This window comes from Streptococcus sp. AS14 (assembly GCF_000286495.1).
Classification (GTDB): Bacteria; Bacillota; Bacilli; order Lactobacillales; family Streptococcaceae; genus Streptococcus; species Streptococcus sanguinis_P.
In genome coordinates this window covers 113,497-170,146 of record NZ_ALKI01000007.1, presented here as the reverse complement: position 1 = coordinate 170,146, position 56,650 = coordinate 113,497, and the positions used below count along the sequence as shown (strand labels likewise).

60 protein-coding genes, 1 tRNA gene and 1 pseudogene (2 of these 62 running past the window's edge) are annotated in these 56,650 nt (G+C 42.5%); 55 read left to right on the top strand and 7 right to left on the bottom strand.

From position 1 onward, the window contains the following. The 5 genes from HMPREF1150_RS08490 to HMPREF1150_RS08510 form a co-directional block, all read left to right on the top strand. On the top strand, window positions 1–57 hold the end of the coding sequence (locus HMPREF1150_RS08490; RefSeq protein ID WP_009659321.1) for a Fic family protein. Its footprint begins 612 nt before the window's first position; 57 of the gene's 669 nt are visible here — the last part of the coding sequence; the start codon falls outside the window, past its left edge; its stop codon occupies window positions 55–57. A gap of 336 nt (window positions 58–393) precedes the next feature. Further along, window positions 394–630: a DUF2829 domain-containing protein gene (locus HMPREF1150_RS08495; protein ID WP_002899859.1), complete on the top strand. Its 237-nt coding sequence runs from the start codon at window positions 394–396 to the stop codon at window positions 628–630. Then, window positions 623–1,321, top strand: a complete 699-nt coding sequence (locus HMPREF1150_RS08500) for a 3-oxoacyl-ACP reductase (protein WP_009659322.1) — start codon at window positions 623–625, stop codon at window positions 1,319–1,321. The genes HMPREF1150_RS08495 and HMPREF1150_RS08500 overlap by 8 nt, the downstream gene beginning before the upstream one ends. Window positions 1,322–1,330: 9 nt before the next feature. After that, a complete protein-coding gene (locus tag HMPREF1150_RS08505) occupies window positions 1,331–2,311 on the top strand; it encodes a glycerophosphodiester phosphodiesterase family protein (RefSeq protein WP_009659332.1) in 981 nt (326 codons plus the stop codon). Further along, entirely contained in the window at window positions 2,308–3,051 is a 744-nt protein-coding gene (locus HMPREF1150_RS08510; protein WP_009659245.1) for a GNAT family N-acetyltransferase, read from the top strand. Before HMPREF1150_RS08505 ends, HMPREF1150_RS08510 begins: the two co-directional genes overlap by 4 nt. An 81-nt stretch (window positions 3,052–3,132) precedes the next feature. On the opposite strand, the gene HMPREF1150_RS08515 is transcribed toward HMPREF1150_RS08510, so the two are convergent. Both HMPREF1150_RS08515 and HMPREF1150_RS11520 read right to left on the bottom strand, forming a co-directional pair. Continuing rightward, complete coding sequence (locus HMPREF1150_RS08515; RefSeq protein ID WP_009659303.1) at window positions 3,133–3,822, bottom strand: DUF6796 family protein; 690 nt, start codon at window positions 3,820–3,822, stop codon at window positions 3,133–3,135. 186 nt (window positions 3,823–4,008) lie between these two features. Next, window positions 4,009–4,272: pseudogene (locus HMPREF1150_RS11520) on the bottom strand (transposase); the annotation flags it as partial. Window positions 4,273–4,298: 26 nt separating this feature from the next. On the opposite strand from HMPREF1150_RS11520, the gene HMPREF1150_RS12115 reads away from it, so the two are divergent. From HMPREF1150_RS12115 to HMPREF1150_RS08560, 11 genes are all read left to right on the top strand, one after another. Further along, entirely contained in the window at window positions 4,299–4,448 is a 150-nt protein-coding gene (locus tag HMPREF1150_RS12115; RefSeq protein WP_009659341.1) for a hypothetical protein, read from the top strand. 49 nt (window positions 4,449–4,497) lie between these two features. Beyond that, window positions 4,498–4,947: an ASCH domain-containing protein gene (locus tag HMPREF1150_RS08520; protein ID WP_009659308.1), complete on the top strand. Its 450-nt coding sequence runs from the start codon at window positions 4,498–4,500 to the stop codon at window positions 4,945–4,947. Window positions 4,948–5,041: 94 nt separating this feature from the next. Further along, window positions 5,042–5,668, top strand: coding sequence for a PadR family transcriptional regulator (locus HMPREF1150_RS08525; protein WP_009659349.1), 627 nt, complete (start codon window positions 5,042–5,044; stop codon window positions 5,666–5,668). A gap of 78 nt (window positions 5,669–5,746) precedes the next feature. Then, window positions 5,747–5,854 carry a GNAT family N-acetyltransferase gene (locus tag HMPREF1150_RS12305; protein WP_366928418.1) on the top strand — a complete coding sequence of 36 codons (108 nt, stop codon included), beginning with the start codon at window positions 5,747–5,749 and terminating at the stop codon, window positions 5,852–5,854. A 210-nt stretch (window positions 5,855–6,064) separates the two neighbouring features. Beyond that, a complete protein-coding gene (locus HMPREF1150_RS08530) occupies window positions 6,065–6,859 on the top strand; it encodes a hypothetical protein (RefSeq protein WP_002897131.1) in 795 nt (264 codons plus the stop codon). Window positions 6,860–6,986: 127 nt separating this feature from the next. Next, window positions 6,987–8,366 carry a bifunctional UDP-N-acetylglucosamine diphosphorylase/glucosamine-1-phosphate N-acetyltransferase GlmU gene (gene glmU / locus HMPREF1150_RS08535; RefSeq protein ID WP_009659329.1) on the top strand — a complete coding sequence of 460 codons (1,380 nt, stop codon included), beginning with the start codon at window positions 6,987–6,989 and terminating at the stop codon, window positions 8,364–8,366. Window positions 8,367–8,374: 8 nt separating this feature from the next. Continuing rightward, entirely contained in the window at window positions 8,375–8,926 is a 552-nt protein-coding gene (locus HMPREF1150_RS08540; protein ID WP_002894822.1) for an NUDIX hydrolase, read from the top strand. Between the two features lie 12 nt (window positions 8,927–8,938). Beyond that, window positions 8,939–9,361 (top strand): cell wall synthase accessory phosphoprotein MacP, encoded by a 423-nt coding sequence (gene macP / locus HMPREF1150_RS08545; protein WP_002905026.1) that lies wholly within the window; start codon window positions 8,939–8,941, stop codon window positions 9,359–9,361. 76 nt (window positions 9,362–9,437) lie between these two features. Continuing rightward, the gene (locus HMPREF1150_RS08550; RefSeq protein WP_002920681.1) at window positions 9,438–10,130 is read left to right on the top strand and encodes a 5'-methylthioadenosine/adenosylhomocysteine nucleosidase; all 693 of its coding nucleotides are present in this window, start codon (window positions 9,438–9,440) and stop codon (window positions 10,128–10,130) included. A gap of 13 nt (window positions 10,131–10,143) precedes the next feature. Continuing rightward, window positions 10,144–10,452 carry a DUF898 family protein gene (locus HMPREF1150_RS08555; RefSeq protein ID WP_002894826.1) on the top strand — a complete coding sequence of 103 codons (309 nt, stop codon included), beginning with the start codon at window positions 10,144–10,146 and terminating at the stop codon, window positions 10,450–10,452. Between the two features lie 111 nt (window positions 10,453–10,563). After that, the gene (locus HMPREF1150_RS08560; protein ID WP_009659289.1) at window positions 10,564–12,105 is read left to right on the top strand and encodes an ABC-F family ATP-binding cassette domain-containing protein; all 1,542 of its coding nucleotides are present in this window, start codon (window positions 10,564–10,566) and stop codon (window positions 12,103–12,105) included. 53 nt (window positions 12,106–12,158) lie between these two features. Here the strand turns inward: HMPREF1150_RS08560 and HMPREF1150_RS08565 are convergent, their stop codons facing one another. Genes HMPREF1150_RS08565 through HMPREF1150_RS08575 form a run of 3 tightly spaced genes read right to left on the bottom strand, consistent with a single transcriptional unit; the run spans window position 12,159 to window position 13,723 of the window. Then, window positions 12,159–12,395 carry a zinc-ribbon domain-containing protein gene (locus HMPREF1150_RS08565; RefSeq protein WP_002897142.1) on the bottom strand — a complete coding sequence of 79 codons (237 nt, stop codon included), beginning with the start codon at window positions 12,393–12,395 and terminating at the stop codon, window positions 12,159–12,161. A gap of 35 nt (window positions 12,396–12,430) precedes the next feature. Further along, window positions 12,431–13,249 (bottom strand): peptidylprolyl isomerase, encoded by an 819-nt coding sequence (locus HMPREF1150_RS08570; RefSeq protein WP_002903171.1) that lies wholly within the window; start codon window positions 13,247–13,249, stop codon window positions 12,431–12,433. 54 nt (window positions 13,250–13,303) lie between these two features. Continuing rightward, the gene (locus tag HMPREF1150_RS08575; protein WP_009659246.1) at window positions 13,304–13,723 is read right to left on the bottom strand and encodes an NUDIX domain-containing protein; all 420 of its coding nucleotides are present in this window, start codon (window positions 13,721–13,723) and stop codon (window positions 13,304–13,306) included. Between the two features lie 227 nt (window positions 13,724–13,950). On the opposite strand from HMPREF1150_RS08575, the gene HMPREF1150_RS08580 reads away from it, so the two are divergent. From HMPREF1150_RS08580 to HMPREF1150_RS08590, 3 genes are all read left to right on the top strand, one after another. After that, window positions 13,951–14,133, top strand: a complete 183-nt coding sequence (locus tag HMPREF1150_RS08580) for a PspC domain-containing protein (protein ID WP_002899876.1) — start codon at window positions 13,951–13,953, stop codon at window positions 14,131–14,133. A 130-nt stretch (window positions 14,134–14,263) separates the two neighbouring features. Next, entirely contained in the window at window positions 14,264–16,564 is a 2,301-nt protein-coding gene (locus HMPREF1150_RS08585) for a DNA translocase FtsK (RefSeq protein WP_009659297.1), read from the top strand. A 107-nt stretch (window positions 16,565–16,671) separates the two neighbouring features. Next, entirely contained in the window at window positions 16,672–17,058 is a 387-nt protein-coding gene (locus HMPREF1150_RS08590) for a VOC family protein (protein WP_032905374.1), read from the top strand. A gap of 110 nt (window positions 17,059–17,168) precedes the next feature. Here HMPREF1150_RS08590 and HMPREF1150_RS08595 read toward each other — a convergent pair whose 3' ends face one another. Beyond that, window positions 17,169–17,516, bottom strand: coding sequence for a DUF3397 domain-containing protein (locus HMPREF1150_RS08595; RefSeq protein ID WP_002897148.1), 348 nt, complete (start codon window positions 17,514–17,516; stop codon window positions 17,169–17,171). A 152-nt stretch (window positions 17,517–17,668) separates the two neighbouring features. On the opposite strand from HMPREF1150_RS08595, the gene rplK reads away from it, so the two are divergent. From rplK to HMPREF1150_RS08635, 8 genes are all read left to right on the top strand, one after another. After that, window positions 17,669–18,094 carry a 50S ribosomal protein L11 gene (rplK, locus tag HMPREF1150_RS08600; protein WP_002894851.1) on the top strand — a complete coding sequence of 142 codons (426 nt, stop codon included), beginning with the start codon at window positions 17,669–17,671 and terminating at the stop codon, window positions 18,092–18,094. 101 nt (window positions 18,095–18,195) lie between these two features. Beyond that, window positions 18,196–18,885: a 50S ribosomal protein L1 gene (gene rplA / locus HMPREF1150_RS08605; RefSeq protein ID WP_002894855.1), complete on the top strand. Its 690-nt coding sequence runs from the start codon at window positions 18,196–18,198 to the stop codon at window positions 18,883–18,885. A 128-nt stretch (window positions 18,886–19,013) separates the two neighbouring features. Beyond that, window positions 19,014–20,465 (top strand): APC family permease, encoded by a 1,452-nt coding sequence (locus tag HMPREF1150_RS08610; protein WP_002906023.1) that lies wholly within the window; start codon window positions 19,014–19,016, stop codon window positions 20,463–20,465. A 190-nt stretch (window positions 20,466–20,655) separates the two neighbouring features. After that, window positions 20,656–21,381: a UMP kinase gene (pyrH, locus tag HMPREF1150_RS08615; protein ID WP_002894857.1), complete on the top strand. Its 726-nt coding sequence runs from the start codon at window positions 20,656–20,658 to the stop codon at window positions 21,379–21,381. Window positions 21,382–21,400: 19 nt separating this feature from the next. Continuing rightward, window positions 21,401–21,958, top strand: a complete 558-nt coding sequence (frr, locus tag HMPREF1150_RS08620) for a ribosome recycling factor (protein ID WP_002894858.1) — start codon at window positions 21,401–21,403, stop codon at window positions 21,956–21,958. A gap of 104 nt (window positions 21,959–22,062) precedes the next feature. Next, window positions 22,063–22,917, top strand: a complete 855-nt coding sequence (gene cvfB, locus HMPREF1150_RS08625) for an RNA-binding virulence regulatory protein CvfB (RefSeq protein ID WP_002899881.1) — start codon at window positions 22,063–22,065, stop codon at window positions 22,915–22,917. A 68-nt stretch (window positions 22,918–22,985) separates the two neighbouring features. Next, entirely contained in the window at window positions 22,986–23,201 is a 216-nt protein-coding gene (locus HMPREF1150_RS08630; RefSeq protein WP_002894860.1) for a YozE family protein, read from the top strand. A gap of 90 nt (window positions 23,202–23,291) precedes the next feature. After that, on the top strand, window positions 23,292–24,281 hold the full coding sequence (locus tag HMPREF1150_RS08635) for a PhoH family protein (protein WP_002899882.1): 990 nt from the start codon (window positions 23,292–23,294) through the stop codon (window positions 24,279–24,281). A 67-nt stretch (window positions 24,282–24,348) separates the two neighbouring features. Here the strand turns inward: HMPREF1150_RS08635 and ald are convergent, their stop codons facing one another. Continuing rightward, window positions 24,349–25,461 (bottom strand): alanine dehydrogenase, encoded by a 1,113-nt coding sequence (gene ald / locus HMPREF1150_RS08640; protein ID WP_009659311.1) that lies wholly within the window; start codon window positions 25,459–25,461, stop codon window positions 24,349–24,351. Between the two features lie 130 nt (window positions 25,462–25,591). Between ald and HMPREF1150_RS08645 the strand changes: the two genes are divergently transcribed. The 28 genes from HMPREF1150_RS08645 to HMPREF1150_RS08775 form a co-directional block, all read left to right on the top strand. Beyond that, complete coding sequence (locus HMPREF1150_RS08645; protein ID WP_002920696.1) at window positions 25,592–26,161, top strand: GNAT family N-acetyltransferase; 570 nt, start codon at window positions 25,592–25,594, stop codon at window positions 26,159–26,161. Window positions 26,162–26,209: 48 nt separating this feature from the next. Further along, window positions 26,210–26,282, top strand: a tRNA-Thr gene (locus HMPREF1150_RS08650). Window positions 26,283–26,693: 411 nt separating this feature from the next. Further along, window positions 26,694–27,191 carry an rRNA maturation RNase YbeY gene (gene ybeY / locus HMPREF1150_RS08655; RefSeq protein WP_009659298.1) on the top strand — a complete coding sequence of 166 codons (498 nt, stop codon included), beginning with the start codon at window positions 26,694–26,696 and terminating at the stop codon, window positions 27,189–27,191. Further along, window positions 27,172–27,570 (top strand): diacylglycerol kinase family protein, encoded by a 399-nt coding sequence (locus HMPREF1150_RS08660; protein ID WP_002894866.1) that lies wholly within the window; start codon window positions 27,172–27,174, stop codon window positions 27,568–27,570. The genes ybeY and HMPREF1150_RS08660 overlap by 20 nt, the downstream gene beginning before the upstream one ends. A gap of 66 nt (window positions 27,571–27,636) precedes the next feature. After that, on the top strand, window positions 27,637–28,536 hold the full coding sequence (gene era / locus HMPREF1150_RS08665) for a GTPase Era (protein WP_009659325.1): 900 nt from the start codon (window positions 27,637–27,639) through the stop codon (window positions 28,534–28,536). Between the two features lie 150 nt (window positions 28,537–28,686). After that, window positions 28,687–30,795 carry a class I SAM-dependent DNA methyltransferase gene (locus HMPREF1150_RS08670; RefSeq protein WP_009659312.1) on the top strand — a complete coding sequence of 703 codons (2,109 nt, stop codon included), beginning with the start codon at window positions 28,687–28,689 and terminating at the stop codon, window positions 30,793–30,795. After that, window positions 30,788–32,050, top strand: coding sequence for a restriction endonuclease subunit S (locus tag HMPREF1150_RS08675; protein ID WP_009659265.1), 1,263 nt, complete (start codon window positions 30,788–30,790; stop codon window positions 32,048–32,050). The genes HMPREF1150_RS08670 and HMPREF1150_RS08675 overlap by 8 nt, the downstream gene beginning before the upstream one ends. Continuing rightward, window positions 32,051–32,896 (top strand): hypothetical protein, encoded by an 846-nt coding sequence (locus HMPREF1150_RS08680; protein WP_009659336.1) that lies wholly within the window; start codon window positions 32,051–32,053, stop codon window positions 32,894–32,896. A gap of 643 nt (window positions 32,897–33,539) precedes the next feature. Beyond that, window positions 33,540–34,445 carry a DNA-binding protein gene (locus tag HMPREF1150_RS08685; RefSeq protein ID WP_009659295.1) on the top strand — a complete coding sequence of 302 codons (906 nt, stop codon included), beginning with the start codon at window positions 33,540–33,542 and terminating at the stop codon, window positions 34,443–34,445. 9 nt (window positions 34,446–34,454) lie between these two features. Further along, the gene (locus tag HMPREF1150_RS08690) at window positions 34,455–37,412 is read left to right on the top strand and encodes a type I restriction endonuclease subunit R (RefSeq protein WP_009659348.1); all 2,958 of its coding nucleotides are present in this window, start codon (window positions 34,455–34,457) and stop codon (window positions 37,410–37,412) included. 2 nt (window positions 37,413–37,414) lie between these two features. Then, window positions 37,415–37,564 (top strand): helix-turn-helix transcriptional regulator, encoded by a 150-nt coding sequence (locus tag HMPREF1150_RS11510; protein WP_083842622.1) that lies wholly within the window; start codon window positions 37,415–37,417, stop codon window positions 37,562–37,564. Window positions 37,565–37,589: 25 nt separating this feature from the next. Beyond that, on the top strand, window positions 37,590–38,414 hold the full coding sequence (gene mutM, locus HMPREF1150_RS08700; RefSeq protein ID WP_009659334.1) for a DNA-formamidopyrimidine glycosylase: 825 nt from the start codon (window positions 37,590–37,592) through the stop codon (window positions 38,412–38,414). A gap of 5 nt (window positions 38,415–38,419) precedes the next feature. After that, a complete protein-coding gene (coaE, locus tag HMPREF1150_RS08705; RefSeq protein ID WP_009659286.1) occupies window positions 38,420–39,016 on the top strand; it encodes a dephospho-CoA kinase in 597 nt (198 codons plus the stop codon). A 4-nt stretch (window positions 39,017–39,020) separates the two neighbouring features. After that, window positions 39,021–40,223, top strand: a complete 1,203-nt coding sequence (locus HMPREF1150_RS08710; RefSeq protein ID WP_332249981.1) for a multidrug efflux MFS transporter — start codon at window positions 39,021–39,023, stop codon at window positions 40,221–40,223. Beyond that, complete coding sequence (gene rpmG, locus HMPREF1150_RS11505; protein ID WP_080555633.1) at window positions 40,223–40,372, top strand: 50S ribosomal protein L33; 150 nt, start codon at window positions 40,223–40,225, stop codon at window positions 40,370–40,372. The genes HMPREF1150_RS08710 and rpmG overlap by 1 nt, the downstream gene beginning before the upstream one ends. A 42-nt stretch (window positions 40,373–40,414) precedes the next feature. After that, window positions 40,415–40,648: a preprotein translocase subunit SecG gene (gene secG / locus HMPREF1150_RS08715; RefSeq protein WP_002894878.1), complete on the top strand. Its 234-nt coding sequence runs from the start codon at window positions 40,415–40,417 to the stop codon at window positions 40,646–40,648. Between the two features lie 89 nt (window positions 40,649–40,737). After that, complete coding sequence (rnr, locus tag HMPREF1150_RS08720; protein WP_009659346.1) at window positions 40,738–43,086, top strand: ribonuclease R; 2,349 nt, start codon at window positions 40,738–40,740, stop codon at window positions 43,084–43,086. Next, the gene (smpB, locus tag HMPREF1150_RS08725; protein WP_002894882.1) at window positions 43,049–43,516 is read left to right on the top strand and encodes an SsrA-binding protein SmpB; all 468 of its coding nucleotides are present in this window, start codon (window positions 43,049–43,051) and stop codon (window positions 43,514–43,516) included. Before rnr ends, smpB begins: the two co-directional genes overlap by 38 nt. A 174-nt stretch (window positions 43,517–43,690) precedes the next feature. Continuing rightward, window positions 43,691–44,122 carry an Rrf2 family transcriptional regulator gene (locus HMPREF1150_RS08730; protein WP_009659354.1) on the top strand — a complete coding sequence of 144 codons (432 nt, stop codon included), beginning with the start codon at window positions 43,691–43,693 and terminating at the stop codon, window positions 44,120–44,122. An 81-nt stretch (window positions 44,123–44,203) separates the two neighbouring features. Further along, on the top strand, window positions 44,204–45,205 hold the full coding sequence (locus HMPREF1150_RS08735; protein WP_009659291.1) for an NADP-dependent oxidoreductase: 1,002 nt from the start codon (window positions 44,204–44,206) through the stop codon (window positions 45,203–45,205). A 14-nt stretch (window positions 45,206–45,219) separates the two neighbouring features. Continuing rightward, a complete protein-coding gene (locus HMPREF1150_RS08740) occupies window positions 45,220–46,056 on the top strand; it encodes an alpha/beta fold hydrolase (RefSeq protein ID WP_009659258.1) in 837 nt (278 codons plus the stop codon). Between the two features lie 228 nt (window positions 46,057–46,284). Next, complete coding sequence (locus HMPREF1150_RS08745) at window positions 46,285–47,247, top strand: hypothetical protein (RefSeq protein ID WP_032905385.1); 963 nt, start codon at window positions 46,285–46,287, stop codon at window positions 47,245–47,247. 24 nt (window positions 47,248–47,271) lie between these two features. Beyond that, window positions 47,272–48,315: a hypothetical protein gene (locus tag HMPREF1150_RS08750; RefSeq protein WP_009659236.1), complete on the top strand. Its 1,044-nt coding sequence runs from the start codon at window positions 47,272–47,274 to the stop codon at window positions 48,313–48,315. A 181-nt stretch (window positions 48,316–48,496) separates the two neighbouring features. After that, window positions 48,497–49,360, top strand: a complete 864-nt coding sequence (gene tehB, locus HMPREF1150_RS08755; protein ID WP_009659302.1) for an SAM-dependent methyltransferase TehB — start codon at window positions 48,497–48,499, stop codon at window positions 49,358–49,360. Between the two features lie 424 nt (window positions 49,361–49,784). Beyond that, on the top strand, window positions 49,785–51,854 hold the full coding sequence (locus tag HMPREF1150_RS08760; protein WP_032905372.1) for a M13-type metalloendopeptidase: 2,070 nt from the start codon (window positions 49,785–49,787) through the stop codon (window positions 51,852–51,854). Window positions 51,855–52,256: 402 nt separating this feature from the next. Further along, entirely contained in the window at window positions 52,257–53,921 is a 1,665-nt protein-coding gene (locus HMPREF1150_RS08765) for a C69 family dipeptidase (RefSeq protein ID WP_002909270.1), read from the top strand. Further along, entirely contained in the window at window positions 53,914–54,735 is an 822-nt protein-coding gene (locus tag HMPREF1150_RS08770) for a PrsW family glutamic-type intramembrane protease (protein ID WP_002909271.1), read from the top strand. Before HMPREF1150_RS08765 ends, HMPREF1150_RS08770 begins: the two co-directional genes overlap by 8 nt. A 124-nt stretch (window positions 54,736–54,859) precedes the next feature. Continuing rightward, a protein-coding gene (locus HMPREF1150_RS08775; protein WP_009659244.1) for a C69 family dipeptidase crosses the window boundary here: on the top strand, window positions 54,860–56,650 show its 5' portion. It continues 261 nt past the right edge of the window; only the first 1,791 of its 2,052 coding nucleotides appear in the window; the start codon lies at window positions 54,860–54,862; its stop codon lies off the right edge, out of view.

The window sequence follows — 56,650 nt, the reverse complement described above, 5'->3', positions numbered from 1 at the left end:
GCCAACTTATTGCAGCAGTCACTAGATGACGAAAAGGAGAGAATGAGCCAGTTTTAGCAATGAACTATTTTTGCTATAAAAAATTAAAAAGCAATCATCAATGGAGTGATTATACAAGATGAGTAGCTGAAAATCGCTGGTGGAGTTTAAAACAAAAAAACAATGTTCGCAAAGTTTGGCTACTATAAGCGTGAGAAAATCATTTAAGATAGCGACAACACCCGTACAATCGTAGATGTAAAAGGATAAAGAAAAAAAGGCTGTTTCATACTACGAAAAAGCTATAAATGGCCTATGAGTCCACAAAAAGGTGAACAAATTTAAAAACCACCTCATTTCAGAGGTTAGAAAACCTTATCAAATCAAGGTTTATAGAAGATAAAGGAGAAAACCATGACATTTGAAGAAATTTTACCAGGCCTTAAGGCCAAGAAAAAGTATGTTCGTACAGGTTGGGGTGGAGCAGAGAACTACGTCCAGCTCTTTGACACGATTGAGCAGAATGGGGTGGCTCTTGAAGTGACACCTTATTTCCTCATCAATGTTTCAGGTGAAGGGGAGGGTTTCTCCATGTGGAGTCCGACTCCTTGTGATGTCCTTGCGACAGATTGGGTGGAAGTAGATGACTAAAACAGTACTAGTGACGGGGGCTAGCTCTGGTATTGGTAGAGCTCAAGCCCAGAGCTTTTTGGAAAATGGTTACCGAGTTTACGGGGTGGACAAGGATGAAAATCCTGGCTTTCTAAATGAGCTTCGTTTTGTCAAGTTGGATTTGACTGGGGATTTGACACCACTCTTTACTAGCTTACCTGAGGTGGATATTCTCTGCAATACAGCAGGTATCTTGGACGATTATCGTCCCCTGCACGAGACCAGCGACGAGGACTGGGACCATATTTTTACGCTCAATCTGACCGCTACCATGAAAATCACCCGCTTTTACCTGCAGAAAATGCTGGAGAAAAAGTCTGGTATCATCATTAACATGTGCTCAATTGCTAGCTTTCTGGCTGGCGGAGGCGGTGTTGCCTATACAGCCTCTAAGCATGCTCTGGCTGGCCTGACCAAGCAGATAGCCTTAGACTATGCGGATAAAAATATCCAAGTGTTTGGCTTAGCACCAGGCGCAGTCAAGACAGCCATGACTGCCACAGATTTTGAGCCAGGCGGACTAGCAGACTGGGTTGCTGAGGAAACGCCGATCAAGCGCTGGCTGGATCCTCAGGAAGTGGCAGACATCAGCCTCTTTCTAGCCAGTGGTAAGGCATCTGCTATGCAGGGCGAGATTATCAAAATCGACGGCGGCTGGAGTTTGAAGTAAGGAAATAGAATGTTTAAATGGGAAAAACGCAAGAGAGTTTATCTGCTTTGTCTAGCTCTGCTATTTCTTATCTGGTTAAACAATACAAGCCTCTTTTCTAATAAAGAGAGACAGGAATATAAAATCCTAGCCCATCGAGGACTTGCGCAGACTTTCGATGAATCTAAAGCGGACTGGGACAGCAATACGGCAGCCATGATTGACCCGCCTACGCATCCCTATCTGGAGAACACCATTTCTTCGATGCAGGCGGCTTTTGACCTAGGAGCGGATGCAGTGGAGTTTGATGTGAAATTGTCCAAAGACAAGCAACTGGCAGTCTTTCATGATGCAACTCTCGAATTCAAAACTGGCATTGAGGGAGAAATTCAGGACTACACGATGGCTGAGCTCAAAAAGATGGATATCGGTTACGGTTATACGGCTGATGGCGGAAAAACCTATCCTTTTAGAGGAAAAGGAGTCGGTCAGATGCCCACAATAGATGAGGTTTTTGAGTCTTTTCCCGACAAGGAGTTTGTGATTGAGGTCAAAGACGGGAAATTAGAAACCTATAAAGTCTTGTGGGAGAAACTAAAAATGCTTTCGCCCGAAAGGCTAAATAAACTCAGTGTCTGCGGGGCAAGCGAGGAAGGCGTTCATTGGTTGCGCAGTCAAAGCAGCAGCCTCAAGCTCTTGTCGAAGAAGCGCATGCTTAAGGCTCTTATCCAATATGAACTATTGGGCTTTACGGGCTATATCCCTGAGGAAATGAAAAATGCAGAGCTGCGTATTCCTTTGAAATATGCCAGATTCTTATGGGGTTGGCCAAATAAATTTATGGAAAGAATGGAAGCAGTCAATACACGGGTTGAGCTAACAGCTGGTGGCAGCGATTTATCAGAAGGTTTCGATCATATCCATAGTCTAAAAGATATTCCCGAAGGCTTTGACGGCTATATCTGGACGAATAAAATCAATGAACTGCATCTGAAAGAAGACAAAAAATGAAGGTGAAAAATATTTTTTTCCAATACTGGACCAAAAATATGGTGATTTATGGCTTGGATGCTGGTCTAGGGCAGTTCTTTATGAACGCGCCTGAGACATCCTGCCTTTACCAACTAGGAAATTTCATCTTTCCGGCTGGTCAGGTGGATCCGGATTTGTGGCAGGAATTTAGCAAAAAATATAGTTTAGCTGACAAGGTCATTATCTCCGAGAAGCGCAGTTGGCAAGAGTTTCTGGATAGTCAGAGTGAGCTGCACCGATTCACTCGCTATGCTTTTGCGGACAGTGCTGAGTTTGACACAGAGACTTTGGAGAAATGGCAAATCAGTCTACCTGCAAACTACTACCTCTGTCCGATTGATGAGGAGGGTTATGAGCGTTTGGCTGAGGAAGTCTGGTCTCAGGATTTGCAGGGTGACTTTTCCGATTTTGACCATTTTCAAGCGGCGGGTGGCTTTGGTTTTTTACTCTATTCAGGAGAGGAAATCATCGCTGGCGTATCGACAGGATTGGTCTATCATGGAGCTCTTGAGATTGAAATTGCTACCAAGCCAGCCTATCAAAGGCAGGGCTTGGCCAAAATCTTGGGTGCCCAGATGATTTTAGAAGCTCAAAAACGCTCACTCTTTCCTCTCTGGGATGCGCACAATGAAGCCTCCAAAAAAGTTGCAGAAAGCTTGGGCTATCAGTGTCTAGGAGTTTATCCGGCTTATGAATGGAAAGGGACTTTTGACCAATGAAGAAAAACCAAACCTATTTCTTAAAAGACATCATTGAGGCTGTAAAATCGGAAGAGCTAGATGATGATTTCTGTTTGTATGCTAAGGAAAATGGAGAACTGAATTTTCAGGACAGCTACTTGCTTCCTTGTTGGTAAAGTTTTTGTCCTTTAGGGCAAAAATCATGGCTATTGTTATCATTAAAGCAAACCAAAAGGCGGGAATGAGAATAGGAGAAAGCATTTCGCGAAGGGCTGGTGCAATAGCGCTGAGTAGCCGACTAAGGAGAATTCCTGTTAAGGGAGTTGTTAGGGCAAACCAGCGCGGGTAAGCCGTTTTCTTACTCAAAACGAGGATAACAATAAATAGGAGAAGTACAGCCATAAGTACGAAATAAATAAGCAGAAAGTTATTTTTCACTATTGAAAAGCTTTCTAGTAATTTTGCAATATCGGCAGAGGGATTATGGGCATACAGCCGCGAAGTGGCGGCAAAATAGAAATAGCTGGTGTGGAGGAAAACACAGACAGTCATGAGAATCCAAGCTCCTATTATTCCTAGCCATTTTTGTCTCAGCCCGATAGAGAGGATATAGACGCCCATTCCTAAAAGCGGGAAAAGAAGTAAGGCATAGCCTGCAAAATCAACTTTCCAAGCTGCTAAATCAGGCATGTGCTGCCAAAATCCCTTTCCAAAACCGTCAGAGATAGCAATCAATATATCTGCAACATAAATCAGCCAGCTTCCTAAAATAGACCAGGGAGCCCAGCGACGGATCGTTTTTTGAGTCATAAGCGCCTCCTTTAGACTTGTGTTGCTAACATTTTACCAAAGGTTTGTTACGGAAGCAAGTCTCGAAATGCCTAGAGGCTATAAAATGGTGTCTGCTTTCTATGTAAGGGGATGAAATGATTTCAGAAAGTGTGGGAAATGTTTGATTTTTGGGCTCTTTGTCAACTGTAGTGGGTTGATGAGAAGTTATAATCTGGAGAGGACTAAATCAGTCCTCTCCTTTTTGATGTTCAAAGCGATGAGGATTCTAGTTTTAAAATTGTCAAAGTTCCGAAATCCGAAAGCGTTTCGCTTGATGACTTTGATGAGGTTGTTAGTAGCTTCTAGTTTTATGTTTGAGTAGGGCAGTTCCAGTGCGTTCAGGATCTTATCCTTGTTTTTCAAGAAGGTCTTAAAAACAGTTTGAAAAATAGGATTTACATAAGAAATAGTATCTTCAATGAGTCCAAAGACAAGTAAGGGAGCAGGAGCTGGAGTTGATTTATTACGGTGAAGATTTTGCGGATGTTCTCTTGTCAGTTATGGAGCAGAAAGCAGAAGCAACTGATCAAGAGTGTTTACAGGCTCTGCTTTACTATTATGAGCATGATGACTTTATGGATTTTGATAAAGATACAGTTTTGTAGGAAGATGTTTATAAACAATAATTATCATTTTAGAAAGACAGGAGAAATGATGACCCCAAAAGAAATGTGGCAGGCATACAAGAAAATCAATCCGGCGATTGGTGACGAGATTGATGCCTGGGCCTTCGGTGTCCAAGCAGACCAACTGGCTGATTTGGTGCTTCGTGGTGAAAAGACAGCGACGGCTTCGGTCTATGAGCTCTATAAGTTTGAAAATGAGCCTCTACCTCAAGTAGGAACTTTCGATATCATACTAGACAGCCGGAATAGAGCCGTCTGTATCATCGAAATCACCAAAGTCTCTGTGCTGCCTTTTAATGAGATTTCAGCCGAACACGCTTTTAAGGAAGGAGAAGGAGACAAATCCTTGGCCTACTGGCAGCAAGTCCATGAGGAATTTTTTACGGAGTGTCTGGTGGAAGCCGATTTGGAATTTTCCCAAGAAACGGGTGTCGTCCTAGAAGAATTTCGCAAGGTCTATCCGCTGGATCAAGCTTAAGTCTATTTTTGAATAGGCTTTTTGTTTGTCCTTGATAAATCGAAACAAAAATGTTACTATTAGGTATATAAAGAAATCGTGATTTGGAGGAGAAATGGATAAATTAATTTTAGGCTTACTCATGATAAAACATTTTACAGTTTATGAAATTCGTCAGGTGATGCGGCAAAATTTCAGCTCCATGTGCAGCGATAGTCTGGGAAGTATCCAAGCAGCCTTAAAAAAACTGTCCCAGCAAGGAGCAGTGACTTATTCGGAGTACGTAGAAAAAGGAAAAATGAAAAAGGAATATGCCATTACTGCTTCTGGACGAATCTTGTTTTTGGAGTGGCTTAAAACACCTATCGACATGAGCAAGAACAAAAATATGGACTTGGGGAAATTCCTCTTTATGGGTTATCTACCTAAGAAAGAGCAGCTCCAGATGCTGGATTTGACTATTGAGGGACTGGAAGTTGAAGTCCAAGAGTTTGAAGCTGTCAAAGACGCGATTCGTTTTACGGAGGAGCAGGAAAAAGTAAAGGCCTATCTAGAGCAGAACAGCCATCTGGCTACAGAGCTGATAGAGACCAGTCAGGCGGCTGATTTAGCTGAAAGTATTTCCCAGATTGGCTATTTTGAAATGAAGACGCTCGAATTTGGGCTGGATTCGGCCCGCTTTCAGTTGGATTGGTTTAGCAAGCTTCGCCAGCAGTTGGCTGAAAATGAGAAAGAGGACTGAGATACTAAGTATTCGAAAAGTAGTGGATACTTGCCTTGTTGATACATATGGCAATGGCTTTGAGAGTTTGAAAAACCAATTAGCATTTCTTCCGCTACAGGATATATTGAATATCTGTTAGTAGATGCGGCTTATCGGGACCAAGGGATTGCCGGTCAGCTTCTGAAAAAGGATTTAAAGAACTGATTTGGATGGAGCGACTGGCCAATAAAGAAGAAAATCTTAATGGGAAGACAGAAAGTGATTAAAGCCTGCAATCTATATAAATCCATAAGGCCAAAGAAACTAATTTTTTAACAGTCTTCAAAGACCGTTTCTGAAAATGATTGAAAATAGCTCTAAAAAAGCTTATAATATAAGCTATAAAATGACAGAAGGCTTCTAGGAGGATTGATTTTGAAGAAGGTTCATTTTTTTATCATTTACGGCTGTGTCTGCTTTGTACTGATTGGCGGAACCTTTCTCTATACTTACTTTAAGCCTGGAGGAATCGCAGAAGCTCTTGAATCCCGCTTTAAGCTATCGGCCGTAGTGGATGCATCTTTGAAAAAATTCGATCATGATAGTTTCTACATGGATCGGCTGTCTGAGTCGACTTATCTAGAAGGCAACAAAAAAAGAAAAGCCAAGACGGTTAAACAGCTGACTGTCTCAGATTCACCTTATTTAGCTAAGCTTTACGAAACCTATGATGATCAAGAACTGACCCATTATTTCAGCGAAGATCGGATGTACTTGGAAGAAAAGGATGGATTTGAGACCATTGATGACACTGAGTCACGGAAACATATTGATGGCTATTCGGGCATGTCCTCTTTTAAGGCTTTGCTGCAGGTCATGGTAGATAATGAGTCAGAACTGACTAAGAAAAAAGTGGACGGGGGCTATGAGTTTTCGGTGACAGCAGAAGGTGATTTGGCCTATGACCTTATCGATGCCTTCTACTATGCTTATAATGATGAACATTATGATACGACCATCGATATTGAGAAGTGTCAGGTTGCCTTTGTGGTTGACCCTAAGACTCGGACCATCCGCTCTATTGATATGACCATGGATTTGGATGAAGATACAGCCTTAGATGGAGAATTGATTTACTTCAAGCAGCGGGCTGTTTTCAAGGACTATGGCAAAGCAAAAGTCCATCTTCCAAAGAAAATCAAAGAAAAAGAAGCAAAATCAGCTGTTTAAAGGCTGATTTTTTTGTGCAAAAATTTTTTCGTTGCAGATTTTTAAGGGAATGGCTTGATTTTAAATTTTTAAAAATTACCTTTTAGTGATATAATAAAGGTGATATCCTACAGAAAAGAGATAATTGATGACAAATTACGCGATTATTTTGGCTGCGGGTAAAGGTACTCGCATGAAGTCAGATTTACCAAAGGTACTGCACAAGGTTGCAGGAATTTCCATGCTGGAACATGTGTTCCGCAGTGTCAATGCCATTAATCCAGAAAAGACCGTGACAGTTGTTGGGCACAAGGCAGAGCTAGTCGAGCAAGTCTTGGCAGGTCAGACAGACTTTGTCCGTCAGACTGAGCAGTTGGGAACGGGTCATGCCGTTATGATGGCAGAGCCTGTTTTGGAAAATCTGACAGGTCAGACGCTGGTCATTGCTGGCGATACTCCTCTGATTACAGGAGAAAGCCTGAAAAATCTGATTGATTTTCATATCAACCACAAGAATGTTGCGACTATCCTGACAGCAGAAGCAGATAATCCTTTCGGCTATGGCCGTATCGTTCGCAATCAGCACGACGAAGTTTTGAAAATTGTTGAGCAGAAGGATGCTTCTGACTTTGAGCAGCAAATCAAGGAAATCAATACGGGGACTTACGTCTTTGACAATGCTCGTCTCTTTGAAGCCCTCAAAAATATCAATACCAATAATGCTCAAGGCGAATACTATATCACAGATGTGATTGGTATTTTCCGCGAAAATGGTGAAAAAGTCGGCGCTTATACGCTCAAAGACTTTGATGAAAGCTTGGGTGTTAATGACCGCGTGGCTTTAGCTACAGCTGAGGGTGTCATGCGCCGTCGGATTAACCAGCAGCATATGGTCAATGGTGTCAGCTTTGTCAATCCTCATGCGACCTATATCGATGTGGATGTAGAAATTGCGCCAGAAGTTCAAGTTGAAGCAAATGTGACCCTGAAAGGTCAGACCAAGATTGGGGCAGAGACTATCCTGACCAATGGTACTTATATTGTGGACTCTGTCATTGGAGAACGTACCGTTATCACCAACTCCATGATTGAAGAATCAAGTGTTGCAGATGGAGTGACGGTCGGGCCTTACGCTCATATCCGTCCAGGTTCTAGTCTGGCTAAGGATGTCCATGTCGGCAACTTTGTTGAAGTTAAAGGATCGTCAATTGGCGAAAATACCAAGGCTGGTCATTTGACCTATATTGGAAATTCTGAAGTCGGTGCTAATGTCAACTTTGGTGCAGGTACGATTACGGTTAATTATGATGGTCAGAAGAAGTACAAGACTATCATTGGAGACAATGTCTTTGTTGGTTCCAACTCGACCATTATTGCCCCAGTTGAGCTGGGTGATAACTCACTGGTCGGTGCGGGTTCTACCATTACGAAAGATGTACCAGCAGATGCCATTGCTCTGGGACGTGGTCGTCAGATTAACAAGGAAGATTATGCTAAGCGTCTTCCTCATCACCCTCAAAACAAGTAGGTTCAGTCATGGAATTTGAAGAAAAAACTGTCCAACGGACAGAGATTTATCAGGGACCGATTTTTAAAGTGGTTCAGGACCAGGTAGAGCTGCCAGAGGGCAAGGGTCAAGCCCAACGGGATTTGATTTTTCATAATGGCGCGGTGGCTGTAATTGCTATCACCCCGGAAAATAAGATGATTTTAGTCAAGCAGTACCGCAAGGCAATTGAAGCGACTTCTTACGAGATTCCAGCTGGTAAGCTGGAGGTAGGAGAGAATGCAGATCCCCAAGCGGCTGCCCTCCGAGAATTAGAAGAAGAGACCGGCTACACTGGACAGCTGGAGTTGGTCTATGATTTCTACTCTGCCATCGGTTTTTGCAATGAAAAAATCAAGCTCTACAGCGCCAGCCATTTAACAAAGGTCGAAAACCCTCGTCCCCAAGACGAGGATGAAACATTGGAACTTTTTGAAGTCAGTCTGGAGGAGGCACACCAGTTGCTGCAAAACGGTGACATTTGTGATGCCAAGACCATCATGGCCCTTCAGTACTGGGAACAAAAAAATCTGAATAAATAGGAACGTAGATCAATGGGAAAAGCTTTATTAACAGATGAAATCATTGAGCGGGCCAACCGCGGTGAGGATATTTCGGGGCCGCCTCTCATGGATGACGAGGAAACCAAGATTCTTTCAACTGGCAGAAGCTCTTTTAGCTCACAGCAGTCTAGCCGACAGGATACTCAGTTTGGTTATCAGAGCCCTCAAAACCGCTTTGGTTATGAAGAAGCTCGGTCTCAGCAGAATCAGAGTCGTTTTGGCTATCAGACTGCTCAAAACCAAGAGGAGTTTACGGATGAGACTCTCCACATTGAGGTAGATCCGACCGTGACTAAGAGCCGTCGGATTGAAAACCAAAAGCGGAGCCTCTTTCAAGCCAAACTCAATAAGATTCTCCTTTGGGTGGTTATCCTGCTGATTGGTTTGATTGCTGCTATTATTTGGTGGCCTTAAAAAACTGCTCTATTGCACTTAAAAGGAAGCCTAGTCTGTCTAAGCTTCTTTTTCATCAGATGATTTGAGGTATTATATGAAAATTGGAATTATCGCAGCCATGCCCGAGGAGTTGAAGATTCTGTTGGAGCATTTAGAAAACCCGCAGAAGCACCTGCGTTTGGGCCATGTCTATCATACGGGCTCCATCGGCTATCATGAAGTGGTGTTGGTCGAAAGCGGGATTGGCAAGGTTATGTCTGCTATGAGCGTGGCTGTTTTGGTCAATGACTTCAAGGTCACAGCCGTGATTAACACAGGCTCAGCTGGAGCAGTGGCAGAAGGTCTAGCTATCGGCGATGTGGTGGTTGCAGATCGTCTGGTCTACCATGATGTGGACGTGACGGCCTTTGGCTATGACTACGGTCAGATGGCACGGCAGCCACTCTATTTTGAAGCGAGCCGCTATCTGGTTGCCGAAATGAAGAAAATTTTGGATAAGACCCATCAAAAGGCCAGAGTAGGTTTGATTGCGACAGGTGACAGCTTTGTTGCTGGTCAAGATAAGATTGATCGCATCAAGGAGCATTTTCCAGATGTCTTGGCTGTCGAGATGGAAGGCGCAGCTATTGCTCAAGCCACACATTCGATTGGCCTGCCCTTTATGGTCATTCGGGCCATGAGCGACACAGCTAGCCATGATGCCAATGTCACTTTTGACGAATTCATTCTTGAAGCTGGTAAACGCTCTGCAGAGACCCTGATTCAATTTCTGAAAGAGTTGGTTTAAAGGGGGAGATAGTATGTACAAAGAGTCTTATTTTGATGGTGGTCTCTTTTCTTACATCGGTCATGTGATTTTAGCTACCTTGATTACAGTATTTACGCTGGGAATTTGTGCACCTTGGGGCATGTGTATTCTGTATAATTGGAAGATAAAACATACAGTTATTGACGGGCACCGTCTTTACTTTGATGGTACTGCCATGCAGCTTTTTGGGAATTGGATCAAGTGGTGGCTCCTGACCATTGTTACCTTTGGTATTTATGGCTTTTGGCTGAAAATCAAACTGACCCAGTGGATTACCAAGCATACGCATCATGTGAATTGAGAACAAGCAAGCGAGACCTAAGTGGCTCGCTTTTCCCTTTCTTCAGTCTTGCCAAAAAATCCCTTTTGATGGTATAATCAAGGAACTGCAATCAATGATAGAGGAGAAAAAATGAGTATCTTAGAAGTAAAAAATCTCAGCCACGGTTTCGGAGACCGGGCTATTTTTGAGGATGTATCCTTCCGCCTGCTCAAGGGTGAACATATCGGTCTGGTCGGCGCCAATGGTGAGGGAAAGTCAACCTTTATGAGTATCGTGACGGGGAAAATGCTGCCTGACGAAGGTAAGGTCGAGTGGTCCAAGTATGTGACGGCTGGCTATCTGGACCAGCATGCTGTGCTGGAGCAAGGTCAGTCTGTCCGTGATGTCTTGCGCACGGCCTTTGACGAGCTTTTCAAGACAGAGGCTCGTATCAATGAAATCTATATGAGCATGGCTGAGGAAGGAGCCGATGTTGATGCCCTGATGGAAGAAGTGGGCGAGCTCCAGGACCGCTTGGAGAGTCGAGATTTCTATACTCTGGATGCCAAGATTGACGAAGTTGCACGGGCACTAGGTGTCATGGACTACGGTATGGAGAGTGATGTGACGGAGCTATCTGGAGGACAGCGGACCAAGGTTCTCTTGGCCAAGCTGCTTCTGGAAAAGCCGGATATCCTGCTCTTGGACGAGCCAACCAACTATCTGGATGCGGAGCACATTGATTGGCTCAAGCGTTACTTACAGAACTATGAAAATGCCTTTGTTCTGATCTCGCATGATATTCCTTTCTTGAATGATGTGATTAATATCGTCTACCATGTGGAAAATCAGCACTTGACTCGTTATTCTGGCGACTACTATCAGTTCCAGGAAGTCTATGAGATGAAAAAATCTCAGCTAGAAGCAGCCTACGAGCGGCAGCAGAAAGAAATTGCGGACCTCAAAGACTTTGTAGCTCGTAATAAAGCCCGTGTGGCAACTCGTAATATGGCCATGTCCCGCCAGAAAAAGCTGGATAAGATGGATATTATTGAGCTACAAAGTGAGAAGCCAAAGCCTACCTTTGACTTCAAACCTGCCCGGACACCTGGACGCTTTATTTTCCAAGCCAAGGATTTGCAGATTGGCTACGACCGACCGCTAACCCAGCCCCTTAACCTGAACTTTGAGCGCAATCAGAAAGTGGCCATCATCGGGGCAAATGGGATTGGGAAAACAACTCTTCTTAAGAGTCTGCTAGGCATTATCCCACCAATCGCTGGGGAAGTCGAGCGTGGGGACTATCTGGAGTTGGGTTATTTCGAGCAGGAAGTCGAAGGCGGCAATCGTCAGACACCGCTTGAAGCAGTCTGGAATGCCTTTCCGGCTCTTAACCAAGCAGAAGTTCGAGCTGCTCTGGCCAGATGTGGATTAACTTCCAAGCATATCGAGAGCCAGATCCAGGTTCTTTCAGGTGGGGAGCAGGCCAAGGTTCGCCTTTGCCTCCTCATGAACCGAGAAAATAATGTTCTGGTGCTGGACGAGCCGACCAACCACCTGGATGTCGATGCCAAGGAAGAGCTTAAACGAGCTCTGAAAGAATACAAGGGCAGCATCCTTATGGTCTGCCATGAACCTGATTTCTATGAAGGCTGGATGGACCAGATCTGGGATTTTAACCAGTTGACTTGATAAAATTTAAAAAAGAAAAGAGACGGTTCATTGAGAATCGTCTCTTTCTGTTGCTAATAATTCAAAAACTGTTCGATTTCCTGCTTTTCAATCTGCTTGCCGTGCTGGCAGACTGGGCAGGTGAGGTAATGTTTTCTACCGTAAGGAAAGGTAGGAATCCAATAGAGTGTAAACTTTCGGCCGGTTTCAATAATGTCCCAAGGTGCGACGTTGTGGCAGTTGGCACACTCGATATTGCTTTGGGTCTGTCCTACGTTTTTCTGATAACCTTTATATCCCCAGATAATCATATTGATTTCCCTCCTTTATTGGTTGGGCGGCAAGCTTATTTGCTGAAGTCATAGTCCTTGATAATCTCGATTTTTTCAATCTTGATATCTTTTTTAGGCTTGTCATTATCGTCTGTTTCTGCGGCAGCGATTTTGTCCACCACATCCATACCTTCCAACACTTGGCCAAATACGGTGTAAGCTCCGCCATCTAAAGTAGGATTTCCACCGTTTTTATAAGCTTCGATGATTTTAGCAGGGAAGGAATCCGTAGACATTTGGCTAGACAAGTCTTTCTTGCTTTGGTTGATGAAGAACTGACTGCCATTGGTACCAGGGCCTGCATTAGCCATGGATAGGGCACCACGAATATTATAGAGATATGGAGAATACTCATTTTTAAAGCCGTTTCCAGAGTCTTTAGACTTATCTTTTCCCTTCCAGATAGACTCGCCTCCAGTGCCGTCACCTTTAGGGTCTCCGGTCTGAATCATAAATTCATTGATAACACGGTGGAATAAAACGCCGTCATAGTAGCCTTCCTTAGCATGGGTCAGGAAGTTTTCAACGGCTAGTGGGGCTTGTTTTGGAAAGAGCTTGATGCGGATATCGCCTTCAGTCGTTACCAACTTGACTTCCGCTTCATCCTCTGCAACTTCTGTAGATAGCTGCGGGAAGTTGGCATTTTCGTTGGTCATGGCATCCTTGAATTGCTCACGGAGTTTGCTGGTTTCCTCTGGGTCAGAGCTAGAGCTCACTAGCGAAGAACTGCTGGATGAGTTGGAGGAGCTAGTAGTCTCCTCTTTCTTACCTTTACCAGAGCAGCCAGCCAAGACAAGTCCTGATAAGAGGCTGATAAGAAGAATTTTTTTCATATAAAACCTTTCTCACATTAGATTGTAAACTACTGATATTTTACTACAATTAGGCTAGTTTTTCAAACCCTCCTGTGTCAGACAATCCAGGAGCAGATTTTTAAGTCCTGCTGGCCGTAAGTTTAGTCCGAAAATTGCTTCTATGTCTAGCCATTCAGGTTGATAGATATTCTGGGCATGACTGCGAAGGGCTTCCTCACCCTGAATCATTGGAGCTGATGTATGGCCGATAGTGGCATGGAAATAGATTTCTAGGCGTTGGCCATTTCTGAAAGTAAAGGCTGGCTGCAGCTGCTTTTCAGACAAGCTCCAACCCAGCTCTTCCTGAATTTCTCGCTGGGCTGCTTGGACTGCAGTCTCACCTGACTCGGATCCGCCACCTGGTATGACAAAATACTCTTCTCCATTTTTCCAGCGGTGGATGAGCAGTATTTGCTTAGTTTGGGGATTGAAAAGAATGACTCCGGCTCGCATTATCTTCCTCCTGAAATATTTTTACTGTTTACTAATTAGAATTTCCTTTTATTCTAACACAAGAACAAGAGTTTTGCTTGGACTTGTTAAAAGTATGGTAGAGTGAACAAATTCATCTTGATGTAATTAAATTTTATCTGAAGAGAGAGCTTAATAGCAGGCGAACTTGTGCATTGAGAGATGTTATGGTAAAATAAACAGAGTAAAAATAATAAGGAGTGTTTTCCATGGAGAAAAGACTGACAAGAGATGTCAACAACAAGAAAATCGCTGGTGTATGTGCTGGTATCGCAAACTACTTTGATTTAGATCCAACCTTGGTCCGTGTTATTTGGATTCTTTTGGTCTGTGTGGCAGGTACAGGTGTTTTGGCTTACTTGATTGCCTGGGCGGTTATGCCAGAGGCTTAATAAGAATTTTGTGATAGTGAAATGAGAACTGGTTAGCCCAGTTCTTTTTGCGTGGATAAATAAGTTTTTTTGCTTCTGATTTAGATAAAAGATTTCTCATCTAATGCTCAAATATGGTATAATAAGGGTTATGGCAACTAAGAAAAACACGAAAAAAGGCCGGACAACTCGTCGGCCGACAAAAGCAGAATTAGAAAGACAAAAAGCAATAAAGAGAATGATTGCCACCTTTGTATTGGCTCTTATTCTTTTGTTTGCAGCAATTAAGCTGGGCGCCTTTGGAGTCACCATTTATAATATGATTCGCCTCTTGGTGGGAAGCTTAGCTTATCTGGCTATTCTGGCCAGCTTTGGCTATCTCTTTTTTTTCAAGTGGCTGCACAAGCACGAGGGGACGGTTTCAGGATTTATCAGCCTCTTTTTGGGACTGGAGTTAATTTTCCAAGCTTATTTTGTCAGCGTTTTAAAGCTAGAAGGGGCAGCTGTCTTATCGACAACTCTAGGCAGGGTCTTGACTGATCTGACAGCCTTTAAGGTCAGCTCCTTCGCGGGTGGCGGCCTGCTGGGCTCTCTCTTATACGCACCTATCTCTTTCCTTTTTTCAAATATCGGTTCTTATTTCTTCGGTCTGCTGCTCATTCTTTTGGGCGGTCTGCTTATGAGCCCTTGGTCTATCTATGACATTTCAGAAAAGGCTATGGCAGCCTTTCAAAATTGGAGAGAGAAGCAGGAAGAAAAGCGGCAGCTTCGTTTCTTGGAGCAGGAAGAGAAAGCTGCACAGGCAGCTATGCAAGCCATTGAAGTAGAGCAAGAGGAAGCTGAAGTCGATCCTGAAACAGGAGAGATTTTAGATGACGAGGACTTGTCAAATACAGCTGTGGACTTTGACGAGGCAGACTATGAGGAAGTGGGAGAGTATGATCCTCATGAGCCTCTGGACTTTGGTCGCGAAGAAGAGACGGACGAGACAGATGTAGACGTTGAAGTGGACTTTACTGCCAAGGAAAGTCTGGACTACAAGCTGCCGACCATCAACCTCTTTGCGCCCGACAAGCCTAAGAATCAGTCCAAAGAAAAGCGCATTGTTCGAGATAATATCAAAATTTTGGAAGAGACCTTTGCTAGCTTTGGGATAAAGGCTGCTGTTGAGAGGGCTGAAATCGGACCTTCCGTCACTAAGTACGAGGTCAAGCCAGCTGTTGGTGTTCGGGTCAATCGGATTTCCAATCTGGCAGATGATTTGGCTCTAGCCTTAGCTGCCAAGGATGTGCGGATTGAAGCGCCGATTCCTGGGAAATCTCTTGTCGGAATTGAAGTGCCCAATTCTGAAGTTGCGACCGTGACTTTCCGAGAACTCTGGGAGCAGTCTAAGACGGATGCCAGCAAGCTCCTAGAAATCCCACTTGGGAAGGCTGTCAACGGCTCTGTCCGCTCCTTTGACTTGGCTAAGATGCCCCATCTCTTGGTGGCTGGCTCTACTGGCTCTGGTAAATCTGTGGCTGTCAACGGTATTATCGCCAGCATTCTCATGAAAGCCAGACCGGATGAAGTCAAGTTTATGATGGTGGATCCTAAGATGGTGGAGTTGTCCGTTTATAATGACATTCCCCACTTGCTTATCCCAGTCGTAACCAATCCACGTAAAGCTAGCCGTGCACTCCAGAAGGTTGTAGACGAGATGGAAAACCGCTATGAACTCTTCTCCAAGGTCGGTGCCCGTAACATTTCTGGCTATAATGCTAAAGTAGCCGAGTACAATGCCCAATCAGAATACAAGCAGGTGCCCCTACCTTTAATCGTCGTCATCGTGGATGAGCTGGCTGACCTTATGATGGTGGCCAGCAAGGAAGTAGAAGATGCCATTATTCGTCTGGGACAAAAGGCACGTGCGGCTGGAATTCACATGATTCTGGCTACCCAACGGCCATCTGTAGATGTTATCTCGGGTCTGATTAAGGCCAATGTACCCTCTCGGATTGCCTTTGCTGTATCCAGTGGGACAGACAGTCGGACCATTCTGGATGAAAATGGAGCAGAAAAGCTCTTGGGTCGTGGGGATATGCTCTTTAAGCCTATTGATGAAAACCATCCAGTTCGTTTGCAGGGCTCCTTTATCTCGGATGAAGATGTGGAGCGAATCGTAGCCTTTGTCAAGAATCAAGCTGAAGCTGACTATGACGATAGCTTTGATCCTGGTGAAGTATCTGAAAGTGATATGGAGTCTGGCGGTGGCGATGATGAAGGTGATCCGCTCTTTGAAGAAGCCAAGGCCTTGGTCATCGAGACTCAGAAAGCCAGCGCTTCTATGATCCAGCGGCGACTCTCAGTCGGATTCAACCGGGCCACGCGTCTTATGGAAGAACTTGAAGCAGCAGGCGTTATCGGTCCTGCTGAGGGAACCAAGCCGAGAAAAGTTTTGCAGACGAATTGATCCTAATTTCACTAGTCTGCTAGCAAGATAACCATTTGATAAAAACAAATCTGCCAGCAGCCAGCCGGCAGATTTTCTCTACTTACTCAACGGAAAGGAAAGAAGTTATGAAACTGGACACTATTCACCATATAGCCATCATTGGCCATGATTATGCCAAGACCAGGGAGTTTTATGTGAACAAGCTGGGCTTTGAGCAGCTGGATGAGCACCATCGTCCAGACAAGCAGGACATTCTCTTTAACGTTCGCAAGGGAAATCTAACTCTGGAAATTTTTATCAAGGAAGAAGCTCCCAAGCGGCCAGCCCTGCCGCATCCAGAGCATACAGGTCTGCGGCATCTGGCTTTCCGAGTGAAAGATGTCGAAGAAACGCTAGCGGAATTTGACCGTTTAGAGATTCCTCATACTGAGCTGCGCTATGATGACTTTGACGGCCGTAAGATGGCTTTCTTCTTTGATCCGGATGGACTGCCTTTAGAGATTCACGAATAAGACTAGGAAAATCGGGAGGTCCTTCTTTCACGGCAAAAGAATGACTTGTAAGTCCCGCATATGAAAAACCCATCGGCTATCTGATAACCGATGGGTTTTGTTTTACATTGTTACAAAAAGAGACCAATGACCATGGCTAGGTACATGAAGAAGGTCAGAAGAAAACCAGCCCGCCAGAAGAACTTAAAGAACTTAGGGTAGTAGAAGCTCCGTTTTTTCTTGAGAAAATAGATGGTGATGGCGATAGCGAGAACTGAGAGAGCCAGGGTCAGCTGGGGCAGCAAGCTATGATAGTAGGCCTTGTCTGAAATGATATAAAATTCCACAACAAAAAGCGGAAAAGCCAAGTCCGCAAAGTTTAAACCGTATTTTCTTAATTGAAAAACTCGCACTGTAATAGTGGTTAAAATCAAAGTTAAAAAGATAAATAGAATCGAAGCAATCTTTAATAGTGTCATAAGATTATTTTACCACAAAAAAAATCAAAAAAGAAGATAAAATTCCTTGCATTTAACAAAGTTTAGTGTATAATAGAAAGGTATGCGAAAAGCATACTTGTGGGAGGTAAAAATCTTTATTTACCGCCAAAACCACAAAGGAGGATTTAAAAATGGCTAAAAAAGTCGAAAAACTTGTAAAATTGCAAATCCCTGCTGGTAAAGCTACTCCAGCTCCACCAGTTGGTCCTGCGCTTGGTCAAGCCGGTATCAACATCATGGGATTCACTAAGGAGTTCAATGCTCGTACAGCTGATCAAGCTGGTATGATTATTCCAGTTGTTATCTCAGTATACGAAGACAAATCATTCACTTTCGTGACTAAGACTCCGCCAGCTGCTGTTCTTTTGAAGAAAGCTGCAGGCGTTGAAAAAGGTTCTGGTGAGCCAAACAAAACGAAAGTTGCAACAGTTACTCGTGCGCAAGTACAAGAAATTGCTGAAACTAAGATGCCAGATTTGAACGCTGCAAACATCGAGTCTGCAATGCGTATGATTGAAGGTACTGCTCGTTCTATGGGATTCACTGTTGTTGACTAATCAATAACGCTCATCCCATTTGCCCGCACTACACTTGATCAGATTGACGAGTGACGTGGGAGATGAAAATCGATTGAACCACTTACAAGGAGAAAGATAAAATGGCTAAAAAAAGCAAACAACTTCGTGCTGCTCTTGAAAAAATCGACAGCACAAAAGCATACAGCGTAGAAGAAGCTGTAGCACTTGCAAAAGAAACTAACTTTGCAAAATTCGATGCAACTGTAGAAGTTGCTTACAACTTGAACATCGACGTTAAAAAAGCTGACCAACAAATCCGTGGCGCAATGGTATTGCCAAACGGAACTGGTAAAACTTCACGCGTTCTTGTTTTCGCACGTGGAGCAAAAGCTGAAGAAGCAAAAGCTGCTGGTGCAGACTTCGTTGGTGAAGATGACCTCGTTGCAAAAATCAACGACGGTTGGTTGGACTTTGATGTAGTAATCGCTACACCTGATATGATGGCACTTGTAGGTCGCCTTGGACGTGTCCTTGGACCTCGTAACTTGATGCCAAACCCTAAGACTGGTACTGTAACAATGGACGTTGCAAAAGCAGTTGAAGAGTCTAAAGGTGGTAAGATTACTTACCGTGCAGACCGTGCAGGTAACGTACAAGCTATCATTGGTAAAGTTTCATTTGAAGCTGACAAGTTGGTTGAAAACTTCAAAGCTTTCAACGACACAATCCAAAAAGCGAAACCAGCTACTGCTAAAGGTACTTACGTAACTAACCTGACTATCACTACTACACAAGGTGTTGGTATCAAGGTTGACGTAAACTCACTTTAAGAATTAATTGAACTGCCTTTGGGTAGTTCTTTTTTTGAAATAAAAACGCTGATAGCGATTACAAACTCATAGAAACATGTTATAATAATATCCAATCAATTTATTTTATAACAAAAGGAGACGGTGTCATGAAAAAAGATCAGAACCAGCTAACCTGGCTGATGGTATCTCTGATTGCTTTTAATATGGTCTGGGGTCTGGGGAATGTGGTTAATAACTACTCTCAGCAGGGCATTTCAGTGATTGTTTCTTGGATTCTTATCCTGGCTATTTACTTTATTCCCTATGCCCTCATCGTGGGACAGTTAGGCTCTACTTTTAAGGAGAGCGGAGGCGGTGTCAGCGACTGGGTGGAGAAAACCTCTACCAAGCGACTGGCTTATTTTGCGGCCTGGACTTACTGGGTGGTGCACATTCCCTATCTGGCTCAGAAGCCGCAGGGAGTTTTGATTCCGCTGGGCTGGGCTATTCAGGGGAATGGTGACTTTTTGAGCAGCCTTGATATTCATTGGATTGTTATTCTTAGCTTGCTGATTTTCGGTGCCTTTCTCTATTTGTCCACCAAGGGGCTGTCCACGCTCAAGGTGATTGGGGGCTTGGCGGGAAGTGCCATGCTGATTATGTCTTTCCTCTTCGTTCTCTTGGCGGTCGGGGCGCCTTTTATCAAACCTGACATGCAGTTTGCGACGGCCAATATGGATAAGCTTAGCACTTACATTCCCAATTTTGATTTTTCTTATTTCACGACTATCTCCCTCTTAGTCTTTGCGGTCGGCGGGGCTGAGAAAATCTCGCCTTACGTTAACCAAACACGCAATCCAGCCAAGGAATTTCCAAAGGGGATGATTGTCATGGCTGTCATGGTTGGAGCATCTGCTATCCTAGGCTCTATTGCTATGGGCATGCTTTTTGATGGCAGCAATATTCCTGAAGACCTGATGAGAAACGGCGCTTACCAAGCCTTCCAAAAGCTGGGCAACTACTGGGGAGTGGGCAATGTACTAGTAGTCATCTATGCCCTGACCAACATGGTTGGACAGATTGCTGCACTGGCTTTCTCTATTGACGCGCCTCTGCAAATCATGCTCAATAATGCCGATGAAGAGTTTGTCCCAAGTTGGCTGCGCAAGCGGACATCAAAAGGAGTCCTCATTAACGGTTACATCCTGACTGGGATTTTGGTTAGCTTACTAATTATTCTGCCTATCTTTGGAATCAAAGAAATTGACGGCCTGGTCAAATGGATGACCAACCTCAACTCCATCGTTATGCCCATGCGGTATCTCTGGGTATTCCTGGCCTATATGTTATTAAACAAAGCTTGGAAAAAGTACAAGGATGCCGAGTACAAGTTTACCAAAAATCCAAAAGTTGGCTTTGCCATCGGAGCTTGGTGCTTCCTCTTTACAGCCTTTGCCTGTATTTTAGGGATGGTTCCGAAAGTAGACTTTGCCAAAGATCCAGCTGGATGGCAATTCTCTCTCTTGACAAATATCCTGACGCCAATCGTCTTGATCAGTCTGGGTGTCATCCTGCCACTCTTAGCTAAACGAGAAAAGAAACAGTCATTCAAGCAGTGAGTAGACCTAGCAAAAGATGATTAAAGTATTCATTCCCAGTCCTATCTGATGATGGGGCTGGTTTTTCTGTGAAATGAGCTTGCCTGCTCTGCTATTTTACTAAAAGGAAAAAAGAAAAATTTCAGTGATTTAACTATATAAAAATCACAAAATGTGGTAAAATAGTACAGATAAAATAAGGAGTAAAAAAATGGTAGAACCTAAGTATAAGCGTATTTTGATTAAGTTGTCAGGTGAAGCTCTTGCCGGTGAAAAAGGCGTTGGTATTGATATTCAGACTGTTCAGAAGATGGCGGAAGAAATCAAAGAAGTTCATGATTTGGGAGTTCAAATTGCTCTGGTTATCGGAGGCGGAAACCTTTGGCGGGGTGAGCCGGCAGCAGAAGCAGGCATGGACCGCGTGCAGGCCGACTATACTGGTATGTTGGGCACTGTCATGAATGCGCTGGTAATGGCGGATTCGCTGCAGCAAGTCGGTGTAGATACGCGCGTGCAGACTGCGATTGCTATGCAGCAGGTTGCTGAACCTTACATCCGAGGTCGGGCCCTTCGTCATTTGGAAAAAGGCCGTATCGTCATTTTCGGTGCAGGTATTGGTTCTCCTTATTTTTCAACCGATACAACCGCTGCATTGCGCTCAGCAGAGATTGAAGCAGATGCGATTCTCATGGCCAAAAATGGCGTAGATGGTGTTTACAATGCCGATCCTAAGAAAGACAAGACCGCTGTTAAGTTTGATGAGCTGACTCACCGAGATGTCATCAGCAAGGGACTGCGGATTATGGACTCAACGGCTTCGACCCTGTCTATGGACAATGACATTGACTTGGTTGTCTTTAATATGAATGAGCCGGGCAATATCAAACGCGTTGTTATCGGTGAGCAAATCGGAACAACAGTATCAAATAATTTATAAGAACGGAGATTAGAAACTCATGGCAAATGCAATTGTAGAAAAAGCAAAAGAAAGAATGACCCACTCGCACCAAAGTTTGGCTCGTGAATTTGGCAGCATCCGTGCAGGCCGCGCCAATGCCAGCCTTTTGGACCGCATCCATGTGGAGTACTATGGAGTAGAAACTCCGCTCAATCAAATCGCTTCGATTACGATTCCGGAAGCGCGTGTTCTTTTGGTGACACCTTTTGACAAGTCTTCTATCAAGGACATTGAGCGTGCGCTTAATGCTTCTGACCTCGGGATTACTCCAGCCAGCGATGGCTCTGTGATTCGTCTGGTCATTCCAGCCCTGACAGAGGAAACCCGTCGTGACTTGGCTAAAGAAGTGAAAAAGGTCGGTGAAAATGCTAAAGTTGCCATCCGTAACATCCGCCGCGATGCTATGGACGAAGCTAAGAAGCAGGAAAAAGCCAAAGAAATCACTGAAGACGAATTGAAGACCTTGGAAAAGGATATTCAAAAAGTAACGGATGATGCTGTCAAACATATCGACGAGATGACAGCAAATAAAGAAAAAGAACTTTTAGAAGTTTAACATTTTTATCAGAATCAAAACTCAGTTGGCTTTGGCTGACTGAGTTGTTTTAACATCAAAAATCCTTGCCCGGTTTGAAGAAGCAAGGTAGAAAATAGGTCTATATGAATACAAATCTTGCCAGCTTCATCGTGGGTATCATCACGGATGAAAATGATCGCTTTTACTTTGTTCAAAAGGATGGTCAGGTTTACGCTCTTTCTAAGGAAGAGGGGGCGCATGAGCTGGGGCAGTCTGTCAAAGGCTTTGCCTACAGCGATATGAAGCAGAAGCTTCGCCTGACAACTCTTGAAGTTACAGCTACTCAAGACCAGTTTGGCTGGGGAACAGTAACGGAGGTCCGAAAGGATCTAGGTGTCTTTGTCGATACCGGTCTGCCGGATAAACAAATCGTTGTGTCACTTGACATCTTGCCAGAAATCAAGGAACTCTGGCCAAAAAAGGGTGACCTCCTTTATATCCGTCTGGAAGTAGATAAGAAAGACCGCATCTGGGGCCAACTGGCTTATCAGGAGGATTTCCAGCGTCTGGCTCGTCCTGCCTATAATAACATGCAGAACCAAAACTGGCCAGCCATCGTTTATCGGCTCAAGCTTTCTGGTACCTTTGTCTACCTGCCGGAGAATAATATGCTGGGCTTCATTCATCCGAGTGAGCGCTATGCAGAGCCACGTCTTGGTCAGGTCTTGGACGCGCGGGTAATTGGCTTCCGTGAAGTAGACCGCACTCTTAACCTCTCTCTCAAGCCTCGCTCCTTTGAAATGTTGGAAAACGATGCCCAGATGATTCTGACCTATCTGGAGAGCAATGGCGGTTTTATGACTTTGAACGATAAATCTTCACCAGACGACATCAAGGCTACATTTGGCATTTCCAAAGGCCAGTTTAAAAAAGCTCTGGGTGGGCTGATGAAAGCTGGTAAAATCAAGCAGGACCCGACTGGAACGGAGTTGGTGTGAGGATAAAGAATCACGTATCTAGAGCTGATGCTTGGAAGGATACTGTCTTAAAGAAATGAAAGGAACCCATGAGAAAATCTTTTTACAGCTGGCTGATGACAGAGCGCAATCCTAAGAGCAAGGAGCCCAAGGCTATTTTGGCGGATTTGGCTTTTCAGGATACGGCCTTTCCAAAGCATACGGATGATTTTGATGAGGTCAGTCGTTTTCTGGAGGAGCATGCAAATTTTTCCTTTAACTTGGGCGAGTTCGATGCTATTTGGGAAGAATATCAGGCACATTGAGTAGATAGTGGCTAGGGATAGTCATTTTCTGCTTGCTTTGATATAATAAAGATAATTCATTCAAAAAAATAAATTAGAGAGGTTCTTTGTTTGCAGGAACATTCAGTAGAATTGAAACTGGGCCATCCAGATGATGCCTTTCATCTCTTTGGCTCTAATGAACGCCATCTGCGCCTAATGGAGCAGGAATTGAAGGTAACCATTCATGCCCGAACCGAGATTGTGCAGATTTTGGGTACGGATGCTGCCTGCGAGGAGACTCGACAGGTCATTCAAGCACTGTTGGTCTTGGTCAATCGTGGCATGATTATCGGTACTCCCGATGTTGTGACAGCCATTACCATGGTCAAAAATGACGAAATTGATAAGTTTGTAGCTCTTTACGAAGAAGAGATTATCAAGGACAGTTATGGCAAGCCAATTCGGGTCAAGACACTTGGCCAGAAAATTTATGTGGATAGTGTTAAAAATCATGATATTGTCTTTGGGATTGGTCCAGCCGGGACAGGGAAGACATTTCTGGCGGTGACCTTGGCCGTGACTGCTCTTAAGCGTGGTCAGGTCAAGCGAATTATTCTGACACGGCCAGCGGTTGAAGCTGGTGAGAGTTTGGGCTTTCTGCCTGGTGACCTTAAGGAAAAGGTTGATCCATATCTGCGTCCGGTCTATGATGCCTTGTATCAGATTTTGGGTAAGGACCAGACGACGCGCCTCATGGAGCGAGAAATCATTGAGATTGCACCCTTAGCCTATATGCGGGGGCGGACGCTGGATGATGCCTTTGTGATTCTGGACGAGGCACAGAATACCACCATCATGCAGATGAAGATGTTTCTGACACGCCTTGGTTTTCAGTCCAAGATGATTGTCAATGGAGACATCAGCCAGATTGATCTGCCTCGCAATGTTAAATCAGGACTCATTGATGCTCAGGAGAAATTGAAGAGCATCTCCCAGATCGATTTTGTGCATTTCTCAGCTAAGGATGTCGTTCGTCATCCAGTGGTGGCGCAGATTATCAGGGCTTATGAACCAGCTCCTGTTAAAGAGGCTGCAACTGAGCCAGAAGAAATGGAATAACATACGAAAAGAGCAGATTTATTCCTGCTCTTTTTTGTGAGATTGATTTTAAAGTTGAAATAATCAACTAAACGAGTTCGTCAATAGATGTGTAGTCCTTGTTGAGGCCCTCTGCAACTGGCAGGCTGGTGATATGACCTTGGTAAGTTGTTACACCTTGGCGCAGTCCTTGGTCATCTGTAATGGCTTGCTTGAAGCCTTTCTCTGCCAAGGCTTCAATATAAGGAAGGGTGACATTTGTCAAGGCGATGGTAGAAGTGCGGGCTACGGCACCAGGGATATTAGCAACTGCATAATGGAGGACACCGTGTTTTTCATAGACAGGCTCGGTGTGAGTCGTTACGCGGTCGGCTGTTTCGATGACACCGCCCTGGTCAACGGCTACGTCTACAATGACAGAGCCTGGACGCATTTGCTTAACCATATCATCTGTCACCAGTTTCGGAGCCTTCGCACCTGGAATGAGGACGGCACCGATCACGACATCTGCTTCTCGAACGCTAGCTTCGATATTGAACGGATTAGACATGAGGGTCTGGATTTGATGGCCAAAGACATCTTCTAGGACAGACAGACGCTTAGCGCTGATATCCAGAATAGTCACTTGAGCGCCTAGTCCTAGAGCAATACGAGCGGCATGGGTCCCTACGACACCGCCACCGATGATGGTTACTTTCCCTTTCGGAACGCCCGGTACGCCACCGAGAAGTACGCCAGATCCACCTTCGCGCTTAGTCAGGAAGTGGGCTCCGATTTGGACAGCCATCCGTCCAGCTACCTCACTCATAGGTACCAAGAGTGGCAGTTGTCCATCTTGATCGCGAACGGTTTCGTAGGCCAGACCAGTTGTCTTGGCACTTGTCATAGCATCTGCTAGTTCAGGAGCGGCAGCCATGTGTAGGTAGGTAAAGAGCAAGAGGTCATCACGGAGGAAGCCATATTCAGCTGCCAGAGGTTCTTTGACCTTGACCACTAGCTCAGCTGCCCACGCTTCTGTAGCAGTAGGGACGATTTTTGCACCTTGCTTTTGGTAGTCTGCATCTGTAAAACCAGATCCCAGCCCCGCATTTGTCTCAATCAGAACTTCATGGCCTTTACCAACGAGGCTATGAACACCAGCTGGTGTTAGAGCGACACGATTTTCATTGTTTTTGATTTCTTTTGGAATACCGATTAACATAAAAAATATGCTCCTTTTTTAAGATGCTTTTATTGTATATGAAAACGCTTCAAAAATCAAGAAAAAATCAGAGTGGTTTGCTTTCATTAGTGAATTGTGCTATTCTGCTAAGAAAAAATAGGAGGCTCTGATGGAAAATATCTATGTCAATCTGGCTCGTCATACCAGACTGGAAACTGAGCGGTTGATTCTGCGTCCGGTGACCTTGGAGGATGCCCCGGCAATGTTTGAGTATGCTTCAGATGAGGAAAATACTCGCTATACTTTTGAGACAAACAAAAGCCTGGAAGAAACACGCAATAATATCGCTCTCTTTTATCTGGCCAATCCTCTGGGGCGCTGGGGAATAGAAGTGAAAGAAAGTGGCAAATTCATCGGGACTATTGACCTGCATAAGATCAGGCTGGACTTGAAAACGGCGGCTATCGGATACGTAATCAATAAAAAATACTGGAATCTGGGATATACGACAGAGGCCAATCGCGCAGTAATCAAGCTAGCTTTTGAGGAAATCAGAATGAACAAACTTGTAGCGCTGCATGATGTGGATAATCCAGCATCTGGCCGAGTTATGGTCAAGTCGGGTATGAAATATTCCCACGAAGAGCCTTACGCATCACTAGACAAGCATGAGAAAGGTCGCATTGTGACACGGGTTCATTACTATCTGACTAGGGAAGATTATTTTGCAAAAAAATGAGAAAGGATATTGACAAGCACCTATCTACATGATATATTAGATAGGTACGCTGATTTAGCTCAGTTGGCAGAGCGCATCCATGGTAAGGATGAGGTCGCCGGTTCGATCCCGGCAATTAGCATTATAATACTTTTAAATAATACACTATCTCGGCCAATTGGTCGTTTTTTTGTTTGATTTGAAATAAAATCGTATTAAAACCCAAAATTATCCCAAAAACTTTATAGAAGAATATTAAAACTATAAAATAAAACAATTTATTTACTTTCATTGATTTAAACGTGATGTTTTTGTCAGCAATTAGCATCTTGTAGGACAAGGTTGGGTTTTCCCAGCCTTGTCTTTTTGTCAATGATAGCAGGTAGTGAAAGGCAAAGTTTCGGGAAGGTATAAAATAAAAAAAGAACTGCTTTTGTCTTTGCGGTGAGTGGTTGACAAATCTGCTCTGCTATTTTCCAAAACCCTGCCCTCGGCTCCCTAAAGTGAGTCGAAATATGATATAATAAGGTAATACTAGCAAAGCGGGTAAGATATGTATATCGAAATAGTAGATGAAACGGGTCAGGTTTCGGAAGAGATTCTTAAACAGACCCAGGAAATTTTGGAGTTTGCGGCCCAGAAAACGGGCAAGGAAAATAAGGAAATGGCTGTGACTTTTGTCAGCAATGAGCGCAGTCATGAACTCAACTTGGAATATAGAGATACGGATCGGCCGACGGATGTGATCAGCTTGGAGTATAAGCCTGAGTTGGACATCGCTGTTGACGAGGAGGATTTGCTGGACCATCCTGAGTTAGCTGAGATGCTGGACGATTTTGACGCCTATATCGGCGAGCTGTTCATTTCAGTGGACAAGGCGCGTGAGCAGGCAGAGGAATACGGCCACAGCTTTGAGCGGGAGATGGGCTTTTTGGCAGTGCATGGTTTTCTGCATATCAACGGCTATGATCACTATACGCCGGAAGAAGAAGCAGAAATGTTTGGTTTACAGGAAGAAATTTTAACTGCTTATGGACTCACAAGGAAATAACAAACGCAAATGGAAAAATCGAGATGTGGTCTCGAGTTTGGAATTTGCTTTAACTGGTATTTTTACAGCCTTTAAAGAGGAGCGCAATCTGCGCAAGCATGTACTTTCGGCTCTGGCGGTGATAGTTGCGGGACTGATTTTTGACTTGTCCGCGATAGAATGGCTCTTTCTCTTTTTGAGCATTTTTCTGGTCATTGCCTTTGAGATTGTCAATTCTGCCATTGAAAATGTCGTGGATCTGGCCAGTGATTACCACTTTTCTATGCGGGCAAAGAATGCCAAGGATATGGCAGCGGGAGCTGTTCTGGTCGTGTCTGGCTTTGCTGTTGTGACAGGACTGATTATTTTTGTTCCCAAGATTTGGGATTGGATTTTTTAAAGATTTGAAAATCGGGGGAGACTGCCGATTTTCTGCTGTTTTAATGGAAATAATAGAGGTGAAAGAATGACTTTTAAATCAGGTTTTGTAGCTATTTTAGGACGTCCTAATGTTGGGAAATCAACCTTTTTGAATCATGTTATGGGGCAAAAGATTGCCATCATGAGCGATAAGGCTCAGACCACTCGCAATAAAATTATGGGAATTTACACGACGGATAAGGAGCAGATTGTCTTTATCGACACGCCGGGAATCCATAAGCCTAAGACGGCTCTAGGCGATTTTATGGTGGAAGCAGCTTACAGCACCCTGCGTGAGGTGGATACCGTCCTCTTCATGGTGCCAGCTGATGAGCCGCGTGGCAAGGGTGATGATATGATTATCGAGCGCCTGAAAGCGGCTAAGGTGCCAGTTATTTTGGTGGTTAATAAGATCGATAAAGTACATCCGGATCAGCTCTTAGCGCAAATTGATGATTTCCGTCAGCAGATGGATTTCAAAGAAATCGTGCCGATTTCAGCCCTGCAGGGTAATAATGTGTCCCATCTGATTGACATCCTCAGTGAGAATCTGGAGGAAGGCTTCCAGTATTTCCCAGAAGACCAGATTACCGACCATCCAGAGCGCTTTCTGGTGTCTGAAATGATTCGGGAGAAGGTGTTGATGCTGACGCGGGAGGAAATTCCCCACTCAGTCGCGGTGGTTGTTGACAGTATGAAGCGAGATAAGGAGACGGACAAGGTCCATATCCGAGCGACCATCATGGTGGAGCGCGATAGCCAAAAAGGTATTATCATTGGCAAAGGTGGATCCATGCTGAAGAAAATCGGATCCATGGCTCGGCGCGACATTGAGCTCATGCTGGGGGACAAGGTCTTCCTAGAAACTTGGGTCAAGGTCAAGAAAAACTGGCGGGACAAGAAGCTGGACTTGGCGGACTTTGGCTATAATAAGAAGGAGTATTGAATCCCTAAGGAAGCTAGGAAAAATTATTTTTAAAATAGCAGTGAAAGAGAGCATAACAATTTGTTATCTCTTTTTACTACAAACGAGAGATGGTCTACATTTTTTTCACCAGAAAGATACTAAAATAAGAATTGGAAATAGAGTATATATATGTCAAAATTAAAATCACAACTTCCTCTTTTTCAGAAAAATGATGTTAATATTTCTAGCGATGTCAACACAGTTTGGTCTATTGCGAATACACTTCGAGGAGCTTATCGCGCAGATAAATATCGTGATGTGATTATTCCCATGTTTGTATTAGCTAGATTGGAAGCAGCTCTACTGCCAACCAAGGATCAAGTGATTGCAGCCTACAAGAAAGACAAAAAAACACCGGAACAGATTCTTGAAGATATATCAGGATATAAATACTATAATACAAGCCCTTTTACTCTTAAAAATTTGCAAAATGATCCTGATGCAATCGAAGAAAACTTTCTCGCTTATTTAGATGGTTATTCCAAACGAGTAAAGGACATTATTGAAAACCTTAAGTTTAAGGAGCAGGTCCATACCTTGGCACAGACAGGACGCCTATTCACTGTCATTAAGAAATTCTCCAAAATTGATCTATCCCCGAGTACAGTGGATTCTATGCGAATGGGCTATATGTTTGAAGATATCATTCGCCGTTTCTCCGAAAATGAGGAAGCAGGATCTCACTATACACCTCGGGAGGTCATTGCTTTGATGGTCAACTTACTGCTCGTTGAAGCAGATGAGGAACTGTTTGTAGATAAGAGAATAGTAAAAATTCTAGACATGGCTGCTGGTACGGGAGGCATGCTGGCTACAGCCAAAAGTTATATTCGTCGTTTGAATTCTGAAGTGAATGTTCTTCTCTTTGGTCAGGAATATCTCTCAGAAACTTATGGTATCGGAAGGGCAGATATGCTGATTCGGCAGGAAAATTCTGACTACTTTGTGAAGACAGATACTCTTAAAGATGGTGATCCCTTTGCGGACAAAAAGATGAATTTTGTCATTGCCAATCCTCCCTTTGGCCAGTCTTGGGGAGGAAAGGACGCGGATGATGGTGTAGAACAGGCTGTCAAAAAAGATCAAGAACTCTTTGAGGCAACCGATGGCAGACAAGGTCGGTTTGTCAATACTCCGGCAACAGGTGATGCTCAGCTACTTTTCCACTTGCATGGCTTGGCTAAACTAGAAAAGAATGGACGTGCAGCTATTATTTCTAACGGGTCTCCGCTTTTTTCAGGTGGAACAACATCTGGAGAAAGTCAGATTAGGCGTTATATCTTAGAGAATGACTTGCTAGAAGCTATCATCGCACTCCCTGGTCAGTTTTTCTACAATACAGGAATTGGCATCTATATTTGGATCTACAATAAAAATAAAGCTCCTAAGCGTCAGAATAAGGTACAGTTTATCGATGCGACCGAAGAGTTTGTACCATTGAGAAAGTCTCTGGGACAAAAGCGTCGTGAACTTTCTGAGGACAATATCCGGCAGATTATCCAGTGGTACCATAACTTTGAAGAAAACGACCATGTGAAAATATTTGATAACAAAGAATTTCTTTATAAAGAGTATATCGTTATGCAGCCTCTGCAACGTCGAGGCAGAATTACTGAAGATACCATCGAAAAGGTTAAAAGTGTCCCATTTGTAGCAAAGCTTTATGATGAATACCAATATCAGGAACTGCTTGAAATGGAGCCTCGCACAGCCAATGATGAGAAGAAATTACAAGACTTAGCAGCTGGAAAAGCCAAGCAGGAGCAGTTATTAAATGCTCTCCGGCTTGGAATCACTGATGACAGCTACCCTAATTTTGAGGAATTTAGTCAGGCAATCAGAGAGCTATTATCTGAGGTGAAGGTGACACCAGCTAATGTCAATGCTATTGCGCTTACTATGAGCGAGATGGATAAGACAGCAGAAATTGTCACAACGACCAAGAAGGACAAGTTTGGCGAGATAGCAGATGGTATTGTCTATGATAAGACCACCAAGGATAGTGAAATCGTCAAACTGACAGAGGATGTTGAAGACTACTTTGCGCGTGAAGTCTATCCACATGTACCAGACGCCCACTATTGGTTTGATGAGGAAAAGGGCTATGGAGCTGAAATTCCTTTTACTAGGTATTTCTACCAGTACCAAGCCCCAGAAAGTGCAGATAAGCTCTTGGCAGAGTTCTACGAGCTTGAAGAAGAACTACAAAACCTCTTGGAGGAGCTCAAACATGACTAGGATGAAAGAGAGTGGCATCGACTGGATTGGACAGATACCAGAAGAGTGGGAAGTTGCTAAAGTCAATCATATTTTTGAGGAACATAAACAAAAAAATAGAGGTAATAAAGAAAAAAATCTATTATCTCTAAGTTACGGTCGTATTATCCGGAAATCCATAGATAGTTCTTTTGGACTTTTACCAGAATCATTTGATACGTATAATATTATTCAAAGAGGAGATATTGTTTTACGTCTGACTGATTTACAAAATGATAAAAGAAGTCTTCGTGTTGGACTTGCAAGAGAAAATGGTATTATTACTTCGGCATACTTAACATTGCGTTTAAAAAATTTAGAGAGTAACGACAGTTATATGTACTATCTTTTGCATACATATGATATTTGTAAAGTTTTTTATAACTTTGGTGGTGGAGTTAGACAAGGTGGGACTTGGTCAGATATTTATAAAATGGAGTTATTAATTCCTCCTTGTAATGAACAACAAAAAATTGCTGATTATCTAGACAAGAAAATAGCTCAGTTAGATAGGGCAAAAAGATTACTTGAAAAGCAAATTCAAAAACTCAAAGACTACCGCGCTAGCTTGATTTATGAGACTGTCACAAAAGGATTGGATAAAACAGTTCCTATGAAGGATTCAGGAATCGACTGGATTGGACAGGTTCCTGAGGGGTGGAAGATAGGACGAGTAAAAGATGCTTTTAAATTGAGAAGTGAAAAAAATTTTCGTCCTATTGAAGAAGTTCAACTACTTTCTCTATATACGGAATTTGGAGTATTCCCTCATGGTGATAGAGAGGAAAAAGGTAACAAAGCTGTTTCAACAGAAGGGTATAAGATTGTATATAAAAAAGATATTGTAGTGAATATTATTTTGGCTTGGATGGGCTCTATTGGAATATCAGAGTACGATGGAGTGACTAGTCCTGCATATGATATTTATGAACCTCTAGAAGGTGTTTGTTCTAAATTTTTCCATTATCTTTTTAGAACAGAAGCATTTGCTGGTCAGTGTTATAAATACGGAAAAGGTATTATGAAAATGAGATGGCGAACCTATTCAGATGACTTTAAGACTATTGAGATACTAATTCCTGATTATAACAGCCAAGTGAATATAGTTAAGTTTTTAGATAATAAACTCAAAATAATAAATCAGTTGATTGATATTAAACAAGAACAAATTGAAAATATTAATAAACAACGACAAACTCTTATTTATGATTATGTGACAGGGAAGAGGAGAGTGTAAATGGTTGTAGAACGTGAATTCAAGTGTCTTTTTTATAAAGCTATTTCTAAAACAAATGCTGTTTCAAAGATTAATGCATTTTTTGCTGGAATTGTTCCTAATGTGCCACTTGCTACAGAATCTATTGGTAATTTATCGTATTATTTACGAAATGATATTCGTAAAACAGATACGTATATAGTATTTACTATTGCAAAGGTTAATTTGGAGCAAGATATTCAAATTGATGATATTCAGACTCAAAATAGAGATATTGTGGAAAAATTAGATACCGAAGGAATAGCTAATGATGCTCAATTTTTGTATGATTTTAAAAATAGCATTTTGCTTCAGAAAAGAGGGAAATCGCAAACTACAATAGAAGAATTAAGAAAATTTATTGCTTTAAAGGTCGGAATTGATTATAAAGAACTTGAATTTGTTATTATAAAGGATAAGGATGCTATTGAAAATCTAGATAAGATGCGGCATATTCATGATGTTGTTTTTTCAATCGCTATTCCAGAAAATTTATCATTATTCTCAGATCAAGTAAAAGATATTAATAGTGGTGTTGAATTTGCTAAGGAAATGTCAGCCGAAAGTATGGAAATGAGAATAAAGGGAGCTAGTTTAAATAAAAATAGAATTAAACGCGCTATAGACGAATTGTGTTCGTATAAAGATAACCAGAATATGAAGATCCGAACTATGTCTGTTTATGGTGACTCAGAGATAATTGATTTAGTAACTCATAAGTTAAACTATTATGAAAAATATTATCTGGATGAAGTTGATAACAATGTCTTTTATGATAAACTTGAAAGAGCTTATAAAGTAAGGGAAGAGTATTTGAATGATTACTAAAATTAGAAAACATGAGAAAAAAATATTTTTTTTCCTTTCTTTGTTAGTAGCTTTGTATTTTTTGATATGTCCAATCAAATTGTCCGTTTTTCAGAATTATGCAGATTTTCTATCATCTATTCAAAATGTCCTTATTTTTACATCAGGTGTACTTATAGCTTCATTTAGTATTACTTCATTTTTACCGGACAATCCATTTATCAAAAAACTAAAAACTCTGAATTTAGACTTGCTAATAATGAAACAACTTTTTGATCTGTCGATTTTATCAGTACTATTATTAATTTTTCCTTCTATTTTTATATCTCTTGAACAAAATAACTCAGCAAATATTGTACATGTGGGTATGAGCATCTTTATCAGAAGTTTATTGTATTTCATTTTATCGCTATGTAGTTTAGTATTAACTTTTAGAAAGATTCTATGTTTAAGTTTAGATAGTGAAAAGGAAAAAAGAAAGACTAATTAGATATTTGTAAGTAATGGGGACATAATTGGGAATAGTGAGTTTTATAAGACTAATGTGTATGGCCTACATATTATTTCCGTTTATTATCCTTCCGTTAATCCGCAAATATTGTTCCGTTATTCCTCATATTGTTCCGAACTATGGTATAATAGAGGGAGAAAGTGAGGAGTGCTCATGTATATGACAGTGAGGCAGGCAGCTGATCTCTGGGGGATTTCTGATCGTCGAGTTCGGTCTCTGTGCAGTCAGGGAAAGATTCCGGGTGCTGTCCAAGAAGGGCGTTTGTGGAGAATTCCCTCAGATGCCAGAAAACCAGCGGATGGTCGCTATAAAAAAGCAGAGAGCCTCTTGCCTTTGATTGATGAAAAGATGATGAAGTTATCAAAACTTCGCCCTTTGACGGATGGAGAGCTGGAGCGGCTGAATGAAGAGTTCACAGTCGAATATACTTATAATTCAAATGCCATTGAGGGCAATACTCTGACCTTGCGTGAGACAGATTTGGTCCTGCGTGGATTGACTATTGACCAAAAGCCTTTAAAAGATCATATGGAGGCAATCGGTCATCAGGAGGCTTTTCAGTATGTTCAAAGGCTTGTTGAGGAGAACCAGCCTTTGTCAGATCAGATGATAAAGGATATTCATTATCTAGTATTAGCGGATAAAAAAAATGACCGAGGCATTTATCGGAGAGTCCCGGTGCGCATCATGGGAGCAGCCAATGAACCGGCTCAGCCGTATATGATTGCTCCATTGATGGAGAAGATCCTAATGGACTATGCTGCAAGTCAGGAAAATATGGTGACCAAACTAGCTCAGTTTCATATTGCCTTTGAGAGTATCCATCCGTTTATTGACGGCAATGGCCGAACAGGTAGGCTCTTGGTGAATTTGGAGTTGATGAAGGCAGGCTATCCACCAATTGATATAAAATTTATGGACAGATTAGCTTATTACCAAGCATTTGATGACTTTCATTCAAAAGGAAGTTTATCGGCAATGGAGGATTTATTTGCCAAATATATCAATGAAAGATTGGATATGTATTTGGAGATTTTATCTCTTGCTGATGAAGGATAAGGAGAGCAGATGGCAAATTTAGATATTACTGAGCGTTATGATTTTCAGCAATGGATTTTAAAAGATCTCATTCAGTATAATGGCTATATTCAGCGTGCTCAGTCTGCTTATAATCAAAGGTTGGCTATGGATATAGATATTTTATGGGAATTTCTGATGTCAACCCAAGAAGCAACTGTCGAAAAACTCTTGAAGCGTTTTGATAGAGAAACTATTCTCAATTTGATTAATCAAGAAATTATCAAAGGTGGTCTTCTATTTGCCTTAAAAGATGGAGTGTATATTGAGAATAAAAAACTTCGTCTTATGTACCGCAGACCAGCAACAGACTTTAATGAAAAGGCTAGCCATCAGTATAATTTAAATCGCTTGACAGTAATGGAAGAAGTGGTCTATAAGGACCAAGAACGTATTGACTTAGTCATCTTTCTTAATGGCTTAGCCTTGTTTGCTATTGAGTTGAAACTAAATTCAAGTGGCCAGTCTGTCCAAGATGCTATTAAGCAGTTAAAAGGACGTGATGTTAAAAATCGTCTTTTCCGATTTAATGCAGGAGTATTAGTTAGTTTTGCGGTTGACTGGATGGAAGTCTATATGACAACTCAGCTTAAGGGATCAGATACCTACTTCTTGCCTTTTAATAAAGGAAAGGGTGAAGGGATTGACCAAGGAGCAGGGAATCCCCAGAATAATCAGGGGCCAGAAACAGAATATCTATGGCGAGATTTGCTGAAGAAAGAAAGTATCCTACAGTTGATTGAACGTTTTATCTTTTTAACGCCTGATAAAAAGGATATCATTTTTCCGCGTTATCAGCAGAGACGAGCAGTTAATCGTATTTTAGAAGATATGCGAGTCAACCATACTGACAGAAACTATCTGATTCAGCATTCTGCGGGGTCGGGTAAAACAAATACGATTGCTTGGTTGGCACACAGCTTAGTTAGTCTTCATGATGAAGAAAATCAAAATATCGTTGATACAGTTTTGGTTGTTACTGACCGTATCGTTGTTGACCGTCAACTTCAAGATGCTATTCGTTCTATTGAGCATCAGCCTGGTGTGATTAAGGTTATGGATGATAAGGCTACTTCTAGCGACTTAGCAGATGCACTTGCTGGGAATACAAAAATTGTTGCGACCACTATCCATAAGTTTGCACAAATAAATAAATCAAACTGGATGTCTGCGGGTGTAACAGCAGAAAAGAAATTTGCCATTTTGATTGATGAGGCGCATAGTTCTACGACTGGCTCCTATATGAGTGCAGTCAGTCAGGTATTGACTGAAACGGATATAGAGAACGGCACAATGGATGAGCCACAAGAAGTGTCTGTCGGCGATGCTATTGAACAGGAAATTGCCCGTACAGGGAAACAAGACAATATTTCTATTATTGCATTTACAGCGACACCTAAAGCTACTACATTGCAGTTGTTTGGCTCTACTAGACCAGATGGTTCAAAGGTTCCTTTTGACTTGTACAGTATGAAGCAGGCTATTGAGGAAGGTTTTATTTTAGATGTTCTCAATAACTACACCACTTATAAAACATACTACAAGCTAAATAAGGCGGTCGAAGAGGATCCTGAACTCAAAACGACAGTGGCAAAGCGGAAAATTGCTAAATTTGTGGAGCTATCTGATGAAAATATTCATCAAAAGGTCGAAATTATCATGGACCATTTTATTACTCATGACATCATGGCTGATTTAGGTGGACATGGAAAGGCAATGATTGTAACTTCAGGACGTGAGGCAGCTGTCAAATACCAACAAGCTTTTAAGAAATATTTAAAAGAGCATCATATTACTAGTATCGGAGCGGCCGTCGCTTTTTCAGGAAGGTTGAGCCTTGATGGAGCTGAATTTAGCGAATCTTCTATGAATGGCTTTAGTGAAGATAAGCTCAAAAGTAAGTTTGATACTGATGATTATCAAGTGCTAATCGTTGCAAATAAATATCAAACGGGCTTTGACCAGCCTAAATTATTGGCTATGTATGTAGATAAAAAGTTGCGTGATGTAGCAGCAGTACAGACTTTATCTCGTTTGAATCGTATTGTAAAAGGCTATCACAAAAAGACTTTTATTCTTGATTTTAAAAATACCTATGAGGATATTAATAGAGCTTTTGCTCCCTACTACCGAGAAACAATTTTGACTGAAACGATTACTCCGAGCGATGTATTTGATTTAGATGCTAAAATTGAAAGTTATGGAATAGTAGATAATGATGATGTCCATGCCTATAATCAATTCTTATATCAAGAGAAACGTTCCAGCCGCGATAAACAAAAGATGCTCGCTCTACTGTCAAACGGGTATGCACGAGTGCAGCGTTTTGATGAAAAAGAACAAGTAAATATCCGTAAAGTTATTCGTGGATTTTTACGGATGTATACCTTCTTGATTCAGGCTACAGCTTATCAAAATGAATTGCTTCATGAACGATACAATTATCTGCAAGGTCTTGTGAAAATGATTGATGTCCGATTGGGAGGGAATGATTTCACTATTGCTGATAAGATTGTTGTAGATTATATGAAACACAAACAAACCGGTTTTTACACTGTGGCAGAGTTAGAGGGAAATTATTCGGTGACACTAAATAAGCCGAATTTATCAAATGTTTCTGAAGAACAAGAGAAAAAATTGTCTGAAATCATTGAAGAAATTAATGAGCAGCTTGATTTAGATATTGATGATCAAATTGCTGTTAGCGGGGCAGTCTCAATTAGGGAATTGATGAAGAAGAATCCTAAATTGAAGCAATCAGCTTTAGTAAACTCTCGCGAAGATTTCGAATTTTCATTTGAGGATGAAATTGATAAAGCTTTAACTGATGGTTACACCCAAAATCAAGATTTCTTTGGAGTGCTATTGAGTAATGAAGATTTCAAAAAGCGTATTGCAAAGATTTTTATTGATGATGTTTACCAAAGTTTTAAAAAGAGTGGTGATTAAAAATTCTATTAGGAATAACAAAAATTACACAAGCAAATTTGTCTATTCTAAAAACAGGTAAGGCTAAAGGTATTCGCTTTGCGACCTTACTGGCTATCTGTGAAACGCTGGATTGTCAGCCTGCTGATATTTTAGAGTATATTTCTGGCTAATAAATAGAAGATAGAAAGGAACTTTATGCCTGAATTACCTGAAGTGGAGACGGTTCGGCGCGGTTTGGAGCGTCTGGTTGTTGGCAAGACGATTGGACAGGTGCGGGTCCGCTATGCTAAGATGATCGGTACAGGAGTGGATAGCTTTGTCCATGACTTGCCAAGTCAGACCATTGAAAGGATTGGCCGTCGGGGCAAGTATTTGCTCTTTTACCTGACAGGCGGAGTGCTGGTTTCCCATCTGCGAATGGAAGGCAAGTATCTTTTTTATCCTGATGCGGTGCCTGAGCGCACGCATGCCCATGTCTTTTTCGAGATGACAGATGGTGGAACGCTTGTTTATGAGGATGTTCGTAAGTTTGGGACCATGGAGCTATTGAGAAAGGATCAGCTGGAGACTTATTTTACTGCCAGAAAGCTTGGTCCTGAGCCGACAGAGGCGGACTTTCTTTTGGCGCCTTTTGCAGCAGCTTTGGGTCGTTCCAAGAAGCCTATAAAACCCTATTTGCTGGAGCAGACTTTGGTCGTTGGACTGGGCAATATCTATGTAGACGAGGCCCTTTGGCGGGCGCGGATTCATCCGGCCAGGCCTGCAGCTAGTCTAAAGCCTGCTGAGGCCAAGCGGCTGCGTGAGCAGATTATAGAAGTTTTGCAGCTCGGGATTGAAAAGAGAGGATCGACCATTCGGACCTATCGTAATGCTTTGGGTGAAGATGGCACTATGCAGGATTTTCTGCAAGTTTATGGAAAGACTGGTCAACCTTGTGCTAGATGCGGCAGCCCGATTGAAAAAATTAAGCTGGGTGGACGCGGTACTCATCTCTGTCCTCATTGTCAGAAAGCGAGGTAGCTGTCATGGCAAGAATTATCGGTATCACTGGCGGCATTGCCTCGGGTAAGTCAACTGTGACAGAGTTTTTAAGGCAGCAGGGCTACCAAGTCATTGATGCGGATCAGGTGGTTCATGAGTTACAGGAGCCGGGGGGACGGCTTTATCAAGCTCTTTTATCCGCTTTTGGTCCAGCTATCTTACAGGAAGATGGGCGCTTGGATCGGCCCAAGCTGGGAGCTATGATTTTTGGGAATCCCGAACTCATGGCGCGGTCCAGTCAAATACAAAACCGTATTATTCGCGAGGAACTGGCTGGCAGACGAGGTTTGCTAGCAGAGAAGGAAGATATCTTTTTTATGGATCTTCCCTTGCTGTTTGAGTTACAATATGAGGACTGGTTTGACCAAATCTGGCTGGTGGATGTGACGGAGGAAACTCAGCTCAGTCGTCTTATGTCTCGAAATGCTCTCAGTCAGGAAGAGGCAGAAAAACGCATAGCAGCTCAGCTATCTCTTCGAGAAAAACGAAAGAGGGCAGACGTGCTGATTGATAATAATGGATCGCTTGAGGAAACTCGACAGCAGATTCGCGATGCTTTGAAGAAATTAGAAAGAAGATGATTTTATTACAAATCAAGTAAATTGGAAACATAACCTGAAAGTCGCTTGGTTTGGGAACTTCCTGACAGGTGCCAGCATTTCTCTGGTGACGCCTTTTATGCCACTTTTCGTGGAGCAGCTGGGTGCCAGAGGTCATGAGGTGGAGTATTACGCTGGGCTAGGGATTTCTCTCTCTGCAATCTCAGCGGCCCTGCTCTCTCCTGTTTGGGGAAGTCTGGCTGATCGATATGGCCGCAAGCCTATGATGGTACGTGCGGCTTTTGCCATGGTTTTTACTATGGGCGGTATTGCCTTTGTGCCCAATATTTTCTGGCTCTTGCTCCTACGCTTTCTAAACGGTGTTTTCGCTGGTTATGTTCCCAACAGCACAGCTCTGATTGCCAGTCAGGCTCCCAAGGAAAAAACGGGTTATGCTCTGGGAACTCTCTCGACCGGTGTCGTTGCGGGTAATCTTATGGGGCCATTTATTGGCGGTCTGATTGCGGAGATGTTCGGTATTCGCAATGTCTTTCTTCTGATTGGCGCCTTTTTTCTAGCATCAGCCTTAATGACCTTTTATTTGATTCGGGAGGATTTTGTGCCAGTGACCCGACAAGAAGAGGTAGGCTATAGGGAATTGCTGCGTCAACTCAGGTATCCTAAGATGCTGATTAATCTCTTTCTGACCAGCTTTGTTATCCAGTTTGCAGCTCAATCTATCAGCCCTATCCTTGCCCTCTATGTCAGAGAACTGGGTCAAAAGGACAATCTGATTTTTGTTTCGGGTCTCATCGTTTCTAGCATGGGACTTTCCAGCATGATGAGCTCCAGTATTTTGGGGCGGTTAGGAGACCGTATCGGAAATCACAGGCTCCTGGTGCTGGCTCAGTTCTATTCAATCCTGATTTATCTGCTCTGTGCCAATGCTGGCTCCCCTATGCAGCTAGGCTTTTATCGCTTTTTATTTGGTCTAGGAACAGGGGCGCTGATACCAGGTGTCAATGCTCTGCTAAGTAAGATAACACCCAAATTTGGAATCTCTAGGATTTTCAGCTATAATCAGATTTTCTTTTATCTGGGTGGGGTGGTCGGCCCTATGTCTGGATCGTTCATTGCGGCAGCCTATGGCTATCATTCAGTCTTTTATGCAACAGCAGGGCTAGTTGCTGTCAGTATGCTGGCCAATCTCTTTAGTTTTCGAAATTTATTTAAAAAGAAGGATATCTAGTGCGCGTTAAAATAAATTTAAAATGTTCCAGCTGCGGCAGTCAGAACTATCTGACCAGCAAAAATACTAAAACGCATCCGGACAAAATTGAGGTCTTAAAGTATTGTCCTAAGGAAAGAAAAGTGACTTTACATCTTGAATCCAAGTAGATTTTATGATAAAATAGATAGGATTTTAAGGAGTTTTTATTTATGTACAACCTATTATTAACCATTTTAGTCATTTTATCAGCTATTATTGTCATTGCAATTTTCATGCAGCCAACCAAAAATCAGTCTAGCAACGTCTTTGATGCCAGTGCCAACGATTTGTTTGAACGTCCTAAGGCACGCGGTTTTGAAGCTGTGATGCAGCGTATGACGGGAATCATGATTTTCTTCTGGCTACTGATTGCATTGGTATTAGCAGTATTATCTAGTAAATAAAATGGGCTCTGACTTCGTCTCGGCCTATTTTTTAAGTTTTAAAGAGATTTAAAAGAGATGAAGAAAGAACTCATCAAGAGAAGAGGAATATGAAATCAGAAATCATTGAATATTTAAAAGACAGGCAGCAGGCTAGCGTAGATGAGCTGGCGGCTGCTTTGGGGAAAGAGTCTTCCAAAGATTTTAGTAGCTTGGTCAAGACCATTTCCCAGATGGAAAGAAAGCATCAGATTCGCTTTGATGACAAGGGGCGGATTGAGCTTTATGAGAAGAAAAAGCAAGAGCGTCTGACGCTCAAGGGTGTTTTTCATGCCCACAAGAATGGCTTTGGCTTTGTCACCCTGAATGAGGAAGAGGATGACCTCTTTGTCGGCCGTAATGATGTCAATCATGCCATTGATGGCGATACGGTGGAAGTAGTCATTACCAAGGTGGCAGACCGGATCAAGGGAACATCAGCTGAGGCTAAGATTATCGATATTTTGGAGCACAGCCTGACTTCAGCAGTTGGCCAGCTGGTTCTGGATGAGGAAAAGCCCAAGTATGCGGGCTATATCCGCTCGAAAAATCAGAAAATCCGCCAGCCTATTTATGTCAAAAAACCAGCTATGGTTCTGGATGGTACAGAGGTGCTCAAGGTCGCTATTGACAAATATCCAACCAAGAAACACGATTTCTTTGTGGCGAGTCTGGTCGATGTAGTCGGTCATGTCAACGATCCAGGTATTGATGTGCTGGAAGTGCTGGAGTCTATGGACATTGTCTCTGAATTTCCAGAAAAGGTCTTGGAAGAGGCAGAGCGAGTTCCAGATGCACCGACAGAGAGTGATTTGGAAGGACGTTTGGACCTGCGTGAAGAGGTTATCTTCACCATTGATGGAGCGGATGCCAAAGACTTGGACGATGCTGTCCATATCAAGCGTCTGAAAAATGGCAACTTTGAGCTAGGCGTCCATATCGCAGATGTGTCCAACTATGTCAAAGAAGGCTCTGAGCTGGACAAGGAAGCCCTCAATCGAGCGACTTCTGTCTATGTGACCGACCGCGTGGTGCCTATGCTGCCAGAGCGCCTGTCCAACGGTATCTGCTCCCTCAATCCCAATGTGGACCGGCTGACCCAGTCGGCTATCATGGAGATAGATGCCAAGGGGCGCGTGGTCAAGCATATCATCACTCAGACTGTTATCAAGACAACCTTTCGCATGACTTACAGTGATGTCAACGACATCATTGCTGGAAATCAGGAAAAAGCTGAGCAGTTCAAGGCCATTGTGCCCAGTATTGACAGCATGGTCCAGCTGCATGAGATTCTGGAAAGCATGCGCTTTAAACGCGGTGCGCTCAACTTTGACACCAATGAAGCCAAAATCATGGTCAACAAAGAAGGTCGGCCGGTGGATATTGTCCTGCGTCAGCGGGGAATTGCTGAGCGCATGATTGAGTCCTTTATGCTGGTGGCGAATGAGACGGTGGCTGAGCATTTTGCTAAGCTAAATCTGCCCTTCATCTATCGGATCCACGAGGAGCCTAAGGCGGAGAAGGTGCAGAAGTTTATCGACTACGCCTCTAGCTTTGGGATTCGGATATACGGGACGGCTAGCTCTATGAGTCAGCAGGCTCTGCAGGATATTATGGAGGCGGTCAAAGACCAGCCTTATGAGGAAGTCCTGTCCATGATGCTTTTGCGCTCCATGCAGCAGGCTCGCTACTCTGAGCACAATCACGGGCACTATGGTCTGGCAGCGGAGTTTTATACGCATTTCACCAGTCCGATTCGCCGCTATCCGGACCTTCTGGTTCATCGGATGGTACAGGATTATGGCAAATCTAAAGAAATAGCAGAGCATTTTGAGCAAGTGATTCCAGAGATTGCCAGTCAGTCCTCCAGCCGAGAGCGTCGGGCTATCGAGGCCGAGCGTGAAGTTGAAGCTATGAAGAAGGCTGAGTTCATGGAAGACTTTGTTGGAGAAGAATTTGACGGCGTGGTCTCAAGCGTGGTTAAGTTTGGACTCTTTGTCGAACTGCCTAATACGGTCGAAGGCTTAATCCATGTCACAAACTTGCCAGAGTTTTACAGCTACAATGAGCGGACGATGACCCTGCAAGGAGAAAAGTCCGGCGTGGTCTTCAAGGTCGGTCAGCAGATTCGTATCAAGCTGGTCCGAGCGGATAAGGCTACAGGCGAGATTGACTTTGAATACTTGCCTAGTGAATTTGACCTGGTAGAAAAGACTAGCAAGAGTGGCAGAGGCAAGTCAGGCAGAAAGAGACGCCGTGAAGATGACAAGCGCAGCCATTCTTCCAAAGAAAAAGGCTACAGAGATAAGAAAGATAAGAAGTCCAAGAAAGGCAAGAGCCAGAAGGCATTTTACAAGGAACTAGTCAAGAAAGGAGCCAAGCATGGCAAAGGGAGAAGGAAAGGTCGTCGCGCAAAATAAAAAGGCCAGACACGACTACACCATCGTAGACACCATCGAGGCTGGCATGGTGCTGACAGGGACGGAGATTAAGAGTGTCCGTGCCGCCCGCATCAATCTCAAAGACGGCTTTGCCCAGATCAAGAACGGTGAGGCCTGGCTTAGCAATGTCCATATCGCGCCTTATGAAGAGGGCAATATCTGGAACCAAGAGCCTGAGCGTCGCAGAAAGCTGCTGCTGCATAAGAAGCAGATCCAAAAGCTGGAGCAGGAGACCAAGGGAACCGGCATGACGCTGGTGCCGCTCAAGGTCTATCTCAAGGACGGCTATGCCAAGCTGCTCCTGGGCTTAGCCAAAGGGAAGCACGACTACGACAAGCGCGAGTCCATCAAACGCCGCGAGCAAAACCGCGACATCGCAAGACAAATGAAAAACTTTAATACAAGATGAAAGACTGGGCGACCGGTCTTTTTTATTTTAGGGAGCAAGTTTTCCAGTTATTCGATTGTCTTCGATGACTTTTCTAATTTTAAAAAAAGAAGTGAGCATAATAGTTGATAAGTAACCATCCAGGTGATATACTTGTTCTTGTATCAGATACAAGTTTATGGAAAAGGAGTTTCTATGGATACAAAATTCTCAGTGGCTTTGCATATCTTGACAATGATTAGTGAGAGTAGGGAGACTTTGAGTTCGCAAAACTTAGCGACGAGTGTAGGAACTAATTCTAGCTATATCCGAAAAGTCATTACCTTGTTGAAAAATGCAGGTTTAATTATTTCTCATCAAGGTAAATCGGGCTACCAACTCGGCAAATCTCCTAAGAAGATGAGTTTACTTGAGATTTATTATGCGACCCAAGAAGTTAAGCACATTAGTTTGTTTCAAATGCATCAGAACGCTAATCAAGAATGTCCTGTCGGACAAAATATTCAAGAAGCGGTCTCGCCAATTTTCGCTAGCACAGAAGCTCAGCTAGAAAAAGCACTAAGTCATCAAACATTAGATGATGTCATCAATAATTTATATAAAACAGCTAATCAAGTTCGAAACTGACTTGTAAAATCTTAGTTTTAAAAACAAAAATACAGTCTTGCACTTGATGCAAAGAAGATAAAGGATAGAAAAGAGATTATAATGAAAGCAGCACTACATACAAAATACGATAAAAAGAACATCAACCTTACGATAACAGAAATAGCAAAGCCTATCATTACAGATAATCAAGTTTTGGTTAAGGTCACTGCAGCGGGAGTCAATCCTTTGGACAATATGATTTCCCGAGGAGAAGTTAAGATGATTGTTCCTTACAAATTGCCGCAAACAGCTGGAAATGAAGTTGTTGGAGTTATTGAAGAACTTGGAAGCCGTGTCAGCAACTTCAAACTTGGCGACCGTGTTTTTGCTCGCCTCCCACTTGATCATATCGGAGCTTTTGCGGAATATGTTGGTGTAGATAGTGAAGCCTTGGCAAAAGTTCCAGAATATTTGACAGACATAGAAGCCGCTGCGGTACCTTTGACAGCTTTGACTATTATGCAAGCTCTTGAGCTTATGGGAGCTCAAGCTGGTAAAACAATCTTCATCTCTGGAGGTACAGGTGGTGTTGGTGGCATGGCGATTCCTATTGCTAAAGCAAAAGGCTTGAAGGTCATCACGAATGGTGCTGCTGCTAACGCTGAGCGTGTCTTGAAACTGGGGGCAGATCGCTTTATTGATTACAAGACGGAGGATTATACAAAAACTGTCAGCGATGTGGACTATGTTTTGGATACACTTGGTGGTTCTGAAACAGAGAAGCAAATGTCTATCATGAAAAAAGGTGGACACTTGGTTTCTCTTCGAGCGATGCCAAATGGTGCTTTTGCTAAACGTATGAACTTGCCAAAATGGAAACAAATCTTGCTAGGACTTGCTGGTCGTAAGTTTGATAAGATGGCTGAGAAGTATGGTGTTCATTATCATTTTATCTTTGTTGAAAGTAATGGTGCTCAATTACAAGAAGTGGCAGATATTTTCAGTAAGCTTGAAATCAAACCATCTATTGATACAGTTTACCCGTTTGATGAGGTGAATGCTGCTCTCGACAAGGTTGCGAATGGACGTTCACGTGGGAAAACAGTTCTCAGCTTTGAATAATTAGAAAGAAGTTTATGTCTTACATTACAACAAAAAATCAATACATCTCTGTTGCCGGCAATCAAATTGCTTATCGTGAACTTAGCAAGGGTAAGTCTGACTTTCCGCTTGTTATGTTAGTTCACTTGGCTGCGACCTTGGACAATTGGGATCCAAAACTTTTAGATTTGATTGCGAAAGAGCATCATGTCCTTGTCTTAGACCTACCAGGTGTTGGGGCCAGTCAGGGAAAAGTTGCAACGACTATCCCAGGCATGGCAGAGCAAACCATCGCCATTATAAGTGATTTAGGTTACAATCGTATCAACCTTTTAGGACTATCTATGGGCGGTATGATTGCTCAAGAAATAGTTCGTATGGATTCTGATTTGGTTAATTGTCTTATTTTGGCAGGAACTGGTCCTCGAGGTGGATTTGAAATGGATAAGGTTACCGGAAAAACATTCAAATATATGTTTAAAGCTGCCCTTGAGCGTATTGACCCAAAACGCTATATTTTTTACAATCATGATGAGCAAGGTAAAGTAGAGGCTTTGAAGGTTTTAGATCGTATGGGCGCGCGGACTGAGGAATTTAAGGACAAAGACATGAAAATTGCTGGTTTCTTAACGCAGCTCAAGGCAATCAAGGCTTGGGGACAAGCTCCACAAGACGATCTGAAATATATCACTCAACCAACCTTAATTGTGAATGGTGATAAGGATATGCAAGTCCCAACAGAAAATTCTTATGCTATGCATGAAAAGGTAGAAGGCAGCAAACTTCTTATCTATCCAAATGCTGGACATGGTTCCATTTTCCAATATGCGGATGAATTCTCAAAGGAATTGTTGAGTTTTTTGGCAGCATAAATAGTCAAAATGCTAGGGTTAAAAAAGGACATAGCAACTTTCATACAAGATAAAAGACTGGGTGACCGGTCTTTTTAAGTATTCAACTGTGACTTTTGATTTATGCTATAATGGGAGATGAAGTTTGAGGATGACCACTTTTGGTGAATGATTGATGAAAAAAAGTGGAATGACTCCGAGGACTATCAAAATAAATGGCTAGATGAATTAAAAACTGGTGGTAAGCAAATGAAACTCAATAAAAAATTTTTCATATTTATATTCTGTTTGATTCTGACTTCCGTGGCTTCACTGACTTTTTTTCTAGGTGGGAAGAAGAAAGAATATACTAAGAGTGAATATTGTGTTGAAGGAATACAGCTATTTAATAAAGATAAATATGTTTTGGTTGGCAGTAAAGAAACTGATTCTTTTCGCTATAGTCAAAATTATATAACGGATTTTAAATACAACAGTTTGGATGAATATGACAGTATAATTTCATCTAAAGTAAATAAAGAGGAATATTTCAAAATCAAGATTTATGATTTACACGATTCCACCAAAATAACTAGCAAAGAAGTCGATATCTATAGTTTGTTAGGACGAGAGAATACATATAGGCTTAAGCAGATTCGGGAGCAGTTCTCAAGGGATGGAAAAGAATATTTATCCTTTAGCATGTATTCGAACGAAGGCGGTAAGATAGAAAAAACTATATACGTAATTCTGTCGTTGGATACGGGAAAAATCGAAAAGAAGATGTCAGAAAATGAGTTCAATGAATTTTTAAGTAAAGAGGATATCACAATTTTTCCTTTGGAGGCTTCTTCGCCTATGGCTACCAATTGGAAAAAAGGAGGTATAGAGAGTCAGATTAGTTCTTCAACATCAAATTATCACTTAGGATATGGACCAGGTTACTTAGTAGCTTCTTATGATAAAGGTAATTTAGATCTTTCAGGCACTAATTTTGCAAAACTCTATCCAGAAATTTCAACAAATATAAAAGAAATGAATAAAATCTATTTCCGTCCAGAGCAATACAATGAGGAGGAGTGGTTTAATGATTTAATTCATTGGTTTGCGCCCGAAGGTCAGGATGTAATGGAACTTTATGCCACAGATGAAGCAACTGGAGAGAAAACACAGATTCGATCTTTTAATGATTTCAAGAATTGGGTTGAAACCCATCCACAAAAAGAAAAATAGAAACGATAAGAAGAAAGGTAAAAAATGATAAGAAAATTATTGTTAAGTATTCTTGCTTTAGCAGTCTTGGGACTTGCCATATTTGCTTGGCAGTGTCATTTAAAACAAGATCAGCTTCAAAAAGCTAAGGAAGAAAGAGAAACTTATGAATCCTTAATTTATTATACAGGGACTTTTACAATTGATGATTATTCTTTTCTTGAAAATGGTACAGGGGTAGTGGTTCATTGGAAATCAGAAAATCCAGAGGAAGATGCCTTAGTTCGCAAGTATGCTACTCTGAAAAACGCAGATGAACCAGTGCAAGTGACACGTGGTGCGCGTAATGCCAACTATATTGTTCGAGAGAACATGAAGCTTCCTTCAGGACCGAATTATCTCGATAAAAAAAATGAAGGTAACTATTATACCTTATCCATTTACCACGTTAAGAATCAACAGTTAGAAGGTTATAAAGAAGATTTGTATAAATTAGTTTCAGACTATAATTCTCGATATTTACCTAGAGGAATAGAGGAAACATTAACTGTCATTGATGGAAATAATTATTTGTCTATTCTTGCCTCTGAGTCTGGGGAACATGATAAGTTTCAAACTCTTTGGTACAATCTTGATACTCGAAAAATTGAATGGGAAGATAACAAGACAGCACAATTTCAAAGCCCAACCTTTAATTTTAAACTAAATAGGCAACAGTTTGATGAAAAGTTGGGGAATTTCAGATTTCCTATTTTATATCCTTTAGATGAAGCTGTGGATACAAGTTGGATTCGAAATATCTTGATGGCGCAAACAGACCCAAAGGCAGCGGCATTATTGGAAAAAACGAACTCTCAACTTTATATACTTGATAAGAGCGTTAAAGACTATCTAGAGTTTTATAGTCTGTTAGTTCCTTCGAATACAGACTTATATGAAGGTGTGATTCCAGCAAGTATCAGTAAAGATGGATTGGAACATCCTTTTAACTCTAAAGAGGAATTCAACCAGTTTTATGATGAGAGTAAGGATAAGGAATTAATGAAACAAAAACAGAATAAATCAATTTTACAAGAAAGGGTATACTGATGAGTCGTAAAGAGATAGATGCTGAAAAGTAAACTTCCTATGTGAGAAAGAACTGGCTGATTGACCAGTTCTTTCTTTTTGCTAGAGACAGTTCAACTTGGCACTTGTAAAGTCTGTGCTTTTCGAGTATGATAAAGACAGTTAGATTACTCGTAGTTTGCTTTTAGAGAAAGGATTATTTATGACAGAAGAATTGCTAGCTTATAAACGCATGCCGCTGTGGACGGCTGAGACAATGCCAGAGACAGTAAAGAGAAAGCACAATACCAAAGAGGGAACTTGGGGCAAAATCAATGTTCTCAAGGGACGCCTTAAGTTTGTCGAGATGTCAGAGGAAGGTGAGGAGCTGGCTGAGCACATCTTTGAGGCTGGTCAGGACAATCCTTTTGCCCAGCCCCAAGCTTGGCATCGGGTCGAAGCCTTGACGGATGACCTAGAGTGGTATTTGGAGTTTTACTGTCGGCCTGAGGATTATTTCCCTAAGAAATACGGCAGTAATCCAGTGCACTCAGAGGTTTTGGAAGCCATGCAAACAGTCCGGCCTGGACGGGCTTTAGATCTGGGCTGTGGTCAAGGTCGCAATGCTCTCTTTCTAGCTAAGCAGGGCTTTGAAGTGACAGCTGTAGATCAGAATGAGCTGGCACTGGAGATCTTACGTAGCATTGTGGAGCAGGAGGATTTAGATCTGCCAGTGGGTAGTTACGATATCAACTCAGCTAGTCTAACCCAGACTTATGATTTGATCGTTTCCACCGTTGTCCTTATGTTTCTGCAGGCGGAGCGAATTCCGGATATTATCCGAAATATGCAAGAGCACACAGCGCTTGGTGGCTATAATCTCATTGTCTGTGCTATGGATACAGAAGACTTCCCATGCTCTGTTCCCTTTCCTTTTGCGTTTAAGGAAGGCGAGCTTGCCGAGTATTACAAGGACTGGGAGCTGGTTAAGTACAATGAAAATCCTGGTCACCTCCATCGCCGTGATGAAAACGGCAATCGAATTCAGCTGCGCTTTGCGACTATGCTGGCTAAAAAGGTTCAGTAGAAGATGCTAGGACAGAACTAAATTTTTGAAAATTTAGCTTGGCCCACTTATTTTGAGGCTTAGGTTTAAAAGGTCTGGGAGACAATTTAAATTGTCTCAGATTCAATATTTTTTGAACATAATAAAGCTAGACTGAGATATTTTTGTCTCAGTCTTTTTATTTTAGTAAAAAACTTTAGAAATATTTTAGAATTTCTTGAGAAATATCTGAAGTTTGGACGCTATACTAGAAAGTGCAAGGGGCGAGAGAAAAGAGCTGGAAGCAACAGGACAGCTGATAGAAACTTTAGTTTTTCTTTAAGTGTGAGTCTAGAGCAGATCACTTTTAAAAGCAGACTGAACGACCTAATTCTCTCTTCTTGCGGCAAATTTTTCCAGACCTTCAGTTTTCTGTTGACGAGGAAAAAAGAATATGTTAAAGTAAATGAGTAAAATAAAAAAGTCAATTATATTTTACTTAATATACAAGGAGGAACTCATGAAGAAAAGAACCAAAATCATTCTAACTTCTACGTTGACTGTGACCGGCCTAATCTTGGCTGCCGGTGGCTATTGGGCTTATAAGACCTTTGTCCCTCAGGAGACACCGATCGATAAGAATGCCACAGTGAGGACCAATTACTATCAGGCCATCAATAAAAAATGGCTGGAAAAGGCAGAGATTCCTAGCGATCAGCCGTCTAACGGTGTGTTTTATGAACTGAACGAGCAGGTCAAGGATAAGATGAAGGCGGATGTCAAAAATCTAGTCTCTGGTAAAGAAGAGTCAACGATTGAAGGCATGCCTGAGTTTATCAAATACTATCAGCAAGCGACTGACTTCAAGCAGCGGGAAAAGGATGGCCTAGCCCCTCTCAAGCCCTATCTCAAGGAAATTGAAGACTTGTCCGATTTGAAGGACCTAGCCAGTAAGGCTGTTGACTGGGAAAAGCGTGGTCTAGCACTGCCGTTTACCCTTGAAATTAGTTCTAACCTAGAAAATACCAATCAGAAACAAGTGAATCTGTCCAGTCCAAGTCTTATGCTGCCGGATAAGAGCTACTATGAAGATGAAGGTGCTAAGAAAAGGATGATGGATCCGCTGGAAAAAGCATTCAAAGAAGCCATGCAAAAGCTGGGCTACAGTGAAAAAGAGAGCGAAAAGATTGTCAAAGAAGCCTTAGAATTTGATGGAGAACTGGCCAAGTATGCCCAAAGTAATGAAGAAACTTCGGAAATTAAAAATCTTCACCATCCTAAGACGGCTGAAGACATCAATGCCTACTCTGATACCTTTAAGTTTCACGATATTATCAATGACTATCTAGGCCAGGAAGCTGGTGATGTCAATGTACCTAACCCTAAGTATTATGAAAATTTTGCCAAGGTAGTCAACGACAAGAACTTTGCCAAGCTCAAATCTTGGATACTTGTGAAGCAAGCCGCATCAGCATCTAGTTTTCTAACCGATGACTATCGGCTGATTTTTGCAGAGTACCAAAAATCCTTGCAAGGTACTAAGGAAGCAACTTCAAAAGAAGATGCAGCCTACAATCTGACAACAGGAACTTTTTCAGATGTCTTCAGTCTTTACTATGGACGTAAATATTTCGGTGAGGAAGCCAAGCAAGAAGTAACCCAAATGGTCAAGGATATCAAGGAAGTCTATCGGGAACGTATGCTGAAAAACGAATGGCTATCAGAAGAAACCAAGCAGAAGGCAGTCAAGAAGCTGGATACTATGAAACTCTATATCGGCTATCCTGAAAAAGTTCGCGAAGCGACTAAGGCCTTGAAAGTAGACGATAAAAAATCCTTCTTTGAGAATGCAATTGCTTTGAGTCAAGCAAAACATCAATATGATGTTGAGCACTTCTCTGAGCCAGTAGACAAGGACGAGTGGGTCATGCCTTCCTATGATATCAACGCTTACTACTCACAGGAAAATAACAGTATCAACTTCCCAGCTGCAATCCTGCAGAATCCATTCTTTGATGTTAAGCAAGAGATGGAAAAGAACTACGGCGGTATTGGTATGGTTATTGGTCATGAGATTACTCACGCCTTCGACTCAAACGGTGCAAACTTTGATGAAGAGGGGAATTTGAACAATTGGTGGACAGAAGCAGATAAGAAAGCTTTTGACAAGAAAATTGAAGCTGTTACCAAGCAGTGGGATGGTATTGAAATCTACGGCGGCAAGGTCAACGGCAAGCTTACAGTAACAGAAAATGTAGCCGATGCCGGTGGACTTTCAGCCACTCTCGAAGTTGTGAAAAAGAAATATCCAGATGCAGACTTGAAGAATTACTTTGAAAACTATGCCAATATCTGGAGAAGCAAGGCTAGTCTGCAATTTAACCAACTTCTCTTGAAGGTAGATGTTCATGCTCCTTCCGAGCTTCGGGTCAACCAACAACTCAAAAATGTAGAGGCCTTCTATGAAACCTATCCAGAAATTAAAGAAGGTGATGCCATGTATCTGGCTCCAGATAAGCGGGTCAGCGTATGGTAAGATGGCTTGTCTAGAGAAGACGGTAAAATAATCTAAGCTATGAAGCACAACCAGTTTGGTAATAGGAGAGAAGTTTGTTCTTTTTCCCCTATCCATTCTTTCCTGCGACACTTGCGCGGCTGCGGGTTGTGCCTCCGCAGCCACGTGTCTTTAAAGTCAGATTTTATCTGGCTTTTTTCTTTTACAAAAAAATTTTTATACAGCTTGATATACATCTATGGAAATTTATACAACAGGCTTGGAGGGGCTGCTAGGTATAGAGCTAGAGTAATTTTTTCCTAGGGGAATTTATTCATTTTAGTTAGCAGAAGAGATTTTGGAAACGCTTGCAACCATAGCAAGAGAATAGTATACTAAATATGCGATAAATATTTTATCAATTAATATACAAAGGAGAAACTGATGAAAAAGAAATTTTTCAGTTGGGCTATTCCAGCCTTGATGCTTCTTACACTCTTCCCTTTTCAGGCTGTCTCAGCCTGTACCGGATTTATTATCGGCAAGGATTTGACGACGGATGGTTCGACTCTCTATGGTCGAACAGAGGACCTGGAGCCCAACCACAACAAGAATTTTGTGGTACGGGAGCGCAAGTATAACAAGGCTGGTGATAAATTTGTAGATGAAACCAATGGCTTTAGCTTTGATTTGCCAGCTGTTAGCTACAAGTATACGGCGGTACCGGATGTGACACCAGAGCAGGGAGTTTTCGATGAGGCCGGTTTTAATGAGGAAGGCGTTTCTATATCTGCGACAGTCTCGGCCAGTGCTAATGATGATATTCAAAAAGTAGACCCTTACGTTAAGGACGGTATCGCTGAATCTGCTTTAACTTCTGTAGTCCTGCCTCATGTGAAAACAGCTAAAGAAGGAGTAGAACTACTAGCCAAAATTGTTAGAGAAAAAGGTGCAGCCGAAGGCAATATCGTGACGATTGCTGACAAGACGGGTGTATGGTATATGGAAATCCTATCTGGTCACCAATACGCTGCCATCAAGTTCCCAGACGACAAATACGCTGTTTTTCCCAATACATTTTTCCTAGGCAGTGTAGATAAAAATGATACTGAAAACACGATTCTTTCAGCTGATCTTGAAAAAATAGCCCAGGATGCTGGCACCTATAAGGAAATCAATGGCAGCTTCCATGTAGCCCAATCCTATAATCCGCCGCTGGCTGAAGCTGACCGCTCTCGGGTTTGGTCTGGTATCAAGGCGCTGGATCCCAATGCAGATGTGCAATATGATGATGAATACTTTGAACTCATGCACTCAACCAGCGATAAGCTTAGTCTGCGTGATGCGATGAACTTGCAGCGCAATCGCTTGGAAGGAACAGACTTTAAACCACAAGATCAGATGGAGCTAGACGGAAAAGGGATTCCTGATAAAACCAAAGCAGACCCAGTTTATAAATATCCTATCTCCAATCCAAATGTCATGGAGGCTCACATCTTCCAGCTCAAGGATAATTTACCTGCCAATACTGGCGGGGGAATTCTCTGGCTGGCCATGGGAAGTCCGCGCAATGCACCCTACCTCCCTTACTATGGCAACATCAGCAATACCTCTCAGCCTTATCAAGAAATGAGTACAGCCTACAATGAGAATTCCTGGTATTGGACTGTTAGCCGCATCAATGATTTGGTTGCAAAATATCCAGAACTATTTGAAGATGGCTCTATTCGCACTGAAATTGAGCGTATGGAAAGCCAATGGATGGAGGAACAGCCAGCTCATGACAACGAGCAGATTAGTCTATCTGAACAGCCAGAACAAGCCAGTCTGAAAGCAACAAAAGATTCTATGGAGCGAGCGGATTCAGTCTTTAAGCGCCTTAAGGAAATTCAGAAGATTGCTGAAGATAAGGTCGTGGCTGAATATGGTACAAGTGCTTTAGAAGAGATTGAGGAGTTAGAGGACTCTGACACAGAGGAGACCATTCGTCTGGAAGATTTTGACTATGATATTGCTATTGCAGGAGGCATCTTTGTGCTGACTGTCATTGGAATAGCGATTTATCTTGTCAAAGGAAAAAATAGAAAAGGAGCAGACAGTCATGAATAAAACAAGAAGAATTGCTCTCTATATCTACTTAGTCCTAGCTGGTATCGGCTTGCAGTTTGAGCTTGGGAGCATGGCAGAGAAGGATGTCACCTTAGAAGCTGGCCGCGACTTGGTTCTGAACTTAGCTGTTTTAGCTGCTTTTTTCCTGCCTTTCTATTTCTTGATTAAAAAACTTGCCAAGAAGTTATCGGTTGAGATGATTGTTCTAGCAACAGCCCTCTTTGGAGGTGCCTTTATCTCTGGCTGGCTAAGCTTTGCGGGCAATAGTTTGATTGATATTATTAACTCTAACTTTATCAAGGATCCTGCTGTTTTCAATGATTGGACAAATGCACTGACAGCTCCTTTTGCAGAGGAATTTTTCAAGTCTCTGACAGCCTTTGCCGCTCTCTACATTTTGGGACGCAAGGATATTCAGTCTGTCTTAATCGCTGGACTGAGTTCGGGTTTTGGCTTTCAAGTCATAGAGGATATTGGCTATGTATCCAGAGTGACTTTCGGAGGACAATATAGTGGTTCCTTAGAAGCAGTTGGCAGAATTGCTGGCGGATTGGCTTCGCATACTCTCTATACAGCAGTGGTGACTGTTGGGGTTTATCTTCTCTTTTCCACGGCTTACAAGAAATACCGTCTCTTTGGTCTCTGGTGCGTCGTGTCAACCGTTGCCAATCACTTTATTTGGAACTCTCCTTTCTTCGAAACAGAGCATCGGATTAACATCGTTGTCGGTTTCTTATTTGCCTTTCTCGTTGCTACCTTTATAGAAGTCTACCGACTGGTTTTGAAGGAGAAAAAGACAGATTTAGAAATTTAAATAATTTTCAGGGAATATATCAAACAAGAGCTTGAAATCGCTTGCAAAACTTGGAGTAAAAGGCTATACTGAATATAGTATTTCATTTTGTAATTTTTTACAAAAAAACAAAGGAGATATTTTTATGAAAAAAATATTGTTTCGTTCCTTGTTAGCTCTTTCGACCATTTTCCTCTTTCCTTTCCAAGTGGTCGAAGCCTGCACAGGATTTATCGTCGGGAAAGACCTGACAGCAGACGGCACGACGCTTTATGGTCGGACAGAGGACTTGGAGCCTAATCACAATAAGGTCTTTCTAGTTCATCCGAGAAAGACCAATGCGAGTGGTGCCAAGCTGGTTGACGAAACCAACGGTTTTGAATGGACCCTGCCGGCAGAAAGCTACAAGTATACCTCGGTCTCAGATGTGACCCCATCCCAAGGTATTTTTGACGAGGTTGGCTTCAATGAATACGGTGTTTCCATTTCTGCGACTGTTTCTGCCAAGGCTAATGATGCCATCCAAAAAGTGGATCCTTATGTAGCAAATGGTTTGGCAGAGTCTATCCTGACAACCGTCGTTCTGCCCCACGTTCAGACAGCTCGTCAGGGTGTGGAGCTGATGGCGCAGATTGTCAGAGAGCAGGGAGCAGCAGAGGGGAATATTATCACCATCGCTGATAAGACCGGTGTCTGGTATATGGAAATCCTATCTGGCCACCAATATGTTGCTATTAAATTCCCAGATGACAAGTATGCTGTCTTTCCTAATACTTTCTTCTTAGGCAGTGTTGATTTTGACGATACAGAAAATGTTATTGCCTCAAAGGGTGTTCAGGATGTAGCCAAGCAAGCTAACTCTTATAAAGAAATTGACGGCAAATTCCACATTTCTCAGTCCTATAATCCACCGATGGCAGAGGCAGATCGTTCACGTGCCTGGGCGGGTATCACCAGTCTAGATCCAAATGCGGCCGTGTCTTATAACGACTCTTACTTTGATCTCATGCACTCCACAGACAGAAAGATCAGTGTAGCAGATGTTATGGCTATGCAGCGCAATCGCTTTGAGGGCACTCAGTTCAAACCTCTGGATCAAATGGAGCTAGATGGTAAGGGGCTGCCACAACGCGGTACGACAGACCCTGTTTACAAATATCCATTGGGCAATCCAAATGTTATGGAAGCTCATATCTTCCAGCTCAAAGACGGTGTTCCAGCCAATATGGGAGGAGGCACTATGTGGCTGGCGGTAGGCAGCCCGCGCTTCTCACCTTACCTGCCTTATAATGGCAATATCACAGATACTTACGATGCCTATAAGGTCAACACAACTAGCTACAGTCCAGACTCTTGGTACTGGGTAGCATCTCATATCTATGATATGGCAGCCAAGCATCAGGACCTCTTTGGTACTTCTGTCCAAGACAAGTGGAAGGCCTTGGAAGCCCGCTTTATTGAGGAGCAAAATGCTCTAGATGCAGCCAATGCAGCTCTGCCAGATTCTTCAGCCAAAGTTACTGAGGAAACACAAGCTCGAGCAGCGCAAGTCTTTAAGGAAATGAAAGAGCTCGAAGCTGAAATGGAAGCTAAAATCAAGGAAGCAGCAAAAAACACTCCTTCTAGCTCCAGCAAAGATTCTAGCAGCTCTTCGTCATCTCAAAGTTCGTCAAGTTCTTCCTCTTCGGCAACCTCTAGCAGTTCGGACACACGGACGGAAGTCAATGTAGAAGATGACAGCTTGGTGGATGTCGCAACTGGCATTCGTTTGAAAAACGCTGATTTGGTCAAGGCTGGTTTTCAGCTGTCAGTGAAAAAACTAGAAAGCAAGATTCAGCCGACAGATACTTATGACATTAGCTTGACCGATCCGAATGGTCAGCCGGTGCATCAGGTCAGTCCAACTCTTGTAACGATCCCAGTCCGCAAAGATCTG

Excerpts from the sequence above, each read along its gene's own strand:
- HMPREF1150_RS08495 (WP_002899859.1), top strand. The coding sequence starts at position 394 with ATGACATTTGAAGAAATTTTACCAGGCCTTAAGGCCAAGAAAAAGTAT.
- HMPREF1150_RS08500 (WP_009659322.1), top strand. The coding sequence starts at position 623 with ATGACTAAAACAGTACTAGTGACGGGGGCTAGCTCTGGTATTGGTAGA.
- HMPREF1150_RS08505 (WP_009659332.1), top strand. The coding sequence starts at position 1,331 with ATGTTTAAATGGGAAAAACGCAAGAGAGTTTATCTGCTTTGTCTAGCT.
- HMPREF1150_RS08510 (WP_009659245.1), top strand. The coding sequence starts at position 2,308 with ATGAAGGTGAAAAATATTTTTTTCCAATACTGGACCAAAAATATGGTG.
- HMPREF1150_RS08515 (WP_009659303.1), bottom strand. The coding sequence starts at position 3,822 with ATGACTCAAAAAACGATCCGTCGCTGGGCTCCCTGGTCTATTTTAGGA.
- HMPREF1150_RS08520 (WP_009659308.1), top strand. The coding sequence starts at position 4,498 with ATGACCCCAAAAGAAATGTGGCAGGCATACAAGAAAATCAATCCGGCG.
- HMPREF1150_RS08525 (WP_009659349.1), top strand. The coding sequence starts at position 5,042 with ATGGATAAATTAATTTTAGGCTTACTCATGATAAAACATTTTACAGTT.
- glmU (WP_009659329.1), top strand. The coding sequence starts at position 6,987 with ATGACAAATTACGCGATTATTTTGGCTGCGGGTAAAGGTACTCGCATG.
- HMPREF1150_RS08540 (WP_002894822.1), top strand. The coding sequence starts at position 8,375 with ATGGAATTTGAAGAAAAAACTGTCCAACGGACAGAGATTTATCAGGGA.
- macP (WP_002905026.1), top strand. The coding sequence starts at position 8,939 with ATGGGAAAAGCTTTATTAACAGATGAAATCATTGAGCGGGCCAACCGC.
- HMPREF1150_RS08550 (WP_002920681.1), top strand. The coding sequence starts at position 9,438 with ATGAAAATTGGAATTATCGCAGCCATGCCCGAGGAGTTGAAGATTCTG.
- HMPREF1150_RS08555 (WP_002894826.1), top strand. The coding sequence starts at position 10,144 with ATGTACAAAGAGTCTTATTTTGATGGTGGTCTCTTTTCTTACATCGGT.
- HMPREF1150_RS08560 (WP_009659289.1), top strand. The coding sequence starts at position 10,564 with ATGAGTATCTTAGAAGTAAAAAATCTCAGCCACGGTTTCGGAGACCGG.
- HMPREF1150_RS08565 (WP_002897142.1), bottom strand. The coding sequence starts at position 12,395 with ATGATTATCTGGGGATATAAAGGTTATCAGAAAAACGTAGGACAGACC.
- HMPREF1150_RS08570 (WP_002903171.1), bottom strand. The coding sequence starts at position 13,249 with ATGAAAAAAATTCTTCTTATCAGCCTCTTATCAGGACTTGTCTTGGCT.
- HMPREF1150_RS08575 (WP_009659246.1), bottom strand. The coding sequence starts at position 13,723 with ATGCGAGCCGGAGTCATTCTTTTCAATCCCCAAACTAAGCAAATACTG.
- HMPREF1150_RS08580 (WP_002899876.1), top strand. The coding sequence starts at position 13,951 with ATGGAGAAAAGACTGACAAGAGATGTCAACAACAAGAAAATCGCTGGT.
- HMPREF1150_RS08585 (WP_009659297.1), top strand. The coding sequence starts at position 14,264 with ATGGCAACTAAGAAAAACACGAAAAAAGGCCGGACAACTCGTCGGCCG.
- HMPREF1150_RS08590 (WP_032905374.1), top strand. The coding sequence starts at position 16,672 with ATGAAACTGGACACTATTCACCATATAGCCATCATTGGCCATGATTAT.
- HMPREF1150_RS08595 (WP_002897148.1), bottom strand. The coding sequence starts at position 17,516 with ATGACACTATTAAAGATTGCTTCGATTCTATTTATCTTTTTAACTTTG.
- rplK (WP_002894851.1), top strand. The coding sequence starts at position 17,669 with ATGGCTAAAAAAGTCGAAAAACTTGTAAAATTGCAAATCCCTGCTGGT.
- rplA (WP_002894855.1), top strand. The coding sequence starts at position 18,196 with ATGGCTAAAAAAAGCAAACAACTTCGTGCTGCTCTTGAAAAAATCGAC.
- HMPREF1150_RS08610 (WP_002906023.1), top strand. The coding sequence starts at position 19,014 with ATGAAAAAAGATCAGAACCAGCTAACCTGGCTGATGGTATCTCTGATT.
- pyrH (WP_002894857.1), top strand. The coding sequence starts at position 20,656 with ATGGTAGAACCTAAGTATAAGCGTATTTTGATTAAGTTGTCAGGTGAA.
- frr (WP_002894858.1), top strand. The coding sequence starts at position 21,401 with ATGGCAAATGCAATTGTAGAAAAAGCAAAAGAAAGAATGACCCACTCG.
- cvfB (WP_002899881.1), top strand. The coding sequence starts at position 22,063 with ATGAATACAAATCTTGCCAGCTTCATCGTGGGTATCATCACGGATGAA.
- HMPREF1150_RS08630 (WP_002894860.1), top strand. The coding sequence starts at position 22,986 with ATGAGAAAATCTTTTTACAGCTGGCTGATGACAGAGCGCAATCCTAAG.
- ald (WP_009659311.1), bottom strand. The coding sequence starts at position 25,461 with ATGTTAATCGGTATTCCAAAAGAAATCAAAAACAATGAAAATCGTGTC.
- HMPREF1150_RS08645 (WP_002920696.1), top strand. The coding sequence starts at position 25,592 with ATGGAAAATATCTATGTCAATCTGGCTCGTCATACCAGACTGGAAACT.
- ybeY (WP_009659298.1), top strand. The coding sequence starts at position 26,694 with ATGTATATCGAAATAGTAGATGAAACGGGTCAGGTTTCGGAAGAGATT.
- HMPREF1150_RS08660 (WP_002894866.1), top strand. The coding sequence starts at position 27,172 with ATGGACTCACAAGGAAATAACAAACGCAAATGGAAAAATCGAGATGTG.
- era (WP_009659325.1), top strand. The coding sequence starts at position 27,637 with ATGACTTTTAAATCAGGTTTTGTAGCTATTTTAGGACGTCCTAATGTT.
- HMPREF1150_RS08670 (WP_009659312.1), top strand. The coding sequence starts at position 28,687 with ATGTCAAAATTAAAATCACAACTTCCTCTTTTTCAGAAAAATGATGTT.
- HMPREF1150_RS08675 (WP_009659265.1), top strand. The coding sequence starts at position 30,788 with ATGACTAGGATGAAAGAGAGTGGCATCGACTGGATTGGACAGATACCA.
- HMPREF1150_RS08680 (WP_009659336.1), top strand. The coding sequence starts at position 32,051 with ATGGTTGTAGAACGTGAATTCAAGTGTCTTTTTTATAAAGCTATTTCT.
- HMPREF1150_RS08685 (WP_009659295.1), top strand. The coding sequence starts at position 33,540 with ATGTATATGACAGTGAGGCAGGCAGCTGATCTCTGGGGGATTTCTGAT.
- HMPREF1150_RS08690 (WP_009659348.1), top strand. The coding sequence starts at position 34,455 with ATGGCAAATTTAGATATTACTGAGCGTTATGATTTTCAGCAATGGATT.
- mutM (WP_009659334.1), top strand. The coding sequence starts at position 37,590 with ATGCCTGAATTACCTGAAGTGGAGACGGTTCGGCGCGGTTTGGAGCGT.
- coaE (WP_009659286.1), top strand. The coding sequence starts at position 38,420 with ATGGCAAGAATTATCGGTATCACTGGCGGCATTGCCTCGGGTAAGTCA.
- secG (WP_002894878.1), top strand. The coding sequence starts at position 40,415 with ATGTACAACCTATTATTAACCATTTTAGTCATTTTATCAGCTATTATT.
- rnr (WP_009659346.1), top strand. The coding sequence starts at position 40,738 with ATGAAATCAGAAATCATTGAATATTTAAAAGACAGGCAGCAGGCTAGC.
- smpB (WP_002894882.1), top strand. The coding sequence starts at position 43,049 with ATGGCAAAGGGAGAAGGAAAGGTCGTCGCGCAAAATAAAAAGGCCAGA.
- HMPREF1150_RS08730 (WP_009659354.1), top strand. The coding sequence starts at position 43,691 with ATGGATACAAAATTCTCAGTGGCTTTGCATATCTTGACAATGATTAGT.
- HMPREF1150_RS08735 (WP_009659291.1), top strand. The coding sequence starts at position 44,204 with ATGAAAGCAGCACTACATACAAAATACGATAAAAAGAACATCAACCTT.
- HMPREF1150_RS08740 (WP_009659258.1), top strand. The coding sequence starts at position 45,220 with ATGTCTTACATTACAACAAAAAATCAATACATCTCTGTTGCCGGCAAT.
- HMPREF1150_RS08745 (WP_032905385.1), top strand. The coding sequence starts at position 46,285 with ATGAAACTCAATAAAAAATTTTTCATATTTATATTCTGTTTGATTCTG.
- HMPREF1150_RS08750 (WP_009659236.1), top strand. The coding sequence starts at position 47,272 with ATGATAAGAAAATTATTGTTAAGTATTCTTGCTTTAGCAGTCTTGGGA.
- tehB (WP_009659302.1), top strand. The coding sequence starts at position 48,497 with ATGACAGAAGAATTGCTAGCTTATAAACGCATGCCGCTGTGGACGGCT.
- HMPREF1150_RS08760 (WP_032905372.1), top strand. The coding sequence starts at position 49,785 with ATGAGTAAAATAAAAAAGTCAATTATATTTTACTTAATATACAAGGAG.
- HMPREF1150_RS08765 (WP_002909270.1), top strand. The coding sequence starts at position 52,257 with ATGAAAAAGAAATTTTTCAGTTGGGCTATTCCAGCCTTGATGCTTCTT.
- HMPREF1150_RS08770 (WP_002909271.1), top strand. The coding sequence starts at position 53,914 with ATGAATAAAACAAGAAGAATTGCTCTCTATATCTACTTAGTCCTAGCT.